This window comes from Amycolatopsis plumensis, from assembly GCF_042652605.1.
GTDB classification, from domain to species: domain Bacteria; phylum Actinomycetota; class Actinomycetes; order Mycobacteriales; family Pseudonocardiaceae; genus Amycolatopsis; species Amycolatopsis plumensis.
In genome coordinates, this window is the sequence record NZ_JBHSJY010000001.1 from 3,284,320 (window position 1) to 3,337,309 (window position 52,990).

A 52,990-nucleotide genomic window follows, 5' to 3' on the forward strand; every position below is an offset into this window, starting at 1 on the left:
GTGCCGGGCGAGGCCGAGATGGTCGCCACCGCCAAGACGGGCGAGGTCAAGTCGGGCGCGGACTTCAAGGGCCGCAACCTCGGCGTCACGTCGCTGGGTTCGTCGACGGACTTCCTGACCAAGGCGCTGGCCCTGCGCGGCGGCGTCACGTCGAAGGAGTACACGCCGGTGAAGGTCGGCGCCGGGCAGACGTTCATCTCGGCGATGAACCAGGGCTCGATCGACGCCGGCATGACGACCGACCCGACGATCGCGCAGCTGACGAACACGGGCCAGGCGAAGGTGCTCTACGACATGCGCACGGTCGAAGGCACGAAAGCCGCGTTGGGCGGGTTGTACCCGGCGAGCTCGCTGTACATGGGCTGCGAAATCGTGAAACGCTATCCGGACATCGTGCAGAAACTGGCCAATGCGTACGTCGAAACCCTGAAGTGGATTTCTTCGCACAGCCCGGAACAGGTGGCCGCGATGATGCCGCCGTCGTTCGCCGGCGGGGACAAGGCGCTGTACGTGAAGTCGCTGCGGGACAGCCTGCCGATGTTCACCAAGGACGGCCGGATGGACCCGGCGGGTGCGCAGAACGTGCTCAAGGTGCTCGGCGAGTCGTCGAGCAACGTCAAGCCGAAGAAGGACAAAATCGACTTGTCGAAGACGTACACGACCCAGTTCGTGGACGCCGCGCACGCGCAGGCGCAGCAGTAGCCCCGCTCACCCGACCGGGCGGTGGGTGAGCGATATGGACCCGTAAAGGCCTCTTTCCCCCGCGGAGGCCTTTACGGGTCTTTTCGGACAATGGAAGACCATGCGAAAGTAGCTACCTTCTTTTCGGCGCGGCTCCAACACTGGGGGACACGGTTTTCCCGGTCCCCTTCGGTGAACGGAGTCCCCGCATGTCCAAAACTCTCCGCATCCTCACGGTTGCCGCCACGGCGGCGGCTTCGCTGGCCGTCTCGGGTACCGCCCACGCGGCCGTCTTCGGCGCCCACTTCCACGGGCAGGAGTTCTCCGGCGGCAACTGGGGCGGGTACGTCAGCTTCGGCAGCTTCACGACGGCGACGGCGAGCTGGACCGAACCGTCGGTGAGCTGCACGTCTGCCAACGACCTGTTCGCGCCGTGGGTCGGCATCGACGGCGACGGATCATCCACTGTGGAGCAGACCGGCGTGGCCACCGACTGCTCCAGCGGCCGCCCGGTTTACCAAGCCTGGTACGAAATGTACCCGGCCGCGCCGGTGTACTACTCGAACTCCGTCAGCGCCGGCGACCACATCACCGCCACGGTGACCCGGACGGCGACGAACACCTACCGGCTCGACATCAGCGACACGACCAAGGGCTGGTCGAAGACGATCACCAAGTCGCTGACCTCGAAGCACGCGTCGGCCGAGGCGATCATCGAGTCGCCGACCGACTCCTACCCCTCGATCTCCGGCGGCATCAAGTTCACCGGCGTCAAGTTCAACGGTACGAACCTGGCCTCGACGAGCCCCTCCGGCCTCAACGCCGACGACAAGGGCGTCTACACGTGGAGCCCGGGCGCGATCGGCTCCGACGGCCAGAGCTTCACGATGACCCGGCACTGAGTCACTTCAGGCCACCCACGGCCCAGGCGACCACCATCAGGGCGAGCACCAGCGAGATGGCCGCCTGCAGCATCATCGTCATCTTGGCCCAGATGCGCAGGGGCATCACGTCGGTGGGGCTGAAGGCGGCCGCGTTGGTGAACGAAAAGTACAGGTAGTCCAGATAGGACGGTTCCCAGTCGCGGTGCGCGAGGTCCGGGTCGGCCATCTGCGGGAACTGCAGGTCGGGGAACTCGGCCCGGCCCGCGGCCCGCCGGCCCGGACCGCCGCGGTCGAACTCCCAGTACCACAGGGAGAAGACCACGACGTTCGTCCAGTAGACGACGCCGCCGGTGACGAGCACGGCACCGGCCCGGTCGCCGATCGTGCCGGTGCCGATGCCGTAGACGAGGCTCGCCGCCGACCACGCGTTGACCACGGTGACGAGGCCGACGATGAGCAACGCGATCGTTCGTTCGGTCGCGCTGAAGTGGCTCATCCGGCCCGGGTTGACCAGCAGCAGGGCCACGACGAGCAGCACGGAGACGCCGGGCAGCAGCCACCACGGGCGCAGCGCCATGTCGTCGGGCAGGGCGACCTGCAGGACGAGCGTCGCGACGACGACGCCCATCGCGGGCCAGCGGGTCTCACCGGAGGTCCGCCGCCGCCACGCGGGAAGTGCCTCTTCAGTCACCGTCCCACGCTAAGCCACCCCCGTCACTTTCCCTACGAAAGTGCCGGGTCGGGAGGTGTCACTTTCGTAGGGAAAGTGACGTTTCGGGTCACCCGGCGGGGGCGGTTGTCACCTCGCCGGGGAGCTTGCGGGCCACGTCCGTGCGTGAGCGGGCGCCCAGTTTGCGGAGCACCTTCGCCACGTGCTGTTCCACCGTCCGCGGTGAAAGGAACAGCCCGTCCGCGATCTCCCGGTTCGTCCGGCCCTCCGCGAGCATCCGCGCCACCTCGCGCTCCCGCGGCGACAGCTCGCTCCCGTACCCGCGCCGCCCGCGCTGCGATGGTGCCCAGGCGCCGTGCTCGCGCAGCTGGTGACGGCAGCGTCCGGCGTCCCTGGTCGCCCCGAGCTGCTCGTACGCCTCGGCCGCCGAGGTCAGCTCGTCGACCGCCGTCCGGTTGCCCGCCGCCAGACGGCACATCGACGCGCGCTCGCGCATGGCCGTTGCCGGGTAGGGCATCGGGAGGGCCGCATAACCGGACGCCGCTTCGTCGAACAGCGCCGCCGCGGCCAGGTGTTTGCCGCGGGCTTCGAGCAGCACCGCACGGCCCGCCACCAGCGCGGCGGCGGCCACCGGGGCGTCACGGCCCTCGATGCCGCGCGCGAACGCTTCGACGACGTTGTCCGCATCCGGCCAGCGTTCCGCCCGCGCGTACGCCTGCGCTGCCGCGGGGACCAGCGCGGCCGCCCAGATCCAGACGCCCTTGCGCCCGGCCGCGGCCACCGCCGTGTCGGCCGCCGCGCACGCGCCGTCGACGTCGTCGGTCGCGAGCAGCACCGAAATCAGCACGCCGGCGGCCGAGAGCACCACCGGAATCGGGCCGCGGTCCGGCGCGTGCACGCTCGCCGCGGTGAGGTGCCGCTGGGCGGCGGCGAACTCGCCGCGCACGGCCGCGAGCCCGCCGAGCACCAGCGAGGACTCCATGACGATCGGACCGAGCTCCGGGTAGCTGTCCCGCAGCTGCTCGGCGGCCTCGGCCAGGCCGGTCCAGCGGCCGCGCACCCAGTCCAGCCGGACGCGGGTGCCCTGGATCAGGCCGATCGCGTACAACGCGCCGGCGTCGGTCGCGCGCCGGACGCCTTCGGTCACCAGCCGTTCCGCACGGTCGAGGTGGCCGGCCCAGGACTGCCCGTCGGCGAGGTTGCACCACAGCCGGGCCAGCTGGACGCGCTCGGCGACCGTGCCGACCGTGTCCGAAAGCGCTTCGAACTCCGCCCACGCCGAGCCGTCGCCGACGTGCGAGGCGGCCGCGATGCGGTCGGCGGTCAGCGCGAGCCGCAGCTCGGGATCGTCGAGCCGCTCGTACACCTCGCCCGCGCGGGCTCGCCAGGATTCGTGCCAGGACAACGGCGTCAGGCCGTCGATGGGCTGGGCGAGCAGGGTGATCCCGCGCGCGGCGAGGTCCGGCCGGTCGGTCAGCTCGCCGACCGCGCGCTCGACCTCCAGCCGGCCGCGGCCCAGCCCGCCGATGGTCCGGACCAGCAGCATGCCGAGGCTCAGCCGGATCGACCCGCGGACCGACGGCGGCAGCGTCACCTCTTCGAGGACGCGCGCCAGCGTGCCGAGCACTTCGGGACGGAACCCCCGCAGCGCGACCTGGCTGAGCTTGCCCGCCACGCGCCCGATGTCGGCCTGCGACGGGCCGGGTTCGGCGAGCACCGACTGCAGGAGATCGATCGCGCGGGACGTTTCGCCGCGGGTGATGGCCTCGTCGGCGGCCGCTTCCGCGTAGTGGCGCCACTGGTCCACGCGGCCGGCGGCCCGGGAGTGCCGGGCCAGCAGCGTGAGCGGCGGGGACGGCTGCGCGGCGAGCACGCGGATGGCCTGCGCGTGCAGCAAAGCGCGTTCGGGTCCGCTCACCGTGTCGTAGACCGCCTTGCGCGCCAGCGGGTGCCGGAAGCCGTACTTGCCGTCGCCGACTTCGCCGAGCACGCCGCCGGAGAGGGTGGCGAGCAGTGCGGTGCGGAGGGTGTCGCCGGTGAGCCCGGCCAGTTCGCCGAGCACGGCGGCTTCGGCGCCGACGCCGAGCACCGCGGCCGCGCCGGCCAGCCGGACGGCGTGCTCGGGCAGCGCGGCGAGCCGTTCGGTGACGGCTTCCCGCAGCAGCACCGGAACTTCGAGGTTCTCCAGCAGGCGGTCCGAAAGGACTTCGCCGACCGGGAGGCGTTCGGCCGCTTCCTTCAGCGCCCGCAGTGTTTCCTCGACCACGAACGGGATCCCGGCCGTGCACTCGTGCAGCTTCGCCGCGAAGTCGTCGGTCACCCGGGGCAGTTCGAGGAGTTCGACGGCCAGCTCGCGCACGGCCGGGACGTCGAGTGCGCCGAGCGCGACGCGGGCGGAGTGGACCGCCGGGCCGGTGCGGAACGGCGCACCCCGGCCCACCGCCCCGGCCTCGGCCGCCGACCGGTAGGTGGCGACCACCGCCAGCTCGGGCGGCATCGAGCCGGCGAGGAACCGCATGAGGTCGCAGGTGTCTTCGTCAGCCCACTGCAGGTCGTCGATCAGCACGAGCGTCGGCCCGCAGGCCTGGAGGAGTTCCCGCACCGCGCGGAACACGCGGTGGCGTTCGGCGACCGAGTCGGCGAGGGGTTCGGGCCGCTCGGGAAGCGCTTCCGCGAGTTCCGGCAGCAACGGCCGCAGCACGCCGGCGACCGGGCTGAGCGGCCCGAGCGGCCGGTCGCCCACCGCGCGAAGTGCTTCCAGGATCGGCCCGTAGGGGAAGGGTTCCCGCAGTGGCTGGCAGGCGCCGGTGAGCACGCGGCCGCCGTCGAACTCCTTGCGCCGCCCGATCTCCGCGAGCAGCCGGGTGCGGCCCATGCCCGGTTCGCCCTCGACGAGGACGGCGGCCGGGCGTCTGCGGAGCACGGCGACGATGGCGTCGAGCTCGGCGTCGCGGCCGGTCAGCCGGGCGGGTCCGGACCGGACGGACACCGAGGTGGGGCGGGGGGTGGTCAGCCACATATGACCCTCCTCGACGCACACCGAAGCACTGGTGCGCGGAGCCTAAGCAGCGTTGATCCGTCCGTAAACCTTTCACCGAATACGTGGTGGGTGCGGCCGTCACACGTCTGCCTACGGGCCGTCACCGGTTTGCTGCGGGAACCGCGGGGATCGGCTCACCCTGCGTGCGAAACCCCGGCCGATCGCACGTTCGAACGTCGCTTAACGCTTTCGAGTGCAGACTGCGACTACTGAAAGTAGTTTACGGAAACCCTACTTACGGACCTGTCCGACCGGGTGACCCCGGGGCCGTGAGCCCGGCTGGAGCAGGGGATACGTCCGCGGTGAATGCGTATACCCATTCGCCGGGCGCCCGGATTGCACCGTAACGCCCCCTCCGGGGACCCTCACCCGGGGGAGTACCACTGCGTGGCCGGTGCGGAGCCGCGCGTAACCATCTAGGGAGAAGCATGAAGATCGCGAGACTTCTCGGTGCCGCTGCCACCGCGGTCATGGCGACGGGCGCGCTGGCCGCGACCGCCGTCCCCGCGTCGGGCCAGGACCTGCTGAACCCGGACATCGTGCCCGCCATGCAGCGGGACCTCGGCCTGACCCACGACCAGGCGATCGCGCGGCTGAAGAGCGAGGACGTCGCGAACCGGGTCACCGAATCGCTCACCGCGGCGCTCGGCGACGCGTTCGGCGGGGCCACCTACAACGCCGCCACGGGCAAGGCGCACGTCACCACGACGAACGCGGCGCTGGCCGGCAAGATCCGCGAAGCCGGTGCGGAAGCGGAAGTCGTGCGGTTCAGCGCCCGCCAGCTCAATTCCACTGTGGACACCCTGAACGCCGCCGACAAGGCCGCGCCGGCCGCGATCACCGGCTGGGGCGTCGACGACGCCACCAACCGCGTCACCCTGGACGTGCTGCGCGGCCAGCGCGCCGCCGCGGACGCGTTCCTCGCCAAGTCCGGTGTGGACAAGTCCGCGGTGACGATCCGCGAGACGGCGTCGGCGCCGACCACCTACGCCAACATCCGCGGTGGCGACGCCTACTACATCGGCGGATCCTCGCGCTGCTCGGTCGGTTTCGCGACCACGACCGGCTTCGTCACCGCCGGGCACTGCGGCGCCCTCACCGGCGGCGGCTCGCTGACCGGGTCGAACGGCGCTTCGCTCGGCAGCTGGATCACCTACCGCTTCCCCGGTGTCGACTACGCGGCGGTCCGGACCAACAGCAACTGGACCCCGGTCGCCCAGATGAACAACGGGACCGCGGTGCGCGGCCAGTCGAACGCCGCGACCGGCACGTCGGTCTGCAAGGCCGGTTCCACCACCGGCTGGACCTGCGGCACCATCGGCGCCAAGAACCAGAGCGTCCGCTACGCCGAGGGCACGGTCAACGGCATGACCGCGACCAACGTCCGCTCGGCCGCGGGTGACTCGGGCGGCGGCTTCATCGCCGGCAACTACGCGCAGGGCGTCCTGTCCGGCGGCAACACGTCCGTGACGTACTTCTACCCGATCGCCGGCGCGCTCTCCGGCACCGGCACCACCCTCAAGACCAGCTGAGCCGGTAAACCGCGAAAGGGCGGGTTCCGGGCGCCTGGAATAAACATCGGGCGCTCGGCGCCACCGTTGAGGGTGGCGGCGGGGGCATCGGTGGAGCGCCCGGAACCCGCCCTTCGTTCCTCGCCGCGGGAATGGGAGGTTCGGGGTCAGACGTTGCTGATCTCCTCGATCAGCCCGTCGACGTCGAAGTGCGCGCTCTCCTCGCCGAGCGGCACCAGTTCGATGGACGCGTCCAGGAAGTTCCGGACGTCTTCGACCTCGAGCTCGAACGACGCATAGCCGTCCGGTGACTCGATTTCCAGGGTGAGGAAGTCTTCGTCGTCGGAGAGGTCCGGGCGGATCCGGACGTCGCCGAGCCCGGCCGGCTCGTCGAGCCCGGCCACGAGGAGGTCACGCGCGAAGGTCCACTCGATCCACCGGCCGCGCTCGGTCCGGAAGGCCACGGTCACCGCGAAGGGCTCGTGGGCGTGGTAGGACAGGCGCGACAGGACGGGCGTGGTGCTCTCGTTCAGCAGCACGAACTGGCTCTGGTGTACGGCGTCGGTGTGCACGGCCCCTCCTGGAGTCTCGCGGTGGTTCGCGCGGCGCGAACTGTTCGGCAAGGAGATGACCAGGGGGAACGGTCATGACGGAGAAACTCTCACGTTCACTTGATCGGTTGCATCCGTCCATTGTGGTGTAACACCGGGCACATACCCCTTGCGCTCAGGCGGCCACGGGTGGTGACGGCTCCCGGAGGGCGTGCGGCAGCTTTTTCCGCAGCGCGAGCAGCGCGGGGACGGCGGATGCGCAGGTCAGGGCCAGGATCGTCCAGGTCAGCGCGTTGCTGGTGCTGAGCAGCGCGCCCAGCAGGCCCGGCGCGAGCGCGATGGGCAGGCCCCAGGAGAGCTGGAAGACGGAACTGGCCCGCCCTTCGGCCCCCGGCGGAGCGGCCGCGGCGGCCGCGGCGGTGGCGGTCGGGCCGAAGAGGGCTTCGGCGATCGAGAAGCCGAGGCTGGTGAGCAGGATGAGCACGGTGGCCACCGGCAGCGAGACGGCGGTCAGCGGGATCAGCAGCGCGAAGCAGATCGCGAAAAGCACGGCGGACCCGATCAGCCCGGCGGTCCGGCTCCGCCCGGCGAGCAGCGCGACGATCGGCCGCTGCGCGGTGACGACGACCACGGTCCCCACGCTGATCGCGGTCCCGGCGATCCACTGTGGACCGTGCAGCAGGTCGCGGACGACGATCGGCAGCACGGAGAACTTGCTGGCGCTGGCCAGGGTGAAGGCCATGTGGGTGACGCAGAACCCGGTGAACGCCCGATCCCCGAGCACCGCCCGCCACCCCCCTCGTGAGTGGTAAGGCGGGTTAGAACCCGCCTTACCACTCACGAGCCGCGGGAGGAGGCGGATCAGGACCGCTGCGACTCCGAAGCTCGCCGCGTTGACGTACGCGAGGAGGTGGAAGGCCCACGGGCTGGTGATCGTCGGCAGCACCGCCATCGCCGCCGCGCCGAGGCCCGCTCCCGCGAACCGGCCGACCGTCTGCGTGGCCAGCACCCGGTCCGTGTCGGCGCCGGCGGTGAGGCGGGCGACCATCGGCGCGTTGCACGTCCAGAACAGCCGGTCGCCGAAGCCCGCCACCGCCGACACCACGACCACCTGCCAGCTCGTGTGCGCCAGCGGGTACGCCGCGAAGGCCGCGACCCGCACCAGGTTGCCCGCGATGAGCAGCGCCCGCGGCCCGAAGCGGTCCATCGCCGCGCCCGTGGCCGGGCCGGTGACCAGCGCCAGCAGCGCGCCGGTGGTCAGCGACGCGCCCGCGTCGACCAGGCCCATGCCCTGCCCGTGCACCAGGAACAACAGGGCGAACGGCACCCACAGCCCGCTGCCGAGCGCGTCGATCAGCGTCGCGGCCAGAAAGATCCGAAGCATGTCTCCCCCAGCGGGACAGCTTACGGGTCGAGCGGCAGGGCGAGCCCCACTTTCACGCGGTCCATCGCCACGCTCGTCGTGAAGTGCCGGACGTTCGGGTTGTCGAAGAACATCCGCCGGGTGAACGCCTCGAAGGCCACCATGTCCGGGCACGTCACGATCAGCACGAAGTCGGCCGTGCCGGTGACGTAGTAGCACTGCTGCACGGCGTCCTCGGCCAGGACCTGGCGGCGGAACCCGTCGAAGACCGCGAGGTTTTCGCGCTCCATCTCGACGGTCACCACGAACGTCATGCTCAGCCCGAGCGCCTCCGGCGACAGCACCGCCACCTCGCGCTCGATGACCCCGGCCTCGCGCAGCCGCTTGATCCGCCGCTGCACCGCAGCGGCCGAAAGCCCCACCTTGGCGCCGATCGTTTCGGCGATCGTGCGGGCGTCCGCCTGGAGGCAGGCGAGGATGGCGAGGTCCAGCTGGTCGAGGTCGGGTGTCGGCACCCCAGCAGGCTAACCGGCACCCCCGACAATTCGCCGGACGTCACTCCTCCGTGACGTCGCTCACTACTCCGTTCGCGGGGAAGATGAAACAACTTTTTGCGTGAGGTGGAACACAACTGACCGGTCTACCAGGGGGTAGCCCATAGAAGTGGAAGACCAGCCGGTCGCTTCGCCAACCCGCCGGCGTGGGGAGGCTCTCCCGTGCCCGCACCTGCCGCCGTGCTGACCGGTCTCGGTTCCTGGTTGCCGACGAAAGTCCTGGACAACCACGAAATCGCCGCCCGGCTCGACACCTCGGACGAGTGGATCCGGACCCGCACCGGGATCCGCGAACGCCGCGTCGCGGGCCCGGACGAGTCCACTGTGGACCTCGCGGTCGGAGCGGGCCGCGAAGCGCTCGCGGGCGGCAAGGCCGACGCCGTCGTCCTCGCCACCTCCACGCCCGACCAGCCGTGCCCGGCCAGCGCCCCGCAGGTCGCCGCCCGGCTCGGGCTCGGCACGGCCGCGGCGTTCGACGTCAACGCCGTCTGCAGCGGCTTCGTCTACGCCCTCGCCACCGCGGCCGGGTTCATCGCGGGCGGCCTGGCCGAGCGCGTGCTCGTGATCGGCGCCGACACCTTCACCACGCTCATCGACCCCGGCGACCGCACCACCGTCCCGATCTTCGGCGACGGCGCCGGCGCGGTCCTCCTCCGCGCGGGTGACGCCGGCGAGCCGGGCGCGTTCGGCCCGTTCGACCTGCACAGCGAGGGCGAACACGCCGAGCTGCTGTGGGTCGAGGCCGGTGGCGCCCGGAAACGCCTCTCGGACACCCCGGCCGACCGCTTCCTCGCCATGCAGGGCACCGCCGTGTTCCGCCACGCCTGCGCGCGGATGGCGGAGTCGTCGCGCACGGTCCTGGACCGCGCGGGCTGGATGGTCGGCGACGTCGACCGCTTCGTCGGGCACCAGGCGAACATCCGGATCCTCCAGGCGACGGCGAAGCAGCTCGGCATGCCCGCCGACGCCGTCGTCGCCAACATCGACCGCGTCGGCAACACCAGCGCCGCGTCCATCCCGCTCGCACTGGCCGACGCCCGCGCCGACGGCACCCTCGTCCCCGGCCACCGCGTCCTGCTCAGCGCGTTCGGGGCGGGCCTGACCTGGGGTTCGACGGTGCTGCGCTGGCCGGATCTGGGTCAGCTCTGAGGGCCCGTCGTCCAGGTCGGCGTCGCCTCCTGGCGGCCGCGCAGCTCCAGCTCGCCGTGCTTCGCCCAGTGCGCGGCTTCGCCCGGTAGCGCCGCGGAGACAACGGCGTCGCTCGCGAGAACCCGCGACGGGACCGCCTTGGCGAGCTCGGTGAGCCGCGCGGCCTCGTTGACCGCGTCGCCGATCACCGTGTACTCGAGCCGGCTGCTGGAGCCGAGCTGCCCGGCGAACACCGGGCCGCTGGAGACGCCGATGCCGAGGTCGAGCTCGCCGGCCTCGCGCACCGCGTCCCGGATCGCCCGCGCCGCGGCCAGCGCGGCCGTCGGGGCGTCCGCGAGCCGCGTCGGCGCGCCGAAGATGCACAGCGCGGCGTCGCCCTGGAACTTGTTGACCAGCCCGCCGCGCGCGTTGACCGCGGAGACGACGGCGGCGAACAGCCGGTTCAGCTTCCCGACCAGTTCCTCCGGCGGAGTGCGGTAGGCCAGCGCGGTCGAGTCGACGACGTCGACGAACAACGCCGTGACCTCGCGGACGTCGCCCGACAGCGAAGCGCCGTACTCCAGGGCGTGCCGGGCGACGTCGGCGCCGACGTGCCGCCCGAACAGGTCCCGCATCCGCGCCTGCTCGCGCAGGCCGGAGGCGAGCTGGTTCACCGACGTCTGGAGCCGTCCGATCTCGCTGGCGTCGTCGACGTCGACCGTGACGTCGTTGTTGCCGCGCGCGATCTCGTCGAGGGCCACGCGCAGCCGGTGCAGCGGCGCCGCGACGGCCCGGGCCAGCAGGGCGGTGCCGATCGCGCCGACGGCGAGGCCGATGACCGACAGCATGATCAGGCTGGCCGTGTGGTCGCCCGAGCCCAGCTCCGGCGGCGTGGCGACGAGCAGCACGCCCACGAACGGGACGCCGCTGGCCAGCGCCCAGGTGACGACCAGCCGGGTCAGCACGGTGACCGGCAGCGAACCGCGCGGCGGCAGGACGTCCAGGGCGATGGTCATCACCGGCCGCGCCACCCACTCGGCCGCGAGGTAGGTGAGGCCGACCGTGGTGAGCCCGCCGAGCCCGATGACGGTGGCCATGCCGCCGGCGTCGTCGGCCGAGCCGAGCGTCCCGGCGAGCACGGTGAGGATGACCGTGCCGATCAGCCAGAGCGTGCCGCTGACCACGGCCATGTCGACCGGCAGCCGCAGCGCGCGGCGCGCCTCGCTCTCCGACGGCGGGCGGCCGAGCACGAACCAGATCGCGGTGCGGCGCTGCAGCCACGCCGTCCACAGCGTCCCGGCGAGCAGCGCGGCGGCGACGATCCCGGCCGCGGTGAGGCCGAGCACCCAGCCGCGGTCGCCGACGTCGTTCGGCAGCCCCTGCAGCACCAGCAGCAGGGCGACGACGCCGGAGCCGGCGACGCTCGAGCCGATGCCGAGCCCGGCGAAGCCCAGGCTGGTGCGCAACACCACGCGGACGTTCTTCACGGCGATCTTGCGCACGGCGTTGATCGTACGGCCGAAAATGCGTGGCCACCGCCGGTGGCCGCTGGTTACGGTGCGGATCATGGAGCCACTCGGCCAGGAGGAGATCCGGGCCTCGTTCGTCAACTGCACGCGCGGCGAAGCCAAGGGCGTGACGCTGCCCGCCCCGCCTTCGGAAATCCCATGGGACCGGCGGGAGTTCCTCGGCTGGCGCGACCCGAAGGCGCCGGCGCGCGCCTACCTCGTGCTGCCCTACGGCGGTGAGGTGATCGGGCTCGCCCTGCGCGCGGCGGCGCCCCCGAAGTCACGCCTGCGCAGCAACATCTGCGGCTTCTGCACGACCACCCACGGGCTCGCCGACATCACGCTGTTCTCGGCCAAGCGCGCCGGGAAGTCCGGCCGCGAGGGCAACACGCTGGGCACGTATGTGTGCGGGAACCTGGCGTGCAGCCAGTACCTCCGCGGCGAGCTGAAGTCCGACGTGCCCCAGCCGTACGAGACGCTCACGCTGGAGCAGCGCATCGCGCGGCTGGAGGAGAAGCTGCACAAGTTCGTGGCGCGGGTGCTGGAGTCCCGCTAGAAGCGGTACCGCACGATGTGCGCTGTCCGGGCCAGGGGCCGGAAGACCTTCAGCATCCGCAGCTGAAACCGGGTGATCGGGCCCACCTTGGCCAGGTCGTCCGGGGTCGCCCAGTGTGCGGCGTCCAATGAGGACTCCAGCGTGAGGCCGCAGCTTTCGAGCTCGCGCGGGTCGTCGACGCCCCAGTACAGCGTCGCGCCTGCCTTGCGCACCGGGGCGTTGAGCTTCTGGATCCTGATGGCGGTCCGGTTGAACAGGTCGCAGACCACCTGGCCGGACGGGAACTTCGCGGCCAGCCGGCGGAACAGCTCGGTGCCGGCCTCCGGTTTCAGGTACATCGTGAGGCCTTCGGCGACGATCAGCGCCGGCCGGTCCGACGGCACCTGGTCGAGCCACCCGAAGTCGGTCACGGACGAGCCGATGTGCGTCTGGTTCGGCGCCTGGTCGTAGAGCTTCTCGCGCAGCTCGATGACCTCGGGGTAGTCGACGTCGTACCAGTGGACGGTCTCCGGCGGCGCGAGGCGCTGGAACCGCGTGTCCAGGCCGCAGCCGAGGTGCAGCACGATCGCGTCCGGGTGGGCGCGCAGGTACCCGGCGGCCCAGTCGTCGATCGGCTTCGCGCGCAGGACGACCGAGATCGCGCGGTCGGGGGAGATGCCGATCTTGGTGAAGTCGTAGTCGATCCGGCGGACGGCGTCGTCGGCCGCCTGGTCGCCGAGGATCGGGTGGGGGCTGCGGTAGTCGAGCGCGCGGCCGTACAGGGTGGCCAGGTTGGTGGCCTTTTCTTCGGTGAAGCGGACCTTCTCCATCACGACCCCCAGAAGTTTCACAACGTTGTGAAAAGTCTAGCGCGGTTCGGGGTGGGCGGCGTAGTCGTGCGCGTAGGTCTTGGCGTCGACCAGGTGCTTGAGGGTCAGCTCCCGGGCGGCGGCGGGATCGGACCGGCGGATGGCGTCGAGGATGGCCCGGTGGTCGGCGACGGCCTTGCGGATCTGCCCGGGCAGCCGCAGCGCCGCCCGCCGCTCCTCGCCGACCAGGGCGAGCACGGACCGCAGCAGCCCGGACACGTCGTCGTTGCCGGCGTTCTGCGCGATCACCCGGTGGAACTCGGCGTCGGCGGCGATGACGTGCAGCATGTCGCCGTCCTCGGCGGCCTGCGCCATCTCGGCGACGTTGTCCTCGAGCCGGCTCACGGTTTTCGCGGTCGCGTGCCGGGCCAGCCGTTCGGCGAGCGTGGGTTCGACGGTCGCCCGCAGGTCGAAGAGCTTTTCGACGAGCTGGTCGTGCTCGGTGAACCAGGTCCGCAGCGGCTGTTCCTGCTGTTCGCGGACGTAGGTGCCGGAGCCGGCCCGGATCTGGACGTACCCGATGGAGTCGAGCACGCGCAGCGCCTGCCGCAGCGACCCGCGGCTGATCCCGAGCTCTTCGCAGAGAACGCGTTCGGCGGGCAGCCGGGAGCCGGGCGCCAGGTCGCCGGAGTCGATCCGCGCCCGCAGCCGGTCGACGGTCGCGCTCCAGACCTGCTCGGTGTCCACGGGCTCATCCTCTCAGCTCGCGGAACTGTCGGGGGTGGCTGCCATGATCACCGGCATGGAGATTCTGGGGTCCTGGGTCCGCGGCTGGGCGGTGTCGCGGGCCACGCCGGCACCGGTCGCCGAGCCCGACGGCTACCGCGTCGACGTCGGCCTGCCCGGCCACCGCGTGCGCTACCTGCTGCACTCGCCGGCGGCGGTGGCCGCGCGGGCCCGGACGGTGGCGGCGCCGGGCACGTGGCTGAAGACGTGCGGCGCGCGGTCGCCGGTCTTGGCGTCCCTGACACCGGCGTGGACAGCGGGGGAGACGGAGTACTTGATGGCCCGCGACGGCCCGATGCCGGCGGTGGGGCTTCCGTCGGGGTATGCGGTGACGGTGACCGGCGAAGGGCCGGTGTGGAAGGTCCTGGTGTCGTTCGGCGGCGACCCGGCCGCCCACGGCCAGGTCGCGGTGGCGTCCGGCGTCGCGGTGTTCGACAAGATCGAGACGGAGCCGGAGCACCGCCGCCGCGGCCTGGGCCGGGTGGTGATGCACCGGCTGGGCGAGGCGGCTTCCGCGTCGTCGAGCGTGCTGCTGGCCTCGGAGGCCGGCCGCGGGCTGTACACCGCACTCGGCTGGCACGTGGTATCCGAAGTCGTCCCTGCCCACGTCCCGGAAGGAGAGGCATGACAGCGCGCTTCAAGGACCTAGCCCTGGACGCGAACGACCACCAGGCCATGGCGGACTGGTGGTGCCGCGCCCTCGGCTACGTCCGCCGCGACTCGCTGACCGGCGACACCCGCCCGGACGACTGGCCGGTCCCGATCGTCGACCCGGCCGGCGAGGGGCCGCTGATCTGGCTCAACCCGGTCCCGGAGGCGAAGACGGTCAAGAACCGGATGCACCTGGACGTCTTCGGCGACCGGGCCGAACTGCTCGCCCTGGGCGCGACCCTGATCCGCGAGCGGGGTGGCGAGGTGGATTGGGACGTGCTGGCGGACCCGGAGGGCAACGAGTTCTGCGTCTTCACCCCGCGGTGACGGCCGGGCGCTACAAGGTCAGCCCCGGATCCCTCGCCAAGGTCGCGAGCTCCTCGGCGGTCAGCGGCAGCGGACCACGGACCCCGACCGTGCCGCCCAAGCTGACCACGACGTAGCTGCCGTCCGCCCGGAAGTCGGTCACGGTGATGCCGTGCTGCATCGTGCCCTCCCGGTCGGGGGTGTCCGCTTCCGACGTCATCAAGATCCCGCTGGTGCCGACGTCGGCGTAGCGGCAGGTCGTCGACGGAGTGATCTGGACCTTCATCTCCGCGCACAGCTGCCGCGGCTGGAACCGCGTCACCGGGTTGGTCGGCACGAACACCTCGACCGTGAGGGAGTAGCCGGTGGCTTCCGGCCCGCCGCGCTCGGTGATGGCCACCCCGCGCTGGCTGGTCGGCATGATGCCGCCGAAGTGGGCGGAAGTGAGTGAATCGCGCCGGATCGGTTCGGCGGGCGGCCGCATTTTCCGCAGGACCTCTTCGAGGTGCTCCGCGATCCGGGGGGCCTGGGCGCTGATCCGCGCGTCGGACGGCTGGACGATCTCGCCGGTGCCCGGCGGCCACCACCGTTCCCCGGCGGACGGCACGATCCGGGGCGCACCCCCGGGCGACGCCGGTTGCGCCGGGACGCCGGCCCGCGGGATGGCGACGGCGGCCACCGCGGCCGCCACCACCACACCGGCGCAGGCCAGCAGGATGGTCCGCCGCCGGTGCCGCCGTCGGGCGACCCGGGTGACGACTTCGTCGGGGTCGAAGCCCAGTGGCGGTTCGGTGCGCACGGCCGCGGTGAACTCGCGGGCCAGCATCTGCTCGTCCATCACAGCTCGCTTTCTGCCAGTGCATCCGGGAAGGCGCCGCGGAGCGTCCGCAACGCCCGGGTGGCCTGACTCCGGACCGTGCTCTCCGAACACCGCAGCTCCCGGGCCACTTCGGCGACCGGCAGGTCGCAGAAGTACCGCAGCACCAGCACCGCCCTCTGCCGAGGAGCGAGCGCCGCCAGCGCCGCGGCCAGTTCCGCACGCAGGCCGGCGTGCTGCTGGCGCACGGCCGGATCCGCCGCCGCGTCCTCGACGTCGGGCACCGCGTCGGTGTGCCGCTCGGACCGCCGCCACGGCCGCCGCCGTTCGTCGAGCCAGCAGCGGGTCAGCGTCTGCCGCGCGTAGCTCACCGGCCGGTCGGTGCCGCGGACCCGCGGCCACGCGCCGTACAGCTTGTGCAGCGTGGTCTGGACGAGGTCTTCGGCCAGGTGCCAGTCGCCGCACAGCAGGTAGCCGTAGCGGCGCAGCGGCACGGCGTTGTCCCTGGCGAACTCGCGAAACCGATCCTCGTCGGCTGCCCGCATCGGGCCTCCTTCATGTCAGGTACGGCTTCTTACGCGGCGGGCGGCCGGAGCGCTGCACCGCCGTGAGTGTCTGACCTGACACATCTGCGTCGCGGGAGCGGCCCACGGTGCTTAGGCTCCGCACGTGAATGCTTCATGACGTGGTGGCACGCGCTGATCGTCGTGGTCGCCGGGATCTGGGCGGGGACCATCAACGCCGTCGTGGGATCGGGGACGCTGGTCACCTTCCCCGTGCTCGTCGCGCTCGGCTACCCGCCCGTGACCGCCACCACCTCGAACGCGATCGGCCTCGCGCCCGGCACGCTCAGCGGTGCCTGGGGTTACCGGCACGAGCTCAAGGGCTACTGGCGGCAGACCGCCAAGTTCGCCGTCGCGTCGTTCTTCGGGGCCATCGGCGGCACCATCCTGCTGCTCTCGCTGCCGAAGGACGCCTTCGAGGCCGTCGTCCCGGTGCTCGTCGGCCTGGCCGTGGTCCTCGTGATCATCCAGCCGAAGGTGTCGAAGTGGGTCGCCGAGCGGCGCGAACAGAACGGAACCGAGCACAAACCCGGGCCGCTGCTGATGTTCTTCATCTTCCTGATCGGCGTCTACGGCGGGTACTTCACCGCCGCGCAGGGCGTGATGCTGATGGCCGTGATGGGGATGCTGCTGTCCGAGCCGCTGCAGAAGCTCAACGGCGTCAAGAACGTCCTCGCCGCCGTCGTCAACCTCGTCGCCGGGGTCATCTACGCGTTCGTCGCGCCGATCAGCTGGGCCGTCGTGCTGTGGCTGGCCGTCGGCTCGCTCGCCGGCGGCTTCCTCGGCGCGAAGATCGGCCGGAAGCTGCCGCCGGCGGTGCTGCGCGGCGTGATCGTGGTGATCGGCGTCGCCGCCGTCATCCAGCTGGTGGTCAAGCAGTTCGCGAGCTGAATTCGCGGGCGGCGGCCAGGAACAGGTCGTTCTCCTCGGGGGTCCCGATGGTCACGCGGACGCCTTCGCCGGCGAACGGGCGCACCACCAGCTTGCGGTCCAGCGCGTGCTCGGCGAACGGGACGGCCTGGTCACCGAGCGGCAGCCAGACGAAGTTCGCCTGCGTCTCCGGCACCCGGTACCCCGCCGCCAGCAGTGCCTCCCGCACGCGCCCGCGCTCGACGACGATGTCCTGGCAGCGGGCCAGGAGCTCGTCGGCCGCGTCGAGCGAGGCCAGCGCCGCCACCTGGGCCAGCATGTTCACCGAGAAGGCCACGTACACCTGGCGAAGCGCGTCGGCGATCGGCTCGGGCGCGACCGCGTAACCGACGCGAAGGCCCGCGAGGCCGTACGCCTTCGAGAACGTCCGGAGCACCATGACGTTCGACCGGCTGCGTGTGTACTCGACGCCGTCGGGCACGTCGGGGTCGGTGACGAACTCCTTGTACGCCTCGTCCAGCACGACCAGCACGTGCTCGGGCACGGCGGCCAGGAACCGCTCCAGCTCCGCGCGGCGCACCGCCGTCCCGGTCGGGTTGTTCGGGTTGCAGACGAAGACCACGCGCGTCCGGTCGGTGATCGCCGCGAGCATCGCGTCGAGGTCGAGCTCCTGGCCCTCGGTGATCGGCACCTTCACCGAGACGGCGTTCGCGACCTGCGTGACGATCGGGTACGCCTCGAAGGAGCGCCAGCCGAAGATGACCTCGTCGCCGGGCGCGCACACCGCCTGGATCGTCTGCTGGCACAGCGACACCGAGCCGCAGCCGATCGCGACGCGCTCCACCGGCACGTCCAGCTCACGCGCCAGCCGCTCGCGCAGCGCCTGCGAGCCGGTGTCCGGGTAGCGGTTGACCCCGGCCGCGGCCTCGGCGATCGCCTGCGCGACGCTCGGCAGCGCACCGCCGGGCACCTCGTTGCTCGCCAGCTTGATCGCGCCTTCGATCGTCCGGCCGGGGACGTATTTCGGCAACGATTCGAGATCGGCACGCGGGGACACGGACGGCATCTTCGGCGCTCCTGGAGATCGGCGGGACGACCCGCTCACCGTATCTTTTCCGTCGGCCGCCCCGCGACTCCCTTCTGGCGGACTGTGCCCGGGCCGGGCTTCCTCCCGTTCACCCGGAAGTGATTGAGTGAACCAATGACGTCGACCTCCACCGTGGATTACCAGCGCACCGACGGCGCCACCCTGCGCCTGACCTTTTCGGAACCCGAAGGCGCGCTACGCGGCGGCTTGGTGGTGCTCCACGAGGCCGACGGCGTCACCGAGGGCGTGAAACTGCTGCTCGCCAGCCTCGCCACGGAGGGCTGGCTGACCGTCACGCCGCACCTGGAGAACGAGGAACTCACCCAGCAGGACCTCCTGGAAGCGACCGACCGCACGCTCGCCTGGCTGGTCGAGCGGGGCGTCCAGGCCGACCTGCTCGGCGTGATGGGCTTCGACCTCGGCGGCACCGCGGCCCTCGTCGTCGCCTCACACCGCAGGCTCGGTGCGGCGGTCAGCGTCGGCGGGCAGCAGGCCGCCGAACTGCCCGCGCTGGTCGAGATCGCCGGGAAGCTCACCAGCCCGTGGCTCGGCATGTACGGCGACGCCGGCGACGAGGCGGGCGGCGCCGACGTCGAGCGCCTGCGCGACGCCGCCGCGTCGGCGAACGTCGCCACGAACGTCGTCCACTACCCGGGCGCGAACCACCGCTTCGACGCCGACCCGGGCGCGGCCGCGGAGGCCTGGCAGCGCACGTTGAACTGGTTCGACGCGCACCTGCGGTGAGTGTGGGCGGCGCACACTCTTCACCCCGGTTCCGTATCGGTTTCGACCACGGTGACTTCCTGATCCGAGGGATTAGGCTCGGGGCGTGACGCACACCGCCGACGCCCCCGAAGTGCTCTGGCGCCCCGAGCCGGGCCACGTTGCCGACACCAAGATCGAAGCCTTCCGCCGGTGGCTGCGCGCCGAGCGCGGCGTCGAGGTGGACGACTACCGCGCGCTGCACGAGTTCTCGGTCGAGCGCGGCCCGGACTTCTGGGCGGCGGTCGCGGACTTCCTCGGCGTCCGCTGGCACGACCAGCCCGGCGAGGTGCTCTCCGGTGAGATGCCGAACGCCGTCTGGTTCGACGGCGGCACCCTGAACTACGCCGAGCACGCGCTCACCCCGGGCGTCGCCGGTGCCGCGAAGGGTGACGACGAGACGGCGGTCGTCTTCCACCGCGAAGACGGCTTCGCGAGCCACCTGACGTACGGCGAGCTTCGCGCGCAGGTCGCCGCCGCCCGGGCCGCGTTCCTCGAACTGGGCGTCGGCAAGGGCGACCGGGTCGTCGCGCTCGCGCCGAACTGCCCGCAGACGCTGGTCGCGTTCCTCGCCGCGGCGAGCATCGGGGCCATCTGGTCGTCGTGCTCGCCGGACTTCGGCGTCCGCGCGGTCGCGGACCGCTTCGTGCAGATCGAGCCGAAGGTGCTCTTCGCGGTCAACGCCTACGCGTACAACGGCCGCCAGTTCGACATCCGCACGACGATCGCCGACCTCCAGGCGCAGCTGCCGTCGCTGGCCGCGACCGTGCTCGTCGAGTACGTCGGCGAAGGCCGGATGGACGGCGCCCTCGACTGGGACGGGCTGCTCGCGAAGCACGCAGGCGCGCCGCTGCTGTTCGAGCCGGTCGAGTTCGCGCATCCGCTGTGGGTGCTCTACTCCTCCGGCACCACCGGCCTGCCGAAGGGCATCGTGCACGGCCACGGCGGCATCACCCTCGAACACCTCAAGGCCCTCGCGCTGCAGACCGACCTCGGGCCCGGCGACCGGTTCTTCTGGTTCAGCACCACCGGCTGGATGATGTGGAACTTCCTCATCTCCGGCCTGCTGGTCGGCATCACGATCGTGCTCTACGACGGCAGCCCGGGCTTCCCGGACCTGAACGCGCTCTGGCACCTGGCCGAGCAGCACCGCGTGACCTACTTCGGCACGTCGGCGCCGTTCATCCAGAGCTGCCTCAAGGCCGGCCTCAAGCCAGCCGAGCGCTACGACCTGACCGGGCTGCGCGCGCTCGGCTCCACCGGCGCGCCGCTGAGCGTCGAAGGTTTCCGGTGGATCGCGAACGAGGTCGGTTCGCAGGTCCAGATCTGCTCCGTGTCCGGCGGCACCGACCTGTGCGCGGCGTTCGTCGCGTCGGCGCCCGACGTGCCGGTCTGGCTGGGCGAGCTGTCCTGCCCCGCGCTGGGTGCCGCGGTCAACGCGTTCGACGAGGCGGGCCACGCCGTCGTCGAGGAGGTCGGCGAGCTGGTCATCACCAAGCCGATGCCGTCGATGCCGGTGTTCTTCTGGAACGACCCCGACGGCTCGCGCCTGCGGGAGGCCTACTTCGAGATGTACCCGGGGCTGTGGCGCCACGGCGACTGGATCCGGATCACGAACCGCGGCTCCGCGGTGATCTACGGCCGCAGCGACTCGACGCTCAACCGCGGCGGCGTCCGGATGGGCACGGCCGAGTTCTACCGGGTCGTCGAGGGCTACGACGAGATCGCGGATTCCCTGGTCGTGGACACCTCGGCGGCCGGGAACGAGGACGGGCAGCTGATCTGTTTCGTGGTGTTGGCCGGCGGCGTCGCACTCGAAGACGTCGAGCCGCGCCTGCGCAAGGAGCTCCGTAGCGCGCTGTCACCGCGCCATGTACCCGATCGGTTCGTCGTGGTCTCCGAGATACCTCGTACCTTGAACGGTAAAAAGTGTGAGGTACCGGTGAAGAAGATCCTCGCCGGAGTGGCTCCCGACCGGGCCGTCAGCCGCGACGCGCTGGCCAACCCGGCGGCACTGGCGCCGTTCGTGGAGCTCGCCGGGGGGTAGATGGGGGGAAGCATGATCAGCCACGTCGGGTTGTACGGGTGGTGACGGGGACACGCGCGCAGATCACCTGGAAGGTGGCGGGGGCCACCACGGTGGGGGTGATCACCTGGGTGACCCGGCTGGCCGGGCTGCTGACCCTGGGCTCGGTCCTGATCCCGGCCGGGCGGCGCAGCCTGCGCGGGCACCTGGCCGAGTGGCTCGAGCTGCCGCAGGAGGCCACCGTCGCGGCGGCGACGGTGGCGCTGGTCATGGGCGTGCTGCTGGTGCTGCTGGCCGCGGGGCTCCGGCGGCGCAAGCGCCGGGCCTGGCAGCTGGCCGTCGGCGCGACGGTGCTGCTCACGATGTCGCACCTCGGGCTGAAGCACGTCTTCGGCGCCGGCCTGGTGTCGGTGCTGCTGCTGGTGGGCCTGATCGCCAACCGGCGCTACTTCGTGGCGAAGCCGGACCCGGTGGTCGGGCGCTGGCGGGCCGTGCGCGTGTTCGTCCAGCTGGCGCTGGCCGGGTTCGTGATCAACGCCATCCTGCTGTCCGTGGCCCCGCGGGCGGCGCTGGAGCCGATGGGCTTCGGCGACCGGCTCGCGGAGTCCGCGCTCGCACTGGTCGGGGTCAGCGGGCCCGCGGTGTTCCACCAAATGTGGCTGGAGGACCTGGTCGCGGCCGTCGGCCTGCTGTTCGGCCTCGCCGCGGTCCTGGTTTCGGCGTACTTCCTGCTGCGCTCGGCCGAGCCCGCGCCGCGGCTGACCGACGAGGAGGTCGAGCGGCTGCGCCGGCTCCTGGACGAGCACGGCGAGCGCGACTCGCTCGGCTACTTCGCGCTGCGGCGGGACAAGTTCGCGGTGTTCTCGAAGACGGGCAAGGCCGCGGTCACGTATCGCGTGATCGCGGGGGTCGCGCTGTGCTCGGCCGACCCGCTGGGCGACCACGAGGCCTGGCCGGGCGCGATCGAGGAGTACCTGGAGGTTTGCCGCCGCGGCGGCTGGGTCCCGGCGGCGATGGGCGTCTCGGAGCTCGGCGCGACGGTCTGGGCCCGGTTCGGCCTGGAGGTCCTGGAGATCGGCGACGAAGCCGTCGTCGACGCGGCCGCGTTCACCCTGGAGGGCCGCACCATGCGCGGCGTCCGCCAGGCGGCGGCCCGCACGAAGCGAGCGGGCTACAAGGTGCTGGTGCGCCGGGCCGAGGACCTGCGGCCGGGGGAGCTGGCCGAGCTGGAGGTCCTGGCGGCCAACTGGCGCGGCACGGACACCGAGCGCGGCTTCTCGATGGCGCTGGGCCGCATGGGCGACCCGGGATCCGTGCTGGTGACGGCGGAGCAGGGCGGCCGCGTCCGCGGCGTGCTCCAGTTCGTGCCGTGGGGCGAAACGGGCCTCTCGCTCGACGTCATGCGCCGCGACCGGACGGCGGACAACGGCGTCAACGAGCTGATGATCTCGGAGCTCCTGCTGTCGGCGGGCCGCCACGGCGTCACGCAGGTCTCGCTGAACTTCGCGGCGTTCCGCGCGCTGATGGAGCAGGGGCAGCGCATCGGCGCGGGGCCGGTCGCCCGCCTGTCGGCGAAGGTCCTGCACTTCTTCTCGCGCTGGATCCAGATCGAGACGCTGTACCGCTTCAACGCGAAGTTCCAGCCGCGCTGGGTGCCCCGCTACCTGGTGTACCCGGGGGTGCGCGAGCTGCCCCGGGTGGGCATCGCGACGTTCGAGGCGGAGGGCCTCGGCGGCCGCTCTCCGCGGCTGCTCAGGCTGCTGCAGCGGGCATAAGGGGGGTCCCGTTAGGGGGTGATCGAGGGGTGTGTAACCTATCTGAGCAGTGGTCGTTGGGCCCAGGAGGCTTCGCCTAGTCTGGTCTATGGCGCCGCACTGCTAATGCGGTTGGGGGTAACCCCCCCTCCCGGGTTCAAATCCCGGAGCCTCCGCTGGTACTCGGTTCGCCGGGTGCTAGGTTACAACTGAACACGCGCCCGTAGCTCAGCTGGATAGAGCATCTGACTACGGATCAGAAGGTCAGGGGTTCGAATCCCTTCGGGCGCACGTCTGGTTGAGACAGCAGTACCGAGCAGGGCCTCGTTTCCGGTGGGAGACGAGGCCCTGCTCGCGTCTGCGGTGTCTACAGAGGACGCGACCGCTCAGGGACCCGGTGGCGGGCCTTCCTTGACCGGGATCTTCGCGCCGCGCTTGGAGAACGCCACCCAGAGGACGAACGGCACGACCAGCGCCGCGACCCCCAGCCAGACCCACACGAACGGCTCGTTCAAGGGAAACTTGATCAGCACCGCGATGATCGCCGCTACGAAGATCACCGCGGTGCCCACGGCGCTCCCCTTGGACAGTCTCTTCCGCTGCATCGGCATCACTCCCCAGTGAGAACTTTCCTGGCTTTCTGCTACCCGGTGATCGATCCACCGAAACGCCTCCGGACCTGCCACAGGGCAAGGCAGCGGCCGCCTGGACGCCCTCAGAAGTTCTTCTTGGACACCGTCCACGGGTACCTGGACGCGAGTCCGGACGAGTCCAGGATGTAAGCGCGCGCCGTCGCGTTGCCGTTGAGGACCATGTCGAGGAACTGGACGACCGTCGTCATGCCGTCCGACATCTGGTTGCCGGTGATGAAGCCGGTGTGCCCGGCGTGGGGGTGCACCGCCAGCACGGCGGGCACGGTGACCAAGTCGTAGTTGGCCCGGGTGTTGTCGTAGGCGATGTCGGACGGACCGCCGGCCATGAACAAGGTCGGTGAGTGGAGGCGGCCCAGCTCGGCTCGGGAGTAGCCGAAGGAGCCGTCGGCGAAGAAGCCGCTGTCGAGCGAGACGGCGGCGGAGACCCGGCTGTCCTGTGCGGCGACCAAGGCCTCGAGGCCACCGCACGAGTGGCCCGCGGTGGCCACCTTCGTCAGGTCGAGCCGCTGCGACAGCGGTGCCCCGGACCGGTTCTGCTCCCGCTCCGCCCACGTGATCGCCCCGGTCAGCAGGGACGGGATGGGGGAGCCGCTCGGCACGCCGTTGGCCGAGCCGTTCGCCGATCCGGTGTCCACCACGACGAAGCCCTTCGACGCGATGAACGTCAACGCGCGGGTGACCTCGCTGTTGTCCGTGTGCGCGCAGGCGCCGTTGCCGAACGCCAGCACCGGCATCGGCGCACCCACCGCCTGCGGGTTCGACGGCCGGAACACGGTGTACCGGTTGTCGCCGTACGCCGCCTCCCGGGTGACCGGGAAGTTGTTGTTCACCGCCGGATTGCCCTCCGCGGGCGGGGTCGGTGCCGAGCCGTTGCACGCCACGCCGTTCAGCGTGAACGCCGACGGGGAGCTGGCGCTGCTGCCCGACGTGGCGTTGAAACCGAAGGAAACCGTCCCGCCCGTGGCGACGGCGCCGTTCCACGACGCGTTGGTCACCGACACCTGGGCGCCCGACTGCGTGGGGGTACCGTTCCACAGCTGGGTGATCCGCTCGTCGCCGGAAAACGTCCACGCCACCTGCCAGCCGTTCACCGGGCTGCCGAGGTTCGTCACCGCCACGGCGGCGCCGAACCCGCCTTGCCACTGGGAACCGATCGTGTAGTCGACCCGGCATCCGGCGTCGGCCTCCGTCGCGGCCGCCGCCGTACCGGTCACCGCAGGCGCGGCCGTCACAGCCATGGCCGTCATGACCGCCGCGGTTCGCCGGAAACGGGAATTCGTTGCGCGCAAGATGATCTCCTCTTCGATGAGGGTGGCCAACCGTCTTGGGAGCGCTCCCAGTCGCCGTTCGGACTGTGGACTCTTCGCCGTACGCTCGTCAAGCAATGTGTCTCGTGAGTTGCTGGTTTCACTCGGTTGGTCCAAGGGTGCGTCCGTATCGGATCGCGCGGGCTTGGCTGCATTGCGTAACCGGTCTGGACCAGTACGACGCCCTCACCGAGCAGTGGTCCGGACTGCCCGCCACGCTCCGTGGTGCCCCTTCCGTAATTGGTCTGGACCACGTAACGTTTGCGCAAACGGCGCAAAACACCGCCCTGGTCCCCGCCGGTGGTGTTGGTGTCCGCCGTCCTGCACCTGGCTCAAGGGAGAGCGATGTCCAGAAAGAGATGGCACCTCCTCGGTCTTTTCACCGCGGTCGGCGCGCTCGCGGTCGGGATCGTCACCGTGCCGGCGAGCGCCGCCGGTGGCGTCGGCGCCGCCTTCAGCAAGGGCTCCGACTGGGGTACCGGGTACGAAGGCAAGTACACGATCAACAACGGCTCCGGCGCGACGCTGCCGAGCTGGACGGTCGAGTTCGACCTCCCGAGCGGCGCGAAGATCGCGTCGCTGTGGGACGGCAGCTACACCGCGTCCGGCCAGCACGTCACGGTCAAGAACACCTGGAACGGCAACGTCGGCAACGGCTCGAGCGTCAGCTTCGGCTTCAACGTCAGCTACTCCGGCACCTACTCGGCCCCGGCGAACTGCAAGCTGAACGGCGGCTCCTGTGACGCCGGCGGCGGCACCCCGACCACCACGCCGACCACGCCGACGCAGCCGACCACCACCCCGACGACGCCGACCACGCCCACCACCCCGACGACCACGACGCCGCCCCCGCCGGGTGGCCTGAAGAACGTCGGCTACTTCGTGCAGTGGGGCGTCTACGGGCGCAACTACCACGTCAAGAACATCGAGACGTCCGGCTCGGCGAGCAAGCTGACGCACATCAACTACGCGTTCGGCAACGTCAAGAACGGGCAGTGCACGGCGAACGACGACCCGTACGCCGACTACCAGAAGACCTACGACGCCTCGACGAGTGTCGACGGCGTCGCCGACACCTGGGACCAGCCGGTCGCGGGCAACTTCAACCAGCTGCGCAAGCTGAAGAAGCTGCACCCGGGCCTCAAGGTGATCTGGTCGTTCGGCGGCTGGACCTACTCGGGCGGCTTCGGCCAGGCGTCGCAGAACGCGGCCGCGTTCGCGCAGTCCTGCTACAACCTGCTGAAGGACCCGCGCTGGGCCGACATCTGGGACGGCATCGACATCGACTGGGAGTACCCCAACGCGTGCGGCCTTTCCTGTGACACCAGCGGTGCCGCGGCCTACAAGAACCTGATGGGCGCGCTGCGGGCGAAGTTCGGCTCGTCGTTCCTGATCACCGCGGCGATCTCCGCCGACGGCAGCAACGGCGGCAAGCTCGACGTCGCCGACTACGGCGGCGCGGCGCAGTACATCGACTGGTACAACGTGATGACGTACGACTACTTCGGCGCCTGGGCCGCGCAGGGCCCGACGGCTCCCCACTCGCCGCTCACCAGCTACAACGGCATCCCCACGCCGGGCTTCTACTCCGACGCGGCGATCCAGAAGCTCAAGAGCAAGGGCGTTCCGTCGAGCAAGCTGCTGCTGGGCATCGGCTTCTACGGCCGCGGCTGGACCGGCGTCACGCAGGACGCGCCGGGTGGCACCGCGACCGGCGCCGCCCCGGGGACGTACGAGGCCGGCATCGAGGACTACAAGGTCCTCAAGAACACCTGCCCGTCGACCGGCACCATCGCCGGCACCGCGTACGCCAAGTGCGGCAGCAACTGGTGGAGCTACGACACGCCGTCGACGATCAACGGCAAGATGTCCTACGCCAAGCAGCAGGGTCTCGGCGGCGCCTTCTTCTGGGAGCTGACCGGTGACACCACCAACGGTGAGCTCATCACCGCGATGAAGAACGGCCTGTCATGAGGCGCCGGTGGTTGCCCGCGCTCGGGCTGGCGGCCGCGGCCGCCACGATCGGCGCGATGGTGGTGATCGCTCCGGCGAACGCGGCGGGCGGCGTGTCCGCGACCTTCTCGAAGGGCTCCGACTGGGGCACCGGGTACGAGGGCAAGTACACGATCGCCAACGGCTCGGGCTCGACGTTGCCGAGCTGGACGGTCGAGTTCGACCTGCCCAGCGGCGCGAAGATCTCGTCGCTGTGGGACGGCAGCTACACGGCGTCCGGCCAGCACGTCACGGTCAAGAACACGTGGAACGGCAACGTCGCCAACGGCGGTAGCGCGAGCTTCGGGTTCAACGTGGCGTACTCCGGTTCGTACGCCGCGCCGTCGAACTGCAAGCTGAACGGGGGTGCGTGCTCCGCCGGGGGCCCACCCCCCACGTCCACGACGCCTCCTACGACGACGACCCCGCCGACGACGACCACGCCGCCCCCGCCGGGTGGCCGTGGCGCGCCGTACCTGTACATGGGCTGGGGCAGCCCGCCGAACCCGCAGACGGTGATGAACGCGACCGGGATCAAGTGGTTCACCATGGCGTTCATCAACGCCTCCGGTGGCTGCAACCCGGCGTGGGACAGCAGCCGTCCGCTGCAGGGCAGCGCCGACGCCACCGCGATCTCGCAGATCAAGGCGGCGGGCGGCCAGGTCGTCCCGTCGTTCGGCGGCTGGAGCGGTAACAAGCTGGGCCCGAACTGCTCGACCCCGGAGGCGCTGGCCGGCGCGTACCAGCAGGTCATCAACGCCTACGGGCTCAAGGCGATCGACATCGACATCGAGAACTCCGACGAGTTCGAGAACGAGGCCGTGCAGGACCGCATCCTGAACGCGCTGAAGATCGTCAAGCAGAACAACCCGGGTATCCAGACGATCCTGACCTTCGGCACGTCGACGACCGGCCCGAACTACTACGGCAACCGGCTCATCGACCAGTCGAAGGCGCTGGGTGCGAACGTGGACGTGTTCACGATCATGCCGTTCGACTTCGGCGGCGGCGCGAACATGTACAACAGCACGGTGAGCGCGGCGAACGGCCTGCGTGACAAGCTGAAGTCGACGTTCGGGTGGTCCGACGCCACGGCGTACGCCCACCTCGGCATCTCGGGCATGAACGGCCTGTCCGACCAGCAGGAGCTGACCGATCTGTCGACGTGGACCCAGATCACCAACTGGGCCAAGTCGAACAAGATCGCGCGCCTGGCGTTCTGGTCGGTCAACCGCGACCGGGGCTGCCCCGGCGGCGGCGTCCAGTCGGCGTGCAGCGGCATCGCCCAGAACGACTGGGACTTCACGAAGGTGACAGCGGGCTTCTGACGCTGTCTTGAGTGGCCTCCTTGCCGGCTCCCCGGGCCGGCAAGGAGGCCGTTCTCATGCCATCTTCACGGCGTCACCGATCGCCTGGTCCAAAATGGACAGGCCCAGCGCGATCTCCTCTTCGGACGCCGTGAGCGGCGGCGCGATCCGGAACACCCCGCCCATCCCGGGCAGCTGCACGATGTTCATGTGCAGCCCGAGCTCGAGGCAGCGCTGCGTGACCCGCGCGCCCAGCTCGTCCGAACTCCGCTTGGTTTCCCGGTCCACCACCAGTTCGACGCCCGCCAGCAGGCCACGGCCGCGGATGTCGCCGACCACGTCGTGACGTCCGGCGATCTCCTCCAGACCCTGGCGCAGCAACGCACCCAGCTCCACCGCTCGCGCGTCGAGGCGGTCGCGGGTCAGCACGTCCAGCACCGTGTTGCCGACCGCGGCCGGGAGCGGGTCCGAAACGTGCGTCGTGAAGAACAGGAACCCGCGGTCGTGCGCCTCCTGCTCGATCTCCGCGCTCGTCAGCACCGCGGCCAGCGGCAGCCCGGCGCCGAGTGTCTTCGACAGCGTCAGGATGTCCGGGACGACGCCGTCGCGCTCGAACGCGTACCAGTTCCCGGTGCGGCACAGGCCTGTCTGGGCTTCGTCGAGGATCAGCAGCATCCCGCGTTCACGGCATTTTTCGGCCAGCGCGGCGAAGTAGCCGGGTGGCGGCTCGATGATGCCGCCGGAGCTGAGGATCGGCTCGACCAGGCACGCGGCCAGGCTGCCCACCGACTGCGCGTCGATCATCTCGAACCCGAAGTCCAGCTGCCGCCGCCAGTCCAGCGCGCCGGAAGCGTCGGTGAAGTCCGGGCGGTAGGCGTTCGGCGCCGGGATGGCGAAGTTGCCGGACGCGGCCGGGCCGTACCCGCGACGGCCCGCGCTGTAGGTCGCGCTCGCCGCCGCCTGCGTCATGCCGTGCCAGGAGCGGGCGAACGAGACGATCTCGTGCTTGCCCGTGACCAGCTTGGCCATCCGGACGGCGGCCTCGTTCGACTCGGCGCCCGTGGTCAGCAGCAACGCCTTTTCGAGCGGCGCCGGCAGCGTCTCGGCCAGCCGCCGCGCGAGGTCGACGACCGGGCGGCTGAGCATGCCGCTGAACAGGTGGTCGAGCTTGCGCACCTGCCGCTGGACGGTCTCGACGATCTCCGGATGTGAGTGCCCGAGGATCGCGCTCATCTGGCCGGACGTGAAGTCGAGGATCCGGCGGCCGTCCTCGGTGAAGACGAAACTGCCTTCGGCGTGGTCGATGATCTCGCGGGTGAAGGCGCCGCCGTAGCGCACGAGGTGCCGGTCGACGTCACCCCAGAAGGTGTCAGCCATGGCTTCGACGGTAAGTCTGCCGCGAGCGCCACGTCCATCTCACAATTCTGGCTTCGTTGTTCGGTTTTGCCGCACAATCGGTGGATGCTGAACCCCTGGCGCCTGCGCCTGCTGAGCCGGCTCGACACGCTGGGCACGGTCCGCGCGGTGGCGCAGGACGCCAACCTGAGCGCGTCGAGCGTGTCGCAGCAGCTGGCTGTGCTCGAAGCGGAGACCCGCACCCAGCTGCTGGAACGCACCGGCCGCCGGGTCCGGCTGACGCCGGCCGGCCTGATGCTGGCCCGGCGGGCGCGGGTGATCCTCGACCACATGGACACGGTCGAGGCCGAGCTGCGCAGCCTCGGCGAGGAGCCGGTCGGCCTGGTCCGGCTCGGCGCGTTCCAGAGCGCGATCCACACCCTGGCCGTGCCGGCGGTGACCCGGCTGGCGCACCCGCACCTCGAGGTCCAGCTCATCGAGCTGGAACCGCACGAAAGCATTCCCGCCCTGCGCGGCGGCGACGCCGACGTCATCATCACCACGACCGACTTCGTCGAGCTCCCGCTGGGCCCCGACCTCGACATCGTCCCGCTGGCGACGGACCCGATCGTGCTGGTGACGCCGCCGGAGGCCCCCCGCGGCCCGGCGGTCCTGTCGGCGTATGCGGACGCGGCGTGGGCGCTCGACATGCCGCAGTCGTACATGGCCAACCTGACGCTGCGCCTGTGCCGCGAATCGGGTTTCGAGCCGCGGGTGGTCTGCCGGTTCAGCAACTACCTGATGACGCTGCAGCACGTCGAGGCCGGGTTGTCGATCGCCTTGCTGCCGGGATTGGCGGTGGACCCGCGTTATCGCGTGGCCACGCGTGAGCTGGCCAGCCCGGTGACCCGCACGATCGTGGCGGTCACCCGCCGAGGCTCCCTGCCCCGCGCGGCGGTCAACGTGGTGCTGGAAGCCCTGCGGCAGCCGCCGGACCTGCCGGAGTGGGCAAGACTTCGGTCTTCTCCTTGACCGGCAGCTCCGGACTGGCACCCCAAGCCAGTTCGGTGACCACGCGCACCGCCGCCGGGACGGCTGTCCGGACCGCCGCCGACAGCCCGATCCCGCCGTCGACGCACGCGGGCTCGCAGCTCAGGACCAGGACGCGGCCCGCGTCGCCGCCCAGGAGGCGGAGGAGGCGGACGACCGAATCTCCCGGCAGGTCGTGCGTATCGATCGCCGAGGTGAGGGACAGCGTGCCCGGTGGGCTGCCGTGCGGGGTGGCGTCCAGGAGGATCGTCGTGTCGTAGCCGCCGGTCAGGTCGTACGCCAGGTGGACCGTGGCGATGTCGTAGTCGGCGATCTGCACCCACGGGGGCAGGCCCGCCCGGTCCAGTTCCCGGATCACTTCGACCCCGAAGCCGTCGTCGTGCAGGAAGACGTTGCCGATACTCGCGACCAGGACTCGTGGCCTCATTGCGCAACCTCCTGGGGTGCGCTCTCAGGCTAGAACTGTGAAGTGGATCACACAATAGGTTCGCGGTCGTCCTGCGCGGATTCCGCCCGCGCCAGCCACAACTCGGCCTCGTGCGCGGCACCCCGCGCCCGCAGCATCCGCGCCAGGCTGAGCATGCCCTGGACGTCGCCGGTCTCGGCGGCGCGGCGGAACCACTGCTCGGCCGCCGCCAGGTCCTCGCGGTGCTCGGCCAGGTGCCCCAGGTTGGTGAGCGCGGGGATGCTGCCGTGCTCGGCGGCCTTGCGGTACCAGGCCGCGGCTTCGCCCTCGTCGCCGCGGTTGCGGGCCAGCACGCCGAGGTTCGTCATCGCCGCCGGGTCGCCGCGCTCGGCCGCCTCCAGGTACCAGTTCTCCGCCTCGTCCACGTCGCCGCGGCGGTGCAGCAGCAGCCCGAGCCGGGTGATCGCCTCGACGTGGCCGCCGCTCGCGCCCTGGCGGTACCACGATTCGGCGTCGCCCGGCCGGCCCAGCCGCTCGGCCTGCCTGCCGAGTTGGCAGGTGGCCGCGAGGTCACCGGCCTGCACCGCGGATCGCCACCAGCGGGCGGCCTCGGCGGCCTGACCGCGGTCGCGCAGCACGATGCCCAGGTCGATCATCGCGCCGGTGAAACCCGCTTCGGCGGCTTGGCGCAGCCACGACTCGGCCTCTCCGCCGTGCCCGTCTTCGCGCAGCAGACGGCCCAGCGCGGCCATCGACGGCAGGTCGCCGGTGCGGGCCGCCTCGCCGTACCAGTGCCGGGCGTCGTCGCGCTTGCCCCGGCGCTCGCAGGACTTGGCCAGGTGCTGCATCCCGTGCGGCTCGCCGGCCAGCGCGGCCTCGTGGTACCAGCGCTCGGCTTCCTCCTGCGCGCCGCGTTCGGCGAGGAGGTGGGCCAGCGCCGTCATCGAGACGCGGTCACCGCCCATCGCGGCCTTGCGGTACCACGACTCGGCCTCGGACAGCTCTCCGCGCTCGCGCATCGCCTGACCCATCCGGGCCATGGCGACGACGTTGCCGCCCTCGGCGGCTTTGCGCTGGAAGAACTCGTCGAACTTCTTGAGCCGGCCGGGCATCGGCTGCTCCCTCCGGATGGGTCCTGCTCCGGTAGTCGCAGAAGATCGGCTCCCTGTGACACGTCTGCCGTGGGTGGGCGAGGTCACATTCGCGCCAGGTCGTCGTGTCGGCGCGGTTGTCCCGCGCCGGCAGAGGTGAGACTACGCCGCGCGACCGCGCAGGTGAGAGGAGAAAATCGTGGCGGCCCGAGGCTTTCGGCTGAGCGTGACGCAGCGAACCCTGCTGGTAATCGCGATTCTGGCCGTCGCGCTCTTCGGGTACTGGGCGACGAGGGGAGCGGGCGCGACCCCGCCGACGTCCGGCGCACCGGTGCCGGTCAGCGCGGCCGACGCGCAGAAGCAGCTCGACGAGCTGACCATCGCCGCGCGGACGTCCATGGACGGCTACTCCCGTGAAAAGTTCCCGCACTGGGACAGTCAGGGGTCCAATTGCGACACCCGCGAAGTCGTCCTCAAGCGCGACGGCAAGGACGTCCAGACCGACAAGGACTGCAAGGCGATCTCCGGGACGTGGACCAGCGTCTACGACGACGAGACCTGGACCAAGCCGACCGACCTCGACATCGACCACATGGTCCCGCTCGGCCAGGCCTGGGCGAGCGGCGCGAAGGCGTGGACGACCGAGAAGCGCGAGCAGTTCGCCAACGACCTGACCCGGCCGCAGCTGTTCGCCGTCACCGACAACGTCAACCAGCAGAAGAGCGACAAGGCGCCCGACCAGTGGAAGCCGCCGCTGGTCGCCTTCTGGTGCACCTACGCGACCGACTGGATCGTCGTGAAGCACTACTACGGGCTGACGATCACGCAGGCCGAGAAAACCGCCTTGACGGACATGCTGCGCCGCTGCTGAGCTGGCCCGCGTGACGACTTTCGCGCTCATCCACGGCGGTGGCGGCAGCGGCTGGGACTTCCACCTGCTCGTCCCGGAGCTCGAGGCCCGCGGGCACGACGCGGTCGCGCCCGACCTGCCGATCACCGACCCCGCGGCGGGATTGACGGAGTTCACCGAGACGGTGCTGGCCGCGCTGGGCGATCGCACGGACGTCGCCGTCGTCGGCCACTCGTACGGCGGGTTCACCGCGCCGCTGGTCGCGGCGAAGGTCCGGGCGCGGCTGCTGGTGTACCTGGCCGGGATGATCCCGGCGCCCGGCGAACCGCCGGGGCAGTGGTGGGGCAACACGGGCTTCGAGTCGCCGAAGGGCCTCACCGAAACCGAGCAGTTCTTCAACGGCGTCCCGGCGGAGCTCGCCGAGGCGTGCCAGGCGCACGGGCGCGAGCAGGTCAGCAAGGAGTGGGACGAACCCTGGCCGCTCCCGGCCCACCCGGACGTCCCGACCCGCGTCCTGCTGGCCCGCGACGACCGGTTCTTCGTCCCGGACTTCCAGCGGCGGGTGGCGCGCGAGCGCCTCGGCATCGAGCCGGACGAGCTCGACGGCCCGCACTGCGTGCCGCTCAGCCACCCGCGAGCACTGGCTGACCGCCTGGTGAGCTACCTGCTGCCGTAGCCGGTCGTGAGTGGTAAGGCGGGTTAGAACCCGCCTTACCACTCACGACCAGCCGCGGCAGGGCTGTCACCAGCGGTCGAGGTGCAGGACCTCTTCGAGCGGCTGGCGCGCCGCCGGCTTGAACGTCTCGCCCGTGTAGAACGCCGTCGGGATCAGGGCGGCCTGGTGGACGTTCTTCGGCAGCTCCAGCACCTCCGCTGCCTCCTGCTCGTACTTGAGGTGCAGTGTCGTCCACGCCGTCCCCAGCGTCACCGAGCGGGCCGCCAGCACGTAGCTCCACACCGCGGGCAGCAGGGACGCCCACAGCCCCGCCTGGTTCCCGGCCGGGAGTTCCGAGGACGCCGTCTCCAGGCAGGGGACCACCAGCACCGGGACGTCACCCATCCGGTCGGCCAGGTACGCGATGCTGTCGCCGACCCGCTGCTGGGCCCGGGCCCGCACCGGGTCGTCCGCGAACAGCTTGGCCGCGGCGTTCGGGGAGTCCAGGTACTCGTGGCACGCCCGGCGGTAGATCTCGCCGAGCGCGGCCCGCTGTCCCGCGTCGGTGACGACCAGCCACTGCCACCGCTGGGTGTTCGACCCGCTCGGCGCCTGGAGCGCGACCTGCACGCAGTGCTTGACCAGGTCGAGCGGCACCGGGCGCTCGAGGTCGAGGCGCTTGCGGACGGTCCGGGTGGTGGTCAGCAGCTCTTCGGGCGTCATCATCGGCCCATCATGCCGGGCTCACCAGCGGTCGTGCACCAGCGGCCGGATGAGCTCGTCGTAGGTTTCGCGGACGCCGGCCTGCGCTTCGGCGGACAACGGCGGAAGCGACGCCGCCGCCGTGTTGGCCTGGGCCTGCTCGGCGTTGCGGGCACCCGGGATGACCGTGCTGACGCCCGGCTGGTCGATGATCCAGCGCAGCGCGAACTGCGCGAGCGTCTGACCGGACGGTACGAGCCCGCGCAGCCGCTCGACGGCCTCCAGGCCGACCTCGTACGGCACGCCGGAGAACGTCTCGCCGACGTCGAACGCCTCGCCGTGGCGGTTGAAGTTGCGGTGGTCGTTCTCCGCGAACTTCGTGTCCGCGGTGTAGCGGCCGGACAGCAGGCCGGACGCCAGCGGCACCCGCGCGATGATCCCGGCGCCGGCCTCCACCGCCGCGGGCAGCACGCGCTCCAGCGGCTTGAGGCGCAGGCAGTTGAGGATGATCTGGACGGAAGCCACGTGCGGCCGCGCCAGCGCGGTCAGTGCCTCTTCGGCCGTCTCGACGCTGACGCCGTACGCCTTGATGCGGCCTTCCTCGACCATCGCGTCGAGGGCGTCGTACACCGCGTCGGAGGAGTACACCGGCGTCGGCGGGCAGTGCAGCTGGACGAGGTCGAGCGTGTCCACGCCGAGGTTGCGGCGCGACCGGTCGTTCCACTCGCGGAAGTTCGCGGCGACGTAGTTCTCCGGCACCTGCTCGACCCGGCGGCCCATCTTGGTCGCCACGAAGACGTCCCCGCGCTCGGCGAGGAACCGGCCGACCAGCCGCTCGCTGCGGCCGTCGCCGTAGACGTCGGCGGTGTCGAAGAAGGTGACACCGTTGTCGGCCGCCGCGTGCAGCACGGCCAGCGCGTCGTTCTCGTCGACCTCGCCCCAGTCCGCCCCGAGCTGCCAGCAGCCGAGCCCGACGACGGACACCTCACGGCCCAGGCGGGCGATCTTCCGGTTCTCCATGTCGCGATCCAAGCACACGCGGCGCGCCTATGATCGGCCGTCATGGCCATGACATCGGGTCCGGACGGGCTGGGGACCCGGATGCGGCACGTCCTCGAGATCTTCGAGACCGACATCGCGAAGTTCCTCGCCGACATCGGCCTCGACGACTACCGCCCGCGGTACTCGCCGGTGGTGCGGGCGCTGCTCGCCCGCGGCCCGCTGGCCATCCGCGACCTCGCCGCGGAGATCGGCGTGACGCATTCGGCCGCCAGCCAGACCGTCGCGCAGATGGCCCGGGCGGGGCTCGTCGCCCTCGAAACGGGCGCGGACGCCCGGCAGCGCATCGTGTCGCTCACCGAGAAGACGCGCGGCCTGCTACCGCTGATCGAGGCGGAGTGGACGGCGACGACCGAGGCGTCGGAGGCGCTGGAGGCCGAGCTGCCCTACCCGTTGCGCGGGGTGCTGGCGGCGATCGTCGAGGCGCTGGAGCGCAAGCCGTTCCGGCAGCGGATCGCGGAGACCGCCGCCGCGCGGGAGCTGCTGGAGCGCTGACTCAGGCGTCCGGCAGCGCGAAGACGGCCCAGACGTACTTGCCGCCGGGGCAGCGTTCGAAGCCCCAGTCCAGCGACAGCGCCTGGACCAGGACGAGCCCGCGGCTGCGGGCCTCGGCCGGCGACGGCGCCCGCAGCTCGGGCAGCATCCCGCCGGTGTCGTGCACCCGCAGCGTCAACCGGCCCGCGGCGTGCTCCAGCTCGAGCCGCTGGGGCCGTTCGCCGTGCTCGAAGGCGTTGGTGACCAGCTCCGACGTCGCCAGCAGGATGTCCTCGAGCGGCTGCTCCGGCACGCCGAGCCGGAGCAGCGCCGTCCGCACCTCGTGCCGCGCCAGCGCCGGTGCCGTGACGTCGGCCGGGAGGAGCACCCTCAGCGGGGCGGCCGCCGCGGCGGAACGCTGCGGCAGTCTCGACGTCGTCATCCGGTCCCCCTCCCAGTGAGTTCGGTCCGCCCGCCAAGTACCCACGCGGCGGATGGCCTAATCAGGTGCCGTCGGCCAGCTCGGATTCGTCCAGGCCGGACCGCAGCTTCTTCAGCGTCGCGGCCAGCAGCCGCGACACCTGCATCTGGGACACCCCGACGCGGCGGGCGATGTCCGACTGGCTCATCCCCGAGCCGAACCGCAGCGCGACGATCTTGCGCTCCCGCTCCGGCAGGCTCTCCAGCATCGGGCGCAGCGCCTCGCGCAGCTCGGCCTGGCCCAGCTCGGCGTCCGGAGCTCCGAAGCGCGTGTGCGCCGCGTTCTCCAGCAGGTGGTCCAGCGACGCGCCGTACCGGCCCTGGCCGGCGCGGAGGCCCTCGTAGACGTCCTCGATCGGCACCCCGAGCCGCGCGGCGATCTCACTCGGCTTCGGGGCGCGCGAGAGCTGCACGGTGAGCTCTTCGCGCGCGGCGGAGATGTTCGCGTTCAGCTCCTTGAGCCGCCGCGGCACCCGGACCGACCAGCTGTTGTCCCGGAAGTGGTGTCGCAGCTCGCCGGAGATGGTCGGCACGGCGAACGCCAGGAAGTCCGTCCCCTGTTCGGGGTCGAACCGGTCGACGGCGTGGATCAGCCCGACCGTGGCGATCTGGACCAGGTCCTCCATCGCCTCGTCGCGGTTGCGGAACTTGCGGGCCAGGTTCCGCGCCAGCTCCAGGTGCGCGCGCACGAGCGTGTCGCGGATGCGGTCGCGCTCCGGCGAGTCCGCCGGCAGGGCGGCGAGACGGCTGAACAGCGCGCCGACGTCGAGGTCGCCCCCGCTGCTCCCGGCGGGATCGCTCACGAGTCCGCCGCCTGGCTCTCCCGGACGAGGTCCACTCGCGACAGGTACCGGCCGTTCTCCGGGGTGATCGTGCGCTCGGCGGTCGTCGCGAGGGCGGTCAGCAGCTGCCACGACAGGCCGGCGTCGTCCTCGTGGTCGGCGCTGTCGGCCAGCACCGACACGGAGACCTCGATGCGCGGCCCGCTCCAGGAGAAGACGCACGTCAGGCGGCCGTCCGCGCTGGCGGGGAGCAGCAGCGAGCAGGCTTCGTCCACCGCCATCCGGAGGTCCTCGACGGCGTCGAGGTCGAAGTCCTGGCGCATCGCGATGTCGGCCACGATGGTCCGCAGCGTGGGCACGACGTGCGGGATCGCGGCCGTCCGCACCTCGATGACCTGCGCGCCTTCCGGGACGAGCGGGGCGTTGTCCTCCACGTTTGTTCCTTTCTCCGGCTCGCGCTCCAGGGGATCGGCGGTGTCTTCCACGCCCGGTCAGCGAGATGCCCGTGGTGTGAGCAAACCAAACCCGGGTTTGATCCGCTCCACCGGCGGGCATGTAGCGGTCGACGTGCTGATCCTGGGAAAGGCGGGGACGACATGGCTGACGTGAGCCGGCTGCCCAACGTGGTTGCCGAAGAGTGGGAATGGCAGCTGCGCGGCTCCTGCCGGGGTGCGGACAGCAGCCTGTTCTTCCACACGGACAACGAGCGGGGTTCGGCGCGTGAGCGGCGCGAGTCGCGGGCCAAGGCCATCTGCCAGACCTGTCCGGTTCTGGCCCAGTGCCGTACGCACGCGATGACCGTACAGGAGCCGTACGGCATCTGGGGCGGCCTTGGCGAGATCGAACGGCGGCAGCTCTTCCTGCGCCAGCGCCGGGCGGCGCGCAAGACGATGAGTGCGCACTGAGCAGAGCGCTGAGCAGGCAGGATTTGATCGTCGGTGAGCAGTACACGCGAAAGGGCGGCGGCCGTGGCGGGCGCGGTCGCATCCTGGGTTAGGGTTGGCCCCGGAGTTGCCTTGACCGTGCCCGGCGCGAGCTTTGGGAAGGCACGGTGACACGGTTGCCGCTTGAGACAGCAGGCGCGTACCCGGCGCAGGAGCAGCGCCTGACGAGGAGAAACTGCATGCCCGCAGCCGACCAGAACGCCACCCCGCCCGGGTTCGGCATCACGCTGGACACCGACGCGACGGAGCCCCGGGTGGTGGTCACCGGCGAGCTCGACCTGCTCACCAGCCCGCAGCTGCAGGAGGCCCTGGCCGGGCTGATCGCGGACAAGCGCGCGCAGCGGGTCGTGGCCGATCTGACCGGGGTGACCTTCTTCGATTCCTCCGCGCTGAACGTGGTGCTCCGCGCACAACGCCAGGCCGGCGAGCAGGACGTCGAACTCGCGGTCGTCCCCAGCCCCGCGGTGAGCCGCGTGATCGAGCTCACCGGCGTGGCCGAACACCTGAGCGTGTCGGAGGACCCCCAAACCTGACCGCCCGCTACGGTTCCGCGGACTGATTTTCGTTCGCGGACCTGGGGGACGGCACGATGATGGGGCGGACGCACGCCCTGACCGGCTGGTGCGCGGGCTTGGCCCTGGCGCCCGCGGTGGGGGCGGGTTCGGTGCACCAGGCGGTCGTCTTCGCGGCGACCACGGCGGGGTTCGCCCTGCTGCCCGACCTCGACCACCCCGGCGCGAGCGCGTCCCGCCTCCTCGGCTGGCTGACGGGCGCGTTGTCGTGGGTGCTGCGCCGCGTCTCGGCGGGCTTCTAGGCGCTGACGAAGGGCCCCCGGGACGAGAAGGTCTCCGGCAAGCACCGCCACCTCTCGCACACGGTCCTGTTCGCGGCCGGCCTCGGCCTGCTGACGTCGTGGGGCACCACGGAGGGCGGCCCCTGGGCCGTGGTGGGCGTGGTCGTCTTCGGGCTGATGCTGGCCGAAGGGGCACTGGGCGACTGGCTCCTCCCGGTGAGCGGGGCCGCGGTGGCGTGGTGGTTCTTCACGGCGCCCCCCGATCGGGCGGGTGAGCTGGAGTCCATTTCGGGCTGGCTCGGGATCGCGGTCGCGGCCGGGTGCCTGACCCACTGCCTGGGTGACGCGCTGACCGAAGCCGGGTGCCCGTTCCTGTTCCCGATCCCGATCGCGGGCGAGACGTGGTACGAGATCCGGCCGCCGCGCGTGCTGCGGTTCCGGACGGGCAAGAAGGTCGAGAAGCGGCTGATCTTCCCGGTGTTCGCGCTGCTCGGGGTGCTGTTGGTGCCGGGGGTGTGGGACCACACGGTGAGCACCTTCGAGCGGCTGTTCATCCCGCCGTCGAGCCAGCGGGCGACCACGCCTTGAGCCGTTCGGCCGCCGCGGCCGTGTCGGTGTAGTCGCGGGAGTGGGTGATCAGGCCGTTTTGGACGGTCAGCACCATGACGTAGAAGACGGCGAACGCGAGCCGATGTGGACTACTCCGCGGTTTGCGGCGAATGCGGCTTGACACCTCGCTCCGAACCGCTCGAGGAGCTCCCGAACTTCGCCGCCGCCGAAGTGTCCGGGTAGTCGCGGTACGACGTGATCTCCCCGCCGGCGACCGTCAGGATGCCCACCGACGACGGGAACTCCACCCCCGGCCCCGAAACCACCAGCTCCACGACGAACCCCGACTCCGCCAAAGTGGTCGTGACCTGCGCCTTCGTCAGCCCCGCCGACCGCGCCCGGACACCCCCGGCCGCCAGCGTGGCCACCACCGCGTCGCGGCCTTCGATCCGTTCCCCGAGGAAAGGCACCTCGTACACCGCATCAGCGGCGAAAAGACCAGCGAACGGCGTCACGTCCAAAGCGGACAACCCGTCTCGGACCAACTCGGCAACCTCGGACACAGTGGGCGGCATCGGGATTCTCCTGGAAGACTGGGCGTTGAATCGGAACGGTGGGCCCGCTTACGACGATACGGAGCGACCGTTCCGGTTGTCAACGAGGAGAGCAGTATGGAGAAGATGCGCGCCGACGCGCGGCGCAACCGGGCCAAGGTGCTGGCCGCCGCGGAAGAGGCCTTTGCGCTCGACGGCCTCGCCGTGCCGCTCGATGACATCGCGCGGCTCGCCGGTGTCGGGGCCGGGACCGTCTACCGGCACTTCCCCAGCAAGGAAGCCCTGTTCCAGGCCGTCGTCCTCGAACGGATCCAGCAGTTCGCCGAGGAGGCCCGCGCGCTCGCCACCGCCGCCGACCCCGGCGAGGTCTTCGTCGACTACTTCGTCCGCGTCATCAAGCAGGCGTCGCTCAACCGGGCCATTTGCGACGCCCTCGCCGAGTCCGGCGAGCACGCCTTCAAGGCCGGCGCCGGCGACGAGTTCCGCGCCGCACTGGCCGAGCTGCTCGCCCGCGCACAGGAGGCGGGCACCATCCGCCGCGACATCGACGGCGACGACCTGCGCGCGCTCATCGTCGGCTGCCTGGCCGTCGAGCGGTACGCGCCGGGGAGCGCGCACCTGGTCAGCGTGGTCGTCGACGGCCTGCGGGCGTCAGGTCGCGCAGCTTCCGCAACGGCGACCACACCATGATCGCCGCGGAGGCCAGGACGCCGGCCGCCGCGATGTGCAGCGTTGCCCGCATGCCGATCGCGCCGGCCAGCGCGCCGCCGAGCAGGCTGCCGAGCGGTGCGACGCCGAAGACCAGCGTCTGCGAGATGGCGTTCACCCGGCCCAGCAGCTCCGGCGGCGTGACGGCTTGCTGGAAGCTCACGCCGAAGACGCTCAGTACGATCACGCTGTAACTGGTGAAGAAGCCGGCGAGGACGTAGCAGGCGAGCGCCCAGCCGCGTCCGGTGAACGGGTAGAGCTGGTACGCCAGGCCGAACAGCACCGCCGAACCCCACAGGGCGCGCGCCTGGCCGATCCGGTCGCCGAGCCGCCGCGCGGTGAGCCCGGCCGTGACGGCGCCGGTCAGCGAAGCGGTGCCGAGCACCCCGATCACCCACGGCGAGAGCCCCACGTCTCGGGCGAGAAAGGCGATCACGATCGCCAGGTGGGCCGACTGGAAGAAGCTCGACGCGGCGCCGTGCGCGCTGATCGCCAGCAGGACACGGTCGCCGCGGACCAGCCGCAGCCCTTCGCCGATCTCGCGCAGCAGCCGCCGCTCCCGCGGTTCGGGCCGCGTGTCGGGCGTCTCGATCCGGCGCAGCCAGAGGGCCGACCACAGGTAGCTGACGGCGTCGGCGGCGAGCGCCGCCGCGACGCCGAGCGCCTGGACGAGCACCCCGGCGAGGCCGGGGCCCGCGACCGCCGCCATCGACCGGTTGGTCTGCAGCCGGGCGTTGGCCTCCGGCAGCTGCTCCGGCGTCACCAGCCGTGGGACGTAGGTCTGGTGGGCGACGTCGAAGAACACGCTGAGCACGCCGACGGCGAGGACCACGGCGAGCAGCTGGGTCATCCCGAGCACGCCGAACAGCGCGGCGACCGGCACCGAGGCGATCAGCACCGCCCGCCCGGCGTCCGCGGCGATCAGCACCGGGCGGTGGCGGATCCGGTCGCACCAGGCGCCCACCTGCAGGCCGAGCACCAGGTACGGCAGCGTCTGCGCGGTCCGGAGCAGGGAAACCTCGAAGACCGGCGCGCCGAGCGCGGTGACCGCGAGCAACGGCACCGCCAGGACGTCGATCCGGCTGCCGGCCTGGCTCACGAGGTCGGCGAGCCAGAGGCGCCGGAAGTCGCGGTTCCGCAATACCCCCATCGGTCCAAGCTGGCGCATGCGCGGTATCGACGCAAGAAAGTTGAGTCGCGTGCGCTCCAGGTGCACTTTGGGTAACACGACGTAAGATCAACGCGAGTCAGTCCTCGTACCTGCGCTGCGCGTGGCGAGGGGGTGCCCGATGAGTGGCCGACCTACCTGGGGCTCCGCCGCGGTCACCGGCCTCGCGGGGTTCGCCACCGGGCTGCTCGTCGCCGCCATGCTCGTCGCCGGGCGGCCCGCACCGCGCAGCGTCGAGACGCCCGCGCCGCCGACCACGACCGTCTCCGCGGTGCCCGTCACGGTCACCGAGTCCGCGCCGCAGTCCACCGTCACCTCGGTCGAGACGCCGCCGACGGCGACCACCACCAGCGTCGTCGAGGTCACCGTGCAGCCGACGCCCTCGACCACCTCCGTCACGCCGACCTCGACTTCGCCCGTCTTGCCATTGACTTCCCTCTGGCGCGACTGACGATGCAACCCGGCGGCCGCCGCCGCCGTCTGGTCGGCATGCGGTACGCACTGGGGTTGGCGTTGCTCGTGACAGCGGGTTGTTCCGGGCCGGAGATCGCCTGCACGGCGATCGGCGTCCCGATCGGCATCAGCCTGTCGATCCCGGCACCGGAAGGCATCTCGAAAGCGGCGCTCGAAGCCTGCTGGCGCGGTCAGTGCGTCACCCGCGACGTCGGCCTGTTCCCCGAGACGTCGGCGGGCGCGACGACGTGCACGGGCACCGGCCCGGACAGCTCGTGCGGCACGTCGATGGTCCCCACCGGCGGGCTCCACGGCTTCGCGGACCTCCCGGGCCTGCCCGCCGAACCGGTCCGGGTCACCGTCCGGTTCGACGACGGGACACCGCACACCGTCGAGGTGATCCCGGCCTTCGTCGAGGCGAACGGGCCCGGCTGCGGGAAGGACGGCCCGCAGGCGCAGCTCGTGGCCGGCCCGGACCACGAGCTGCGGGTGCGTTAACCGACGTCCCGGCGCTTCCAGCCCGCCAGACCGGTGACGAGGGCGACGAGGGCGATCGCCACGAGCCACGCCAGCGGCGTCGCGGTGAACTCCTGACCGGGGATCTTCGGCGGGTGCTGGAACGGCGAGACGTCCAGCACCGCCTGCGGCAGGTCGAGGATCGGGCCGAACAGGCTCAGCAGCAGCGCCAGCGCGCCGACCGCCCAGGCCGCGGCCGAGAAACCCGGCAGCAGGCCGAAGAGCGCCACCGCCAGCGCGACCACGACCCAGGCCGCGGGCAGCTGGACGAGCATCCCGGACAGGGTGTCCGCGAGCGAGCCGCCGACGTCGCCGGTGCGCAGGCCGTTGGCCAGGCCCATGAACACCCCGCCGGACAGCAGCAGCGCCGCCGTGCCGAAGAAGGCGAACACGAGGTGACTGCCCGCCCAGCGCAAGCGGCCGACGCTGGTCGCGAGCACCGGCTCGAGCCGGATCGCGGTCTCCTCGCCGCGCATCCGCAGCACCGCCTGGACGCCGTACAGCGACGCCACCATGGCGAACATCCCGGCCATCGCGGCGAGGAACGCCTGCGTCAGCGCGTGGCTGCCGCCCAGCCGTTCCATGATCTGCTGCGCCTGCGGGCTCGAACCGACCAGGCCGCCGATGCCGCTGGCGATCGAGCCGAACACCGCCCCGACCACGGCCGTGCCGATGAGCCAGCCGAGCAGCGGGCCGCGGTGCAGCCGCCAGGCGAGCGCGAGAGGCGACCGCAGGCTCGGGGCGGCCGTCGCCGGGCCGGGTCGCGGCGGCAGGATGCCGACGCCGACGTCGCGCCGGGGCAGCAGCCAGTAGCCGATGGCGCCGACGACCAGCGCGAACACCACCGGCAGCAGGAGCACCCACCAGCGTTCCCCGGCGAACGCCCGGACCTGCTGCACCCAGCCGATCGGCGACAGCCAGGACAGCCAGCGCGCGTCCACAGTGGAGTCTCCGGCCCCGCGCAGCAGGAACGCGGCGCCGACCACGGCCGTCCCGATGCCGTTGGCGGTGCGCGAGTACTCGGCGAGCTGGACGGCGACCGCCGCCACCGCGGTGAACACCAGCCCCGCCAGCGCTTCGGACGCGCCGAAGGCGACCGAACCGGCTGCGGGCAGGCCGGCGCCGATCAGCGTGACCGCCTGGATCAGCCCGGTCAGCACGCTCGCACCCCCGGCCACCAGCAGGGCTGCCGTCAGCGCCGCGTACCGGCCGACCACCGCGGACCCGAGCAGTTCCGCGCGCCCGGTGTCCTCCTCGGCGCGGGTGTGCCGGGTGACCGTGAAGACGACCATCAGCCCGGTGAGCAGGGCCAGGAAGCCGCACATGCGCCAGGCGATGAACCCGCCGGCCGTGGTCAGGTCGAACGGCGGGCCGTAGAGCAGCGCGTAGGAGGGATTCGCGTTCGCGCCCGCCTGCAGGGCGAGCCGGTCGGCGACGGTCGGGTAGAACTGCGTGAACGTGTTGACCGAGCTCGCCGGGACGACACTGAGCAGCACGATCCAGATCGGCAGGATCACGCGGTCGCGGCGCAGCGCGAGCCGGGTGAGGTGCCCGGTGCCGGCCAGTTCGTGCGCGGGCGCCACCGCGACTGGGCGGGCCAGCGTCGCGGTCATTTCGCGCTCGCTTCGGTCGTGTAATGGCGCAGGAACAGCTCTTCCAGCGTCGGCGGCTGGCTGACCAGGCTCCGGACGCCGACCTCGGTCAACTGACGCAGGGCTTCGTCGAGCGAGCGCGTCTCCACGTCGAAGCGGACGCGGTGGCCCTCGACCTTGAGGTCGTGGACGTTCGCCAGGTTCGCCAGCCCGTTCGGCGGTCCGGCGAGCTCGGCGGTGATCGACGTCCGGGTCAGGTGCCGCAGCTCGGCGAGCGTGCCCGACTCGACCGTCTTGCCGTTGCGGATGATGCTGACCTTGTCGCACAGCGCCTCGACCTCGGCGAGGATGTGGCTGGAGAGCAGCACGGTCCGGCCCTGCTCGCGTTCCTCCTGGATGGCGTACTGGAAGGTCGCCTCCATCAGCGGGTCGAGGCCGGACGTCGGCTCGTCGAGGATCAGCAGGTCGACCCGCGAGGCGAGGGCGGCGACGATGGCGACCTTCTGCCGGTTGCCCTTCGAGTACGTCCGCCCCTTCTTCTTCGGGTCGAGGTCGAAGCGCTCGATGAGGTCGGCGCGGCGCTTCTCGTCCAGCCCGCCGCGCAGGCGCCCGAGCAGGTCGATCACCTCGCCGCCGGAGAGGTTGGGCCAGAGGTTGACGTCGCCGGGCACGTAGGCCAGGCGGCGGTGCAGGCTCGCGGCGTCCTTCCAGGGGTCGCCGCCGAGCAGCCGGACGTCCCCGGCGTCCGCGTGGAGCAGGCCGAGCAGCACCCGGACGGTCGTCGACTTCCCGGCGCCGTTCGGGCCCAGGAAGCCGTGCACCTCCCCAGCGGGTACCTGCAGGTCCAGGCCGTCGAGGGCCTTGGTCCGGCCGAACGACTTGTGCAGGCCGGTGACCGAAATGGCGTTTTCCATGGTTCGGAAGCTACGCTCGCTTCATGAAGTTGTGAAGTTAAGAAAATGTCTAGATCGAGTGATCGCGGGGGACGGGTACGGAAGGATGGGCCGATGACGACGCCTGAAGTGCAGCGAGATGAAGACGCCGTCCGCCGGTACGTCGAGAGCCTGGGGCTCGTGCTTTCGCAGATCGGCATGCAGCGCATGCCCGCGCGGGTGTTCGCCGCGCTGATGACCACCGACGAGGGCAGGCTGACCGCCGCCGAGCTGGCCGCGCAGCTGTCGGTCAGCCCGGCCGCCGTCTCCGGCGCGGTGCGCTGGCTCGAGCAGATCGGCCTGGTCGCCAAGGAGCGCGAGCCCGGCGAGCGCCGCGACCACTACCGCCTCTACGACGACCTCTGGTACGCCACGTTCCTCAAGCGCGACCGCATGATCATGATGTGGCGCGACGCGGCCGAGGACGGCATCGACGCCCTGGGCGAGGACACCCCTTCGGGCAAGCGGCTGGCCGAGATGCGGGACTTCCTGTCGTTCATGCTCGAGGAGCTCAACGGCATGTACGAGCGCTGGCACAAGCTCCGCGAAGAGAAGAACGCCTAGAGCCCGGCGAGCAGCACGTCCGCGAGCTGCTCGGCGCGGTCGGCGGGCTCGCGCTCTTCGAACGTGGCCAGGAAGGCCTGCTGGAAGCACGCGCCCAGCAGCAGGGCCGCGGCCGCCTCGACGTCGGTGTCCGCGTTGATCCGGCCCAGGTCCCGTTCGGCGCGCAGATAGTCCGCGACCCCCTTCAGCGGCAGGTGCGGGCCGTGCCCGCGCAGCCGGTCGCGGTGGGAGCGCAGCAGCTCCCGCGACGAGAACATCGAGACGGCGATCGGGAAGCTGTCGACGTAGAACGCCAGGCCGAGCCGGGCCACCCGGACGAGGTTGTCCCGCAGCGGTGCCCGCCCGGGGTCCGCGGTCAGCTCGGCCAGTGCGGCGCCCAGCGCGGGCAGCTCCTCGGCCAGCACGCTGCGGAACAGGTCGGTCTTGTCCCGGAAGTGCTTGTAGAGCATCGCCTCCGAATAGCCCGCGGTCTGTGCGATGACCTTCGTCGTCGCGTGGGCGTAGCCCTGCTCGCGCATGACCTTCGCGGCCGCGGCGACGATCTCTTCGCGGCTTCCCATGGTGGCTCCCTGAGTGCGTTCTCAGCCGGGTTAGTGAACACTCACCCTACCTGGTGAGTGTTCACTAACCGAGGAGGAACCGATGAGGATCACCGTGCTGGGAGCAACCGGCGGCGTCGGCGGCGAAGTCGTCAAGCAGGCACTGGACCGCGGCTGGCACGTCACGGCCGTCGTGCGCGACCCGGCCAGGCTGCAGTGGCCGGCCCGGGTCGTGGTCGCCGGGTTTGCCGACCACGACAAGCTGAGCGCCGCCGTCGAAGGCCGGGACGCGGTGATCTCCGCGGTCGGCTCCCGCGACCGCGGGCCGACCACCGTCTGCGTGGACGGCGCCCGCGCGGCGATCGAGGCCGGGGCGAAGCGCCTGCTCGTCGTCAGCGCCAGTGGCATGCACACCGAAGGCGACGGCTTCTTCACCCGTTCGCTGGTGAAGCCGCTGCTCAACACGTTCCTGAAGCACGGCTGGGCGGACATGCTCGCGATGGAGGCCGTGGTCGAAGCCACCGATCTCGACTGGACGATCGTCCGGCCGCCGATGCTGCTCAACGGGCCGCGGACGGGCAAGGTCGCCAGCCGCCTCGACGGGAACGTCCGCACGTTCACCATCCGACGCGCCGACGTCGCCGCCTACCTGCTCGACGCCGTGGCGGACCCGACGCTGATCAGGCAGAAGGTCTCGATCGCCCACGGCTAGGTTCCAGCCCATGGTGCTCCTGGCTCAAGCTCTGTACGTCAAACGCAAGACCCCGCGGCTCCCGGGCGCGGCGGGGCCCACGGAGGGACTCGTCCCGGGTGACGGCGAACCGTTCCGGCTCGCCGTGCTCGGGGAATCCACAGTGGACGGCGTCGGCGCGGCGGACCACGAGGAAGCGCTCACCGGCTGCCTCGCCCGCGAGCTGGCCCGGGACGGCCGGGCGGTGCGCTGGCAGGCGGTCGGCCGGACCGGCGCCAACGCCCGGGTCACCCGCGCCGAACTGGTTCCGTTGGTCCGCCCCGCGGACCTGGTCGTGGTCGCCCTCGGCGTCAACGACACCATCGAGCTCCGCACGGCCCCCGCCTACCGCCGTGACCTGCTGCGCCTGGTGCTCGACCTGCGGGGGCGGCTCGGCCCGGTCGACGTCCTCCTGGCCGGGGTGCCGCCGATGTCCCGCTTCCCGGCCCTGCCGCGCCCGCTGCGTGACGTCCTCGCGGCCCGCTCCACCGCTCTCGACCGCGCGGCGGCGACGCTCGAGCGGATCCCCGGCGTCCGGCACCTCCCGATGGACCCCGCGCTGCTCGACCCGGCCGCCTTCGCGAGCGACCGGTTCCACCCGGGCCCGGCCGGCTACGCGCGCTGGGCCGGAACGCTGGCACGCGCCGTGATCAGTTAGCCGCTCTGCGTCGATCTTCAAAAAAATTCGCCGGATCCGGTATCTGGCGGTGTCCCCACTGCGTCCTGTGGAGCAGCCGAGCACGGAGGAACACGACGGGGGTGTCGCGTTCGCAGTGAACGCGGTGACCGGGAGCCGAGGGGGCTGCCGGACACCGTCGGCCGGGTGACCTTCGGGGGAGGGGACACCCGGCGGGGCCCGTTGGGGAGCGGGTCCTTGAGGGAGGGGAGTACCGGCCGGTGCGAGTCCACGCGCGCCGGCCGGTACCTCGCGGATTAGCCATTGACCGGTAGTGCACGACCGACGAAGTAAGTGACCTTGATGTATCCGAGATCCACCTGCACGCTCCTTCCCCCCGAAGGACCCGCGATACTGCCATTGCCGACTCGAAGACTCTTCCGAAGAGGGGCAGATACGGTGACCGACGTGCAAACCACAGAGGTAGATCCGCCGTGGGAGGGCCTGACCGGCGCCGAGCTGCACGCTGCGTGCATGGAGGCGGCCAGGGACGGTGACCGCCGGGCGATGGCCCGCCTCGTCGAAGAGCTGACCCCGCTCGTCTGGCACGTCGCCCGGGCCAACGGGCTCGACCGGTCGGTCGCGGAGGACGTCGTCCAGACCGTCTGGCTGGCCCTGTTCAGCCAGCTCGGGAAGCTTCGCGACCCGAAGGCCCTCGCCGCCTGGCTGATCACCACCACCCGCCGCGAGGCCACCCACCCGTTCGGCCGCCGCATGCAGCCGGTGCCGCTCAGCGACGAAGTCGCCGAAGCGATGCCGAGCACCCAGCCGGCACCCGAAGACGAAGCCATCCGCGCCGACCGCGACCGCCGGGTCTGGCGCGCCTTCGTCCGGCTGCCCCACCGCTGTCAGGAACTGCTCCGGCTGACCGTCCTCGCGGGCCGCGCGGAGTACCAGCTCGTCGCCGAGGCGCTGCGCATGCCGCGCGGCAGTGTCGGCCCGACCAGGGGTCGCTGCCTCGACCAGATGCGCGATCTCCTCGCCAGTGAAGGGGGAAGCCGATGAACGACCTCGGGGCGCCGGGGGGCCAAGCCTCCTTCGGTGACGACGTGCTGCTGGCCGACGTCGGCCGTTTCCTCGACGAACTGGACCCGCCACCGGGTGACCTGGTGCAGCGGGTCCAATTCGCGCTCGCCCTCGAAGACCTCGACGTCGAGGTCGCCCGGTGGGAGCGGTTGGACAACCTCGCCGGCGTCCGCGGCGGCGGCACCGGCACGATCACGTTCACCGTCAGCGACCTGACGGTGATGATCAACCTGACCAAGATGGGCAAGCTGCACCGCATCGACGGCTGGCTGGTCCCGGCCGGCCAGTACGGCGTCGAGGTCCGCGTCGCCGAGCACGGCACGTCGTCGACGACGGCCGACGAAGGCGGCCGGTTCGTGCTCGACAACGTGCCGCGCGGGACGACGCAGATCCTCGTGCACCTCGGTGACGTGTCGTGCCGCCGGACGGTCGTGACGCCGACGGTGGTGCTTTAACCCAGGAAGTCGGCCAGGGGGACAGGCGTGAGCCCGTCCTTCCTGGCCCGCTCCACGAACGCCGTGTAGTCCTCTTTGAAGGTCTTGCGGAAGTGCATCAGCACGATGTCGCCGGGCTTCAGCTTGTCGCCGGACTGGAACTGGACGACGCCGTCGTTGACCGCGGCCGTCCACAGCACCGAGGCGCGCATGCCGCAGGCCGCCGCCGCTTTCAGCGTGTTCTGGTCGTAGTTGCCGAACGGCGGGCGGAACAGCGACGGGCGGACGCCGAGGCTCTTCTGGAAGTCGTCGGCGTCGTCGCAGATCTCCTTGCGCTGGAACTCGTACGGCTTGCCCTTGAGGTTCGGGTGGTCGACCGTGTGGTCGCCGAGCGTCGCGCCGGTGGCGTCGAGGATCTGCTTGAAGTAGGCCTCGTGGCCCTTCACGTACTTCTGGTTCAGGAACAGCACCGGGTGGGTGCCGTTCTGCTGCATCAGCTTCAGCGCGTCGGGGTCCTGCACGGCGCCGTCGTCCATGGTGAGGAAGACGTACGGCTTGTCGGTGGTGATCCGCCGGATGACCGGCACCTGGCCGTTTTCGATCGCGGGCGCCTTCTGCTGGACCGTGCCGAACGGGTACGGCCCGGACGTCTTCACGTCGGGGGCGGCCTGCGGGGCCGGGTTCGGCTGGCTGGCCTCGGGCTCCCGCTGATCCGAGTCGTGACCCGAGCACGCGGTCAGTGCCAAGGCCGCCGCCGCGACCACCGCTGTCAAGCGCTTCCTCACGCTTCCCCCCTTTCGTGTACTACCCGAAAGAGTGACGCGGGAAGGTGGGGGAACGTTGCGCGGGGCGATCTTGTGTGGCCCGAGCCACCCAGGTCAGCGCCCGGTTTCGGCCGCCTTGACCAGCTTCGCGGAGAACAGCTGGATCACGGCCCGCAGCGTCGCGGCCAGTGCCGGGCCCGTGCCGCGCACCGGCTCGGTGAACGAGCCGGTCCACCGCAGGTGCGTGCCGCCGCCGTCGGCCGGGGTGAAGAGGACTTCGGCGCGGTAGTCCTTGAGCGGCTTGCCGGCGGCGAAGGCGTAGACGTGCTTGCGGCCGGGCTCGTACTCGAGCGTCTCCTCGCGGATCAGCACCGGCCACATCCCGACCTCGCGGACCGCACCGACACCCTCCGGGGAGTCGGTGCCCCGGCGCGCCCAGCGGGCCCGGACGATCAGTGGCTTTCCCCACTCCGCCCAGCGCGGGCCGTCCGCTTCCAGTGCGAACAACGCCTCCGGTGACGCGGTGCTCGTGCGGTTGACCTCGTACGAGTACTTCCTACCCACCGGTACCTCCCGCGTTGTTGACAGGTTGATAATTAATCGCGTCCGGGCGCGTAGGTCAAGATGAAGGGGTGAGCACGCCGCGCCCCGACCTCGCCGCGCCGCACTGGCTGGTCCAGCTCCTGCGCAGCTCGCCGGTGCCGGTGCCGTGGAACATGGTCGCCAGGGCCGTGGTCGCGCTGGCCGTGCCGCTCGCGATCGCGTACGCGGCGGGGGACATCGCCGTGGGCGCGCTTATCTCGACCGGTGCGCTGCCCGCCGTGCTGTCCGAATCGGCCGGGCCCTACCGCTACCGCGCCCGTCGGCTCGGCGGGGCGACGCTCGCCGCGACCGCGGGGTACCTCGCCGGGCTGCTCACCGGCGGCACCCCGGCGCTGTCCGTGCCCACGGTGGTCCTGGTCGCCGCGGTGTCCGCGGTGATCAGCGCGGCCGGCAGCAACGCCTCGGTCGCCGGGCTGCAGATGCTCGTGTTCTGCGTGCTCGCCACCGGGCAGCACGCGACCGGCGTCCGCGTCGAGGTCCTCTTCGGTTACTTCTGCCTGGGCGCCGCCTGGAGCCTCCTGGTCGCGCTCGCCACCTGGACCGTCCGGGCGACCAGCCCCGAACGCACCGCCGTCGCGCACGTCTACGTCGAGCTGGCCGCGATGCTCTCGGCGACCGACGAAGCCGTCTCGCGGGTGGCCCGCCACCGGCTGACCACGGCGATGAACACCGCCTACGACCAGCTGCTGACCGCGCGTTCCTGGCTGTCCGGCCGCGACGCCGCCTACCGGCACCTGCTCAACCTGCTCTCGGCGACGACACCCGCCGTCGAGGCGTCGGTGGCGATGGTCAACGCGGGCCGCCGTCCGGGCCGGGAGGTCATCGACCACTTCGTCGCGCTGTCCGCCGCGGTGCTGGCCGGGCAGCCGCTGCCGCCCCCGCCGCCGGTGCCGCCCGGCGACCCCGACCCGGTCCTCGCCGCGCTCTACGCGGGGCTCGTCCGGATCGGCAAGGGCGACGACCGCAAGCGCCGGGAGCCGACGCCGTGGCACCGCCGCCTGCGGGAGTGGGCGGGCTCGCTCGCCTCCGGCCCGCTCACCTGGATCGCCGCGCTGCGGCTGACGCTGTGCGTCGCGCTCGCCGAGGTCGTCGGCCTGCTCGTGCCGCTGGAGCGGTCGTACTGGATCACCCTGACCGTCGGGATCGTGCTCAAGCCCGACTTCGGGTCCGTGTTCGGCCGCGCGGTGCTGCGCGGGATCGGCACGGTCATCGGCGTCGGGATCGGGGCCGCGGTGCTCGGCCTCGGCGCGAACGGCTGGGTCCTGGTCGGGCTCAGCGCGGTCTTCGCCGGCGGCATCGCGGTGGGGAAGGTGCGCAACTACGGCATCCAGAGCGCCTTCGTGACGCCGTTGATCATCCTGCAGATGGGCCTGGCCCACACCGGGAACTGGAGCGTGGTGCTGGCGCGGCTGGTCGACACCGTGCTGGGCTGCGTGATCGTGCTCGTCTTCGGCTACCTGCTGTGGCCCGGCAGCCGGCGCCCGCGGGTGGGTGGCCGGCTGGCCGACGGCCTGCACGCGGTCGCGAAGTACGTCTCGCACGCGCTGGTCGAGGCCTCCTCGGGGGAAGCGCGGCTGGCCCGGTCGCGGGCCCGGCGCGGGGCGTACCGGGCCCTGGCCGACCTGCGGACGGCGTTCCAGCAGGCCGTCGTCGAGCCGTCCGCGCACGGCCGCCAGGCGGTGGCGTGGTGGCCGGTGATCGCCGCGCAGGAGCGCGTCGCGGACGCCGTCACCGAGGTCGGCGTCACCATCGGGCGGGGCGTGCCGCCGCCGGACCCGGCCGACGTCGAGCTGCTGACGGCCGCGCTGGGGGAGCTGGCCGCGGCCGTCCGGGAGCAGCGGGAGCCGCGGTCGATGCCGCTGCCGGACGCGGAGCAGCTGTCCGGCGTGGTCGACCAGCTGGAGTCGGCGTTCGACGCCGTCCGCGGCCCGGACCTGGCCGAACGAGCACCGCTGGGGCTCGTCCGGCGGTTCCTGCCCTACCACCGGCGCACCTGAAGATCGTGCGGTTCAATGCACCCATGGGAATCGACTTCGAAGCGTTGAAGGGCAAGGCCGAAGAGGCCCTGCGCGAGCACAACGACAAGATCGAGGAAGGCCTCGACAAGGCCGCCGGCTTCGCGAAGTCGAAGTTCGCCGGCCACGACAGCCAGATCGACACCGGTGTCGAGAAGGCGAAGGACTTCCTCAACAAGTTCGACGACACGCCGGACCGGTAGTCACTGGACCTCGCCGGTCGCGATCCCGTCCGACAGGCCGGTGATCCGGCCGCCGCGTTCCCCGAGGGCGATCAGGCCTTGCCGCGCGTCCGGCGCGGCCAGGCTGATCCGGACGCCCGCGCGTTCGACGTCCAGGCTGGCGGCAAGCGCTTGCGCGCCTTCGTACCCGGCGTTGATCGTGGCCGCGAGGCCGCCGGTCGAGGCCAGGGAACCGCGGGCGGCGCCGAG

Annotated in this window: 59 protein-coding genes, 2 tRNA genes and 1 pseudogene (2 of these 62 running past the window's edge); 32 read left to right on the forward strand and 30 right to left on the reverse strand. The window is 71.4% G+C overall.

Going from position 1 to position 52,990, the window contains the following annotated elements:
• On the forward strand, positions 1–702 hold the 3' portion of the coding sequence (locus ACFPLC_RS15650) for an ABC transporter substrate-binding protein (protein WP_378197180.1). The gene continues 354 nt to the left of window position 1, outside the view; the window shows 702 of its 1,056 coding nt (coding positions 355–1,056); its start codon lies beyond the left edge, outside the window; its stop codon occupies positions 700–702.
• Positions 703–890: 188 nt separating this feature from the next.
• A complete protein-coding gene (locus ACFPLC_RS15655) occupies positions 891–1,583 on the forward strand; it encodes a G1 family glutamic endopeptidase (protein ID WP_378197177.1) in 693 nt (230 codons plus the stop codon).
• A gap of 1 nt (position 1,584) precedes the next feature.
• On the opposite strand, the gene ACFPLC_RS15660 is transcribed toward ACFPLC_RS15655, so the two are convergent.
• A complete protein-coding gene (locus ACFPLC_RS15660; protein WP_378197443.1) occupies positions 1,585–2,193 on the reverse strand; it encodes a hypothetical protein in 609 nt (202 codons plus the stop codon).
• A gap of 151 nt (positions 2,194–2,344) precedes the next feature.
• On the reverse strand, positions 2,345–5,254 hold the full coding sequence (locus ACFPLC_RS15665; RefSeq protein WP_378197174.1) for an ATP-binding protein: 2,910 nt from the start codon (positions 5,252–5,254) through the stop codon (positions 2,345–2,347).
• A 449-nt stretch (positions 5,255–5,703) separates the two neighbouring features.
• Here ACFPLC_RS15665 and ACFPLC_RS15670 point away from each other — a divergent pair, with 449 nt between their 5' ends.
• Positions 5,704–6,807, forward strand: coding sequence for a S1 family peptidase (locus tag ACFPLC_RS15670; protein WP_378197171.1), 1,104 nt, complete (start codon positions 5,704–5,706; stop codon positions 6,805–6,807).
• 146 nt (positions 6,808–6,953) lie between these two features.
• Here the strand turns inward: ACFPLC_RS15670 and ACFPLC_RS15675 are convergent, their stop codons facing one another.
• The 3 genes from ACFPLC_RS15675 to ACFPLC_RS15685 form a co-directional block, all read right to left on the reverse strand.
• Entirely contained in the window at positions 6,954–7,358 is a 405-nt protein-coding gene (locus ACFPLC_RS15675) for an SsgA family sporulation/cell division regulator (RefSeq protein WP_191309054.1), read from the reverse strand.
• 154 nt (positions 7,359–7,512) lie between these two features.
• Positions 7,513–8,721: an MFS transporter gene (locus tag ACFPLC_RS15680; protein WP_378197168.1), complete on the reverse strand. Its 1,209-nt coding sequence runs from the start codon at positions 8,719–8,721 to the stop codon at positions 7,513–7,515.
• A 20-nt stretch (positions 8,722–8,741) separates the two neighbouring features.
• Positions 8,742–9,215 carry an Lrp/AsnC family transcriptional regulator gene (locus ACFPLC_RS15685; protein ID WP_378197165.1) on the reverse strand — a complete coding sequence of 158 codons (474 nt, stop codon included), beginning with the start codon at positions 9,213–9,215 and terminating at the stop codon, positions 8,742–8,744.
• 201 nt (positions 9,216–9,416) lie between these two features.
• Between ACFPLC_RS15685 and ACFPLC_RS15690 the strand changes: the two genes are divergently transcribed.
• Positions 9,417–10,403, forward strand: coding sequence for a beta-ketoacyl-ACP synthase III (locus ACFPLC_RS15690; protein ID WP_378197162.1), 987 nt, complete (start codon positions 9,417–9,419; stop codon positions 10,401–10,403).
• On the opposite strand, the gene ACFPLC_RS15695 is transcribed toward ACFPLC_RS15690, so the two are convergent.
• Positions 10,394–11,884, reverse strand: coding sequence for an adenylate/guanylate cyclase domain-containing protein (locus tag ACFPLC_RS15695; RefSeq protein ID WP_378197159.1), 1,491 nt, complete (start codon positions 11,882–11,884; stop codon positions 10,394–10,396). The two genes, ACFPLC_RS15690 and ACFPLC_RS15695, sit on opposite strands and share 10 nt — an antisense overlap.
• A 64-nt stretch (positions 11,885–11,948) precedes the next feature.
• Here ACFPLC_RS15695 and ACFPLC_RS15700 point away from each other — a divergent pair, with 64 nt between their 5' ends.
• Positions 11,949–12,446, forward strand: coding sequence for an FBP domain-containing protein (locus tag ACFPLC_RS15700; protein ID WP_378197156.1), 498 nt, complete (start codon positions 11,949–11,951; stop codon positions 12,444–12,446).
• Here the strand turns inward: ACFPLC_RS15700 and ACFPLC_RS15705 are convergent.
• On the reverse strand, positions 12,443–13,276 hold the full coding sequence (locus ACFPLC_RS15705; protein ID WP_378197153.1) for a class I SAM-dependent methyltransferase: 834 nt from the start codon (positions 13,274–13,276) through the stop codon (positions 12,443–12,445). The genes ACFPLC_RS15700 and ACFPLC_RS15705 overlap by 4 nt on opposite strands.
• 15 nt (positions 13,277–13,291) lie before the next feature.
• Positions 13,292–13,981 (reverse strand): FadR/GntR family transcriptional regulator, encoded by a 690-nt coding sequence (locus ACFPLC_RS15710; protein ID WP_378197150.1) that lies wholly within the window; start codon positions 13,979–13,981, stop codon positions 13,292–13,294.
• Positions 13,982–14,024: 43 nt separating this feature from the next.
• Between ACFPLC_RS15710 and ACFPLC_RS15715 the strand changes: the two genes are divergently transcribed.
• Together ACFPLC_RS15715 and ACFPLC_RS15720 are read left to right on the forward strand one after the other, a co-directional pair.
• Positions 14,025–14,648, forward strand: coding sequence for a GNAT family N-acetyltransferase (locus ACFPLC_RS15715; protein ID WP_378197147.1), 624 nt, complete (start codon positions 14,025–14,027; stop codon positions 14,646–14,648).
• Positions 14,645–14,998: a VOC family protein gene (locus ACFPLC_RS15720; protein ID WP_378197145.1), complete on the forward strand. Its 354-nt coding sequence runs from the start codon at positions 14,645–14,647 to the stop codon at positions 14,996–14,998. The genes ACFPLC_RS15715 and ACFPLC_RS15720 overlap by 4 nt, the downstream gene beginning before the upstream one ends.
• A gap of 10 nt (positions 14,999–15,008) precedes the next feature.
• On the opposite strand, the gene ACFPLC_RS15725 is transcribed toward ACFPLC_RS15720, so the two are convergent.
• A complete protein-coding gene (locus tag ACFPLC_RS15725; protein WP_378197142.1) occupies positions 15,009–15,815 on the reverse strand; it encodes a hypothetical protein in 807 nt (268 codons plus the stop codon).
• Positions 15,815–16,339: an RNA polymerase sigma factor gene (locus tag ACFPLC_RS15730; protein WP_378197139.1), complete on the reverse strand. Its 525-nt coding sequence runs from the start codon at positions 16,337–16,339 to the stop codon at positions 15,815–15,817. Before ACFPLC_RS15730 ends, ACFPLC_RS15725 begins: the two co-directional genes overlap by 1 nt.
• A 135-nt stretch (positions 16,340–16,474) precedes the next feature.
• Between ACFPLC_RS15730 and ACFPLC_RS15735 the strand changes: the two genes are divergently transcribed.
• Entirely contained in the window at positions 16,475–17,248 is a 774-nt protein-coding gene (locus ACFPLC_RS15735) for a sulfite exporter TauE/SafE family protein (protein WP_378197136.1), read from the forward strand.
• Here ACFPLC_RS15735 and hisC read toward each other — a convergent pair.
• Positions 17,229–18,293, reverse strand: coding sequence for a histidinol-phosphate transaminase (gene hisC, locus ACFPLC_RS15740; RefSeq protein ID WP_378197133.1), 1,065 nt, complete (start codon positions 18,291–18,293; stop codon positions 17,229–17,231). The two genes, ACFPLC_RS15735 and hisC, sit on opposite strands and share 20 nt — an antisense overlap.
• A 135-nt stretch (positions 18,294–18,428) precedes the next feature.
• On the opposite strand from hisC, the gene ACFPLC_RS15745 reads away from it, so the two are divergent.
• The 5 genes from ACFPLC_RS15745 to ACFPLC_RS15765 all read left to right on the forward strand — a co-directional run bounded on the left by ACFPLC_RS15745 (position 18,429) and on the right by ACFPLC_RS15765 (position 23,147).
• Positions 18,429–19,058: a dienelactone hydrolase family protein gene (locus tag ACFPLC_RS15745; protein WP_191309078.1), complete on the forward strand. Its 630-nt coding sequence runs from the start codon at positions 18,429–18,431 to the stop codon at positions 19,056–19,058.
• A gap of 85 nt (positions 19,059–19,143) precedes the next feature.
• Entirely contained in the window at positions 19,144–21,123 is a 1,980-nt protein-coding gene (locus ACFPLC_RS15750; protein WP_378197130.1) for an acetoacetate--CoA ligase, read from the forward strand.
• Positions 21,124–21,161: 38 nt separating this feature from the next.
• Positions 21,162–22,877, forward strand: coding sequence for a phosphatidylglycerol lysyltransferase domain-containing protein (locus tag ACFPLC_RS15755; protein WP_378197127.1), 1,716 nt, complete (start codon positions 21,162–21,164; stop codon positions 22,875–22,877).
• 65 nt (positions 22,878–22,942) lie between these two features.
• A tRNA-Ser gene (locus ACFPLC_RS15760) sits at positions 22,943–23,032 on the forward strand.
• A gap of 41 nt (positions 23,033–23,073) precedes the next feature.
• Positions 23,074–23,147 (forward strand) — tRNA-Arg (locus ACFPLC_RS15765).
• Positions 23,148–23,242: 95 nt separating this feature from the next.
• Here ACFPLC_RS15765 and ACFPLC_RS15770 read toward each other — a convergent pair.
• The gene (locus tag ACFPLC_RS15770; RefSeq protein WP_378197124.1) at positions 23,243–23,461 is read right to left on the reverse strand and encodes a hypothetical protein; all 219 of its coding nucleotides are present in this window, start codon (positions 23,459–23,461) and stop codon (positions 23,243–23,245) included.
• Positions 23,462–23,571: 110 nt separating this feature from the next.
• The gene (locus ACFPLC_RS15775) at positions 23,572–24,756 is read right to left on the reverse strand and encodes a cellulose binding domain-containing protein (protein WP_378197121.1); all 1,185 of its coding nucleotides are present in this window, start codon (positions 24,754–24,756) and stop codon (positions 23,572–23,574) included.
• Positions 24,757–25,161: 405 nt separating this feature from the next.
• On the opposite strand from ACFPLC_RS15775, the gene ACFPLC_RS15780 reads away from it, so the two are divergent.
• Complete coding sequence (locus ACFPLC_RS15780) at positions 25,162–26,790, forward strand: glycosyl hydrolase family 18 protein (protein WP_378197118.1); 1,629 nt, start codon at positions 25,162–25,164, stop codon at positions 26,788–26,790.
• Positions 26,787–28,136, forward strand: coding sequence for a cellulose binding domain-containing protein (locus ACFPLC_RS15785; RefSeq protein ID WP_378197115.1), 1,350 nt, complete (start codon positions 26,787–26,789; stop codon positions 28,134–28,136). The genes ACFPLC_RS15780 and ACFPLC_RS15785 overlap by 4 nt, the downstream gene beginning before the upstream one ends.
• A 54-nt stretch (positions 28,137–28,190) precedes the next feature.
• Here the strand turns inward: ACFPLC_RS15785 and ACFPLC_RS15790 are convergent, their stop codons facing one another.
• Positions 28,191–29,492 (reverse strand): aspartate aminotransferase family protein, encoded by a 1,302-nt coding sequence (locus ACFPLC_RS15790; protein ID WP_378197112.1) that lies wholly within the window; start codon positions 29,490–29,492, stop codon positions 28,191–28,193.
• Between the two features lie 84 nt (positions 29,493–29,576).
• Between ACFPLC_RS15790 and ACFPLC_RS15795 the strand changes: the two genes are divergently transcribed.
• The gene (locus tag ACFPLC_RS15795) at positions 29,577–30,482 is read left to right on the forward strand and encodes a LysR family transcriptional regulator (protein WP_378197109.1); all 906 of its coding nucleotides are present in this window, start codon (positions 29,577–29,579) and stop codon (positions 30,480–30,482) included.
• Here ACFPLC_RS15795 and ACFPLC_RS15800 read toward each other — a convergent pair.
• A complete protein-coding gene (locus ACFPLC_RS15800) occupies positions 30,409–30,927 on the reverse strand; it encodes a hydrogenase maturation protease (protein ID WP_378197106.1) in 519 nt (172 codons plus the stop codon). The two genes, ACFPLC_RS15795 and ACFPLC_RS15800, sit on opposite strands and share 74 nt — an antisense overlap.
• 47 nt (positions 30,928–30,974) lie before the next feature.
• Positions 30,975–32,018 (reverse strand): tetratricopeptide repeat protein, encoded by a 1,044-nt coding sequence (locus tag ACFPLC_RS15805; RefSeq protein WP_378197103.1) that lies wholly within the window; start codon positions 32,016–32,018, stop codon positions 30,975–30,977.
• A gap of 178 nt (positions 32,019–32,196) precedes the next feature.
• Between ACFPLC_RS15805 and ACFPLC_RS15810 the strand changes: the two genes are divergently transcribed.
• Together ACFPLC_RS15810 and ACFPLC_RS15815 are read left to right on the forward strand one after the other, a co-directional pair.
• Entirely contained in the window at positions 32,197–32,868 is a 672-nt protein-coding gene (locus ACFPLC_RS15810; RefSeq protein WP_378197100.1) for an HNH endonuclease family protein, read from the forward strand.
• Positions 32,869–32,878: 10 nt separating this feature from the next.
• Positions 32,879–33,523, forward strand: a complete 645-nt coding sequence (locus ACFPLC_RS15815) for an alpha/beta fold hydrolase (protein ID WP_378197097.1) — start codon at positions 32,879–32,881, stop codon at positions 33,521–33,523.
• A 66-nt stretch (positions 33,524–33,589) separates the two neighbouring features.
• On the opposite strand, the gene ACFPLC_RS15820 is transcribed toward ACFPLC_RS15815, so the two are convergent.
• Together ACFPLC_RS15820 and ACFPLC_RS15825 are read right to left on the reverse strand one after the other, a co-directional pair.
• Complete coding sequence (locus ACFPLC_RS15820; RefSeq protein WP_378197094.1) at positions 33,590–34,228, reverse strand: nitroreductase family protein; 639 nt, start codon at positions 34,226–34,228, stop codon at positions 33,590–33,592.
• Positions 34,229–34,246: 18 nt separating this feature from the next.
• Positions 34,247–35,224 carry an aldo/keto reductase gene (locus tag ACFPLC_RS15825; RefSeq protein WP_378197091.1) on the reverse strand — a complete coding sequence of 326 codons (978 nt, stop codon included), beginning with the start codon at positions 35,222–35,224 and terminating at the stop codon, positions 34,247–34,249.
• A 42-nt stretch (positions 35,225–35,266) separates the two neighbouring features.
• Between ACFPLC_RS15825 and ACFPLC_RS15830 the strand changes: the two genes are divergently transcribed.
• On the forward strand, positions 35,267–35,758 hold the full coding sequence (locus ACFPLC_RS15830; protein ID WP_378197089.1) for a MarR family winged helix-turn-helix transcriptional regulator: 492 nt from the start codon (positions 35,267–35,269) through the stop codon (positions 35,756–35,758).
• Position 35,759: 1 nt separating this feature from the next.
• On the opposite strand, the gene ACFPLC_RS15835 is transcribed toward ACFPLC_RS15830, so the two are convergent.
• From ACFPLC_RS15835 to ACFPLC_RS15845, 3 genes are all read right to left on the reverse strand, one after another.
• Positions 35,760–36,179, reverse strand: coding sequence for an ATP-binding protein (locus ACFPLC_RS15835; RefSeq protein WP_378197086.1), 420 nt, complete (start codon positions 36,177–36,179; stop codon positions 35,760–35,762).
• 61 nt (positions 36,180–36,240) lie between these two features.
• Positions 36,241–37,020: a SigB/SigF/SigG family RNA polymerase sigma factor gene (locus tag ACFPLC_RS15840; protein ID WP_378197083.1), complete on the reverse strand. Its 780-nt coding sequence runs from the start codon at positions 37,018–37,020 to the stop codon at positions 36,241–36,243.
• A complete protein-coding gene (locus tag ACFPLC_RS15845; protein WP_191312550.1) occupies positions 37,017–37,433 on the reverse strand; it encodes an ATP-binding protein in 417 nt (138 codons plus the stop codon). The genes ACFPLC_RS15840 and ACFPLC_RS15845 overlap by 4 nt, the downstream gene beginning before the upstream one ends.
• 162 nt (positions 37,434–37,595) lie before the next feature.
• On the opposite strand from ACFPLC_RS15845, the gene ACFPLC_RS15850 reads away from it, so the two are divergent.
• The 3 genes and pseudogenes from ACFPLC_RS15850 (at position 37,596) to ACFPLC_RS15860 (ending at position 39,324) form a co-directional block, all read left to right on the forward strand.
• Complete coding sequence (locus tag ACFPLC_RS15850; protein ID WP_378197079.1) at positions 37,596–37,904, forward strand: WhiB family transcriptional regulator; 309 nt, start codon at positions 37,596–37,598, stop codon at positions 37,902–37,904.
• Between the two features lie 218 nt (positions 37,905–38,122).
• On the forward strand, positions 38,123–38,476 hold the full coding sequence (locus ACFPLC_RS15855; RefSeq protein ID WP_378197076.1) for an STAS domain-containing protein: 354 nt from the start codon (positions 38,123–38,125) through the stop codon (positions 38,474–38,476).
• A gap of 59 nt (positions 38,477–38,535) precedes the next feature.
• Positions 38,536–39,324 (forward strand): annotated as a pseudogene (locus tag ACFPLC_RS15860) (metal-dependent hydrolase).
• Here ACFPLC_RS15860 and ACFPLC_RS15865 read toward each other — a convergent pair.
• Complete coding sequence (locus ACFPLC_RS15865; protein ID WP_378235831.1) at positions 39,287–39,469, reverse strand: nuclear transport factor 2-like protein; 183 nt, start codon at positions 39,467–39,469, stop codon at positions 39,287–39,289. The pseudogene ACFPLC_RS15860 and the gene ACFPLC_RS15865 overlap by 38 nt on opposite strands.
• A complete protein-coding gene (locus tag ACFPLC_RS15870) occupies positions 39,435–39,860 on the reverse strand; it encodes a nuclear transport factor 2 family protein (protein ID WP_378235832.1) in 426 nt (141 codons plus the stop codon). Before ACFPLC_RS15870 ends, ACFPLC_RS15865 begins: the two co-directional genes overlap by 35 nt.
• A 96-nt stretch (positions 39,861–39,956) precedes the next feature.
• On the opposite strand from ACFPLC_RS15870, the gene ACFPLC_RS15875 reads away from it, so the two are divergent.
• Positions 39,957–40,529, forward strand: a complete 573-nt coding sequence (locus tag ACFPLC_RS15875) for a TetR/AcrR family transcriptional regulator (RefSeq protein ID WP_378197070.1) — start codon at positions 39,957–39,959, stop codon at positions 40,527–40,529.
• Here the strand turns inward: ACFPLC_RS15875 and ACFPLC_RS15880 are convergent.
• Entirely contained in the window at positions 40,462–41,697 is a 1,236-nt protein-coding gene (locus ACFPLC_RS15880; RefSeq protein ID WP_378197068.1) for an MFS transporter, read from the reverse strand. The two genes, ACFPLC_RS15875 and ACFPLC_RS15880, sit on opposite strands and share 68 nt — an antisense overlap.
• Positions 41,698–41,836: 139 nt before the next feature.
• Between ACFPLC_RS15880 and ACFPLC_RS15885 the strand changes: the two genes are divergently transcribed.
• Together ACFPLC_RS15885 and ACFPLC_RS15890 are read left to right on the forward strand one after the other, a co-directional pair.
• Positions 41,837–42,166, forward strand: a complete 330-nt coding sequence (locus ACFPLC_RS15885) for a hypothetical protein (protein WP_378197065.1) — start codon at positions 41,837–41,839, stop codon at positions 42,164–42,166.
• Between the two features lie 2 nt (positions 42,167–42,168).
• Positions 42,169–42,666, forward strand: coding sequence for a hypothetical protein (locus ACFPLC_RS15890; RefSeq protein WP_378235833.1), 498 nt, complete (start codon positions 42,169–42,171; stop codon positions 42,664–42,666).
• Here ACFPLC_RS15890 and ACFPLC_RS15895 read toward each other — a convergent pair.
• Together ACFPLC_RS15895 and ACFPLC_RS15900 are read right to left on the reverse strand one after the other, a co-directional pair.
• Positions 42,663–44,297, reverse strand: coding sequence for an ABC transporter permease (locus tag ACFPLC_RS15895; RefSeq protein WP_378197058.1), 1,635 nt, complete (start codon positions 44,295–44,297; stop codon positions 42,663–42,665). The two genes, ACFPLC_RS15890 and ACFPLC_RS15895, sit on opposite strands and share 4 nt — an antisense overlap.
• Positions 44,294–45,190: an ABC transporter ATP-binding protein gene (locus tag ACFPLC_RS15900; protein ID WP_378197055.1), complete on the reverse strand. Its 897-nt coding sequence runs from the start codon at positions 45,188–45,190 to the stop codon at positions 44,294–44,296. The genes ACFPLC_RS15895 and ACFPLC_RS15900 overlap by 4 nt, the downstream gene beginning before the upstream one ends.
• Before the next feature lie 93 nt (positions 45,191–45,283).
• Here ACFPLC_RS15900 and ACFPLC_RS15905 point away from each other — a divergent pair, with 93 nt between their 5' ends.
• Positions 45,284–45,772 carry a GbsR/MarR family transcriptional regulator gene (locus ACFPLC_RS15905; protein WP_378197052.1) on the forward strand — a complete coding sequence of 163 codons (489 nt, stop codon included), beginning with the start codon at positions 45,284–45,286 and terminating at the stop codon, positions 45,770–45,772.
• On the opposite strand, the gene ACFPLC_RS15910 is transcribed toward ACFPLC_RS15905, so the two are convergent.
• On the reverse strand, positions 45,769–46,332 hold the full coding sequence (locus tag ACFPLC_RS15910; RefSeq protein ID WP_378197050.1) for a TetR/AcrR family transcriptional regulator: 564 nt from the start codon (positions 46,330–46,332) through the stop codon (positions 45,769–45,771). The genes ACFPLC_RS15905 and ACFPLC_RS15910 overlap by 4 nt on opposite strands.
• An 82-nt stretch (positions 46,333–46,414) precedes the next feature.
• Between ACFPLC_RS15910 and ACFPLC_RS15915 the strand changes: the two genes are divergently transcribed.
• From ACFPLC_RS15915 to ACFPLC_RS15930, 4 genes are all read left to right on the forward strand, one after another.
• A complete protein-coding gene (locus tag ACFPLC_RS15915; protein WP_378197047.1) occupies positions 46,415–47,023 on the forward strand; it encodes an NAD(P)-dependent oxidoreductase in 609 nt (202 codons plus the stop codon).
• 10 nt (positions 47,024–47,033) lie between these two features.
• Positions 47,034–47,699, forward strand: a complete 666-nt coding sequence (locus ACFPLC_RS15920) for an SGNH/GDSL hydrolase family protein (protein WP_378197044.1) — start codon at positions 47,034–47,036, stop codon at positions 47,697–47,699.
• Positions 47,700–48,116: 417 nt separating this feature from the next.
• Positions 48,117–48,722, forward strand: coding sequence for an RNA polymerase sigma factor (locus tag ACFPLC_RS15925; RefSeq protein WP_191312527.1), 606 nt, complete (start codon positions 48,117–48,119; stop codon positions 48,720–48,722).
• Complete coding sequence (locus tag ACFPLC_RS15930; protein WP_378197041.1) at positions 48,719–49,198, forward strand: carboxypeptidase regulatory-like domain-containing protein; 480 nt, start codon at positions 48,719–48,721, stop codon at positions 49,196–49,198. The genes ACFPLC_RS15925 and ACFPLC_RS15930 overlap by 4 nt, the downstream gene beginning before the upstream one ends.
• Here the strand turns inward: ACFPLC_RS15930 and ACFPLC_RS15935 are convergent.
• Positions 49,195–49,941 carry a polysaccharide deacetylase family protein gene (locus ACFPLC_RS15935; RefSeq protein WP_378197440.1) on the reverse strand — a complete coding sequence of 249 codons (747 nt, stop codon included), beginning with the start codon at positions 49,939–49,941 and terminating at the stop codon, positions 49,195–49,197. The two genes, ACFPLC_RS15930 and ACFPLC_RS15935, sit on opposite strands and share 4 nt — an antisense overlap.
• A gap of 114 nt (positions 49,942–50,055) precedes the next feature.
• Positions 50,056–50,505: an SRPBCC family protein gene (locus ACFPLC_RS15940; RefSeq protein WP_378197038.1), complete on the reverse strand. Its 450-nt coding sequence runs from the start codon at positions 50,503–50,505 to the stop codon at positions 50,056–50,058.
• Positions 50,506–50,573: 68 nt separating this feature from the next.
• Between ACFPLC_RS15940 and ACFPLC_RS15945 the strand changes: the two genes are divergently transcribed.
• Together ACFPLC_RS15945 and ACFPLC_RS15950 are read left to right on the forward strand one after the other, a co-directional pair.
• Positions 50,574–52,541: an FUSC family protein gene (locus ACFPLC_RS15945; protein ID WP_378197035.1), complete on the forward strand. Its 1,968-nt coding sequence runs from the start codon at positions 50,574–50,576 to the stop codon at positions 52,539–52,541.
• Positions 52,542–52,564: 23 nt separating this feature from the next.
• A complete protein-coding gene (locus ACFPLC_RS15950) occupies positions 52,565–52,762 on the forward strand; it encodes an antitoxin (RefSeq protein ID WP_378197033.1) in 198 nt (65 codons plus the stop codon).
• On the opposite strand, the gene ACFPLC_RS15955 is transcribed toward ACFPLC_RS15950, so the two are convergent.
• On the reverse strand, positions 52,763–52,990 hold the final stretch of the coding sequence (locus tag ACFPLC_RS15955; RefSeq protein ID WP_378197437.1) for a prephenate dehydrogenase. 726 nt of this gene lie beyond the right edge of the window; only the last 228 of its 954 coding nucleotides appear in the window; its start codon lies off the right edge, out of view — the gene reads right to left on this strand; the stop codon is at positions 52,763–52,765.

What these genes read in the sequence shown, in the direction of transcription:
- ACFPLC_RS15670 (WP_378197171.1), top strand. Translation starts at nt 5,704, where the DNA reads ATGAAGATCGCGAGACTTCTCGGTGCCGCTGCCACCGCGGTCATGGCG.
- ACFPLC_RS15655 (WP_378197177.1), top strand. Translation starts at nt 891, where the DNA reads ATGTCCAAAACTCTCCGCATCCTCACGGTTGCCGCCACGGCGGCGGCT.
- ACFPLC_RS15850 (WP_378197079.1), top strand. Translation starts at nt 37,596, where the DNA reads ATGGCTGACGTGAGCCGGCTGCCCAACGTGGTTGCCGAAGAGTGGGAA.
- ACFPLC_RS15785 (WP_378197115.1), top strand. Translation starts at nt 26,787, where the DNA reads ATGAGGCGCCGGTGGTTGCCCGCGCTCGGGCTGGCGGCCGCGGCCGCC.
- ACFPLC_RS15780 (WP_378197118.1), top strand. Translation starts at nt 25,162, where the DNA reads ATGTCCAGAAAGAGATGGCACCTCCTCGGTCTTTTCACCGCGGTCGGC.
- ACFPLC_RS15700 (WP_378197156.1), top strand. Translation starts at nt 11,949, where the DNA reads ATGGAGCCACTCGGCCAGGAGGAGATCCGGGCCTCGTTCGTCAACTGC.
- ACFPLC_RS15745 (WP_191309078.1), top strand. Translation starts at nt 18,429, where the DNA reads ATGACGTCGACCTCCACCGTGGATTACCAGCGCACCGACGGCGCCACC.
- ACFPLC_RS15920 (WP_378197044.1), top strand. Translation starts at nt 47,034, where the DNA reads ATGGTGCTCCTGGCTCAAGCTCTGTACGTCAAACGCAAGACCCCGCGG.
- ACFPLC_RS15805 (WP_378197103.1), bottom strand. Translation starts at nt 32,018, where the DNA reads ATGCCCGGCCGGCTCAAGAAGTTCGACGAGTTCTTCCAGCGCAAAGCC.
- ACFPLC_RS15775 (WP_378197121.1), bottom strand. Translation starts at nt 24,756, where the DNA reads ATGACGGCCATGGCTGTGACGGCCGCGCCTGCGGTGACCGGTACGGCG.
- ACFPLC_RS15720 (WP_378197145.1), top strand. Translation starts at nt 14,645, where the DNA reads ATGACAGCGCGCTTCAAGGACCTAGCCCTGGACGCGAACGACCACCAG.
- ACFPLC_RS15725 (WP_378197142.1), bottom strand. Translation starts at nt 15,815, where the DNA reads ATGGACGAGCAGATGCTGGCCCGCGAGTTCACCGCGGCCGTGCGCACC.
- ACFPLC_RS15790 (WP_378197112.1), bottom strand. Translation starts at nt 29,492, where the DNA reads ATGGCTGACACCTTCTGGGGTGACGTCGACCGGCACCTCGTGCGCTAC.
- ACFPLC_RS15900 (WP_378197055.1), bottom strand. Translation starts at nt 45,190, where the DNA reads ATGGAAAACGCCATTTCGGTCACCGGCCTGCACAAGTCGTTCGGCCGG.
- ACFPLC_RS15915 (WP_378197047.1), top strand. Translation starts at nt 46,415, where the DNA reads ATGAGGATCACCGTGCTGGGAGCAACCGGCGGCGTCGGCGGCGAAGTC.
- ACFPLC_RS15890 (WP_378235833.1), top strand. Translation starts at nt 42,169, where the DNA reads ATGCAACCCGGCGGCCGCCGCCGCCGTCTGGTCGGCATGCGGTACGCA.
- ACFPLC_RS15835 (WP_378197086.1), bottom strand. Translation starts at nt 36,179, where the DNA reads ATGACGACGTCGAGACTGCCGCAGCGTTCCGCCGCGGCGGCCGCCCCG.
- ACFPLC_RS15680 (WP_378197168.1), bottom strand. Translation starts at nt 8,721, where the DNA reads ATGCTTCGGATCTTTCTGGCCGCGACGCTGATCGACGCGCTCGGCAGC.
- ACFPLC_RS15735 (WP_378197136.1), top strand. Translation starts at nt 16,475, where the DNA reads ATGACGTGGTGGCACGCGCTGATCGTCGTGGTCGCCGGGATCTGGGCG.
- ACFPLC_RS15820 (WP_378197094.1), bottom strand. Translation starts at nt 34,228, where the DNA reads ATGATGACGCCCGAAGAGCTGCTGACCACCACCCGGACCGTCCGCAAG.
- ACFPLC_RS15730 (WP_378197139.1), bottom strand. Translation starts at nt 16,339, where the DNA reads ATGCGGGCAGCCGACGAGGATCGGTTTCGCGAGTTCGCCAGGGACAAC.
- ACFPLC_RS15715 (WP_378197147.1), top strand. Translation starts at nt 14,025, where the DNA reads ATGATCACCGGCATGGAGATTCTGGGGTCCTGGGTCCGCGGCTGGGCG.
- ACFPLC_RS15870 (WP_378235832.1), bottom strand. Translation starts at nt 39,860, where the DNA reads ATGCCGCCCACTGTGTCCGAGGTTGCCGAGTTGGTCCGAGACGGGTTG.
- ACFPLC_RS15950 (WP_378197033.1), top strand. Translation starts at nt 52,565, where the DNA reads ATGGGAATCGACTTCGAAGCGTTGAAGGGCAAGGCCGAAGAGGCCCTG.
- ACFPLC_RS15895 (WP_378197058.1), bottom strand. Translation starts at nt 44,297, where the DNA reads ATGACCGCGACGCTGGCCCGCCCAGTCGCGGTGGCGCCCGCGCACGAA.
- ACFPLC_RS15830 (WP_378197089.1), top strand. Translation starts at nt 35,267, where the DNA reads ATGGCCATGACATCGGGTCCGGACGGGCTGGGGACCCGGATGCGGCAC.
- ACFPLC_RS15855 (WP_378197076.1), top strand. Translation starts at nt 38,123, where the DNA reads ATGCCCGCAGCCGACCAGAACGCCACCCCGCCCGGGTTCGGCATCACG.
- ACFPLC_RS15795 (WP_378197109.1), top strand. Translation starts at nt 29,577, where the DNA reads ATGCTGAACCCCTGGCGCCTGCGCCTGCTGAGCCGGCTCGACACGCTG.
- ACFPLC_RS15910 (WP_378197050.1), bottom strand. Translation starts at nt 46,332, where the DNA reads ATGGGAAGCCGCGAAGAGATCGTCGCCGCGGCCGCGAAGGTCATGCGC.
- ACFPLC_RS15770 (WP_378197124.1), bottom strand. Translation starts at nt 23,461, where the DNA reads ATGCAGCGGAAGAGACTGTCCAAGGGGAGCGCCGTGGGCACCGCGGTG.
- ACFPLC_RS15880 (WP_378197068.1), bottom strand. Translation starts at nt 41,697, where the DNA reads ATGGGGGTATTGCGGAACCGCGACTTCCGGCGCCTCTGGCTCGCCGAC.
- ACFPLC_RS15905 (WP_378197052.1), top strand. Translation starts at nt 45,284, where the DNA reads ATGACGACGCCTGAAGTGCAGCGAGATGAAGACGCCGTCCGCCGGTAC.
- ACFPLC_RS15660 (WP_378197443.1), bottom strand. Translation starts at nt 2,193, where the DNA reads ATGGGCGTCGTCGTCGCGACGCTCGTCCTGCAGGTCGCCCTGCCCGAC.
- ACFPLC_RS15825 (WP_378197091.1), bottom strand. Translation starts at nt 35,224, where the DNA reads ATGGAGAACCGGAAGATCGCCCGCCTGGGCCGTGAGGTGTCCGTCGTC.
- ACFPLC_RS15800 (WP_378197106.1), bottom strand. Translation starts at nt 30,927, where the DNA reads ATGAGGCCACGAGTCCTGGTCGCGAGTATCGGCAACGTCTTCCTGCAC.
- ACFPLC_RS15930 (WP_378197041.1), top strand. Translation starts at nt 48,719, where the DNA reads ATGAACGACCTCGGGGCGCCGGGGGGCCAAGCCTCCTTCGGTGACGAC.
- ACFPLC_RS15875 (WP_378197070.1), top strand. Translation starts at nt 39,957, where the DNA reads ATGGAGAAGATGCGCGCCGACGCGCGGCGCAACCGGGCCAAGGTGCTG.
- ACFPLC_RS15665 (WP_378197174.1), bottom strand. Translation starts at nt 5,254, where the DNA reads ATGTGGCTGACCACCCCCCGCCCCACCTCGGTGTCCGTCCGGTCCGGA.
- hisC (WP_378197133.1), bottom strand. Translation starts at nt 18,293, where the DNA reads ATGCCGTCCGTGTCCCCGCGTGCCGATCTCGAATCGTTGCCGAAATAC.
- ACFPLC_RS15885 (WP_378197065.1), top strand. Translation starts at nt 41,837, where the DNA reads ATGAGTGGCCGACCTACCTGGGGCTCCGCCGCGGTCACCGGCCTCGCG.